General features: G+C 36.5%; 63 protein-coding genes. 24 read left to right on the plus strand and 39 right to left on the minus strand.

What is annotated here, in order from left to right:
* Positions 1-398: 398 nt before the first annotated feature.
* The 5 genes from AC3EA5_RS13190 to AC3EA5_RS13210 all read right to left on the minus strand — a co-directional run bounded on the left by AC3EA5_RS13190 (position 399) and on the right by AC3EA5_RS13210 (position 6,624).
* Positions 399-1,121, minus strand: a complete 723-nt coding sequence (locus tag AC3EA5_RS13190) for a hypothetical protein (protein ID WP_488608760.1) — start codon at positions 1,119-1,121, stop codon at positions 399-401.
* Positions 1,122-1,590: 469 nt separating this feature from the next.
* The gene (locus AC3EA5_RS13195) at positions 1,591-3,471 is read right to left on the minus strand and encodes an LTA synthase family protein (protein ID WP_488608818.1); all 1,881 of its coding nucleotides are present in this window, start codon (positions 3,469-3,471) and stop codon (positions 1,591-1,593) included.
* A 185-nt stretch (positions 3,472-3,656) separates the two neighbouring features.
* A complete protein-coding gene (locus AC3EA5_RS13200; protein ID WP_488608761.1) occupies positions 3,657-4,076 on the minus strand; it encodes a universal stress protein in 420 nt (139 codons plus the stop codon).
* A gap of 21 nt (positions 4,077-4,097) precedes the next feature.
* Positions 4,098-5,561 (minus strand): SulP family inorganic anion transporter, encoded by a 1,464-nt coding sequence (locus tag AC3EA5_RS13205; protein WP_488608762.1) that lies wholly within the window; start codon positions 5,559-5,561, stop codon positions 4,098-4,100.
* Between the two features lie 220 nt (positions 5,562-5,781).
* Positions 5,782-6,624 carry a DegV family protein gene (locus tag AC3EA5_RS13210; protein WP_488608763.1) on the minus strand — a complete coding sequence of 281 codons (843 nt, stop codon included), beginning with the start codon at positions 6,622-6,624 and terminating at the stop codon, positions 5,782-5,784.
* A gap of 216 nt (positions 6,625-6,840) precedes the next feature.
* Here AC3EA5_RS13210 and AC3EA5_RS13215 point away from each other — a divergent pair, with 216 nt between their 5' ends.
* Positions 6,841-7,020, plus strand: a complete 180-nt coding sequence (locus AC3EA5_RS13215; protein WP_394191050.1) for a hypothetical protein — start codon at positions 6,841-6,843, stop codon at positions 7,018-7,020.
* A 27-nt stretch (positions 7,021-7,047) separates the two neighbouring features.
* On the opposite strand, the gene AC3EA5_RS13220 is transcribed toward AC3EA5_RS13215, so the two are convergent.
* Positions 7,048-8,241, minus strand: a complete 1,194-nt coding sequence (locus AC3EA5_RS13220) for an MFS transporter (protein WP_488608764.1) — start codon at positions 8,239-8,241, stop codon at positions 7,048-7,050.
* Positions 8,242-8,464: 223 nt separating this feature from the next.
* On the opposite strand from AC3EA5_RS13220, the gene AC3EA5_RS13225 reads away from it, so the two are divergent.
* A complete protein-coding gene (locus AC3EA5_RS13225; RefSeq protein WP_488608765.1) occupies positions 8,465-8,794 on the plus strand; it encodes a winged helix-turn-helix transcriptional regulator in 330 nt (109 codons plus the stop codon).
* 73 nt (positions 8,795-8,867) lie between these two features.
* Here AC3EA5_RS13225 and AC3EA5_RS13230 read toward each other — a convergent pair whose 3' ends face one another.
* Positions 8,868-9,986, minus strand: coding sequence for an NAD(P)/FAD-dependent oxidoreductase (locus tag AC3EA5_RS13230; RefSeq protein WP_488608766.1), 1,119 nt, complete (start codon positions 9,984-9,986; stop codon positions 8,868-8,870).
* An 88-nt stretch (positions 9,987-10,074) separates the two neighbouring features.
* On the opposite strand from AC3EA5_RS13230, the gene AC3EA5_RS13235 reads away from it, so the two are divergent.
* The 4 genes from AC3EA5_RS13235 (at position 10,075) to AC3EA5_RS13250 (ending at position 13,932) form a co-directional block, all read left to right on the plus strand.
* On the plus strand, positions 10,075-11,136 hold the full coding sequence (locus AC3EA5_RS13235; protein ID WP_488608767.1) for a saccharopine dehydrogenase family protein: 1,062 nt from the start codon (positions 10,075-10,077) through the stop codon (positions 11,134-11,136).
* Between the two features lie 240 nt (positions 11,137-11,376).
* On the plus strand, positions 11,377-12,351 hold the full coding sequence (locus AC3EA5_RS13240; RefSeq protein WP_488608768.1) for a proline dehydrogenase family protein: 975 nt from the start codon (positions 11,377-11,379) through the stop codon (positions 12,349-12,351).
* A gap of 449 nt (positions 12,352-12,800) precedes the next feature.
* Positions 12,801-13,427 carry a YfbR-like 5'-deoxynucleotidase gene (locus AC3EA5_RS13245; RefSeq protein WP_488608769.1) on the plus strand — a complete coding sequence of 209 codons (627 nt, stop codon included), beginning with the start codon at positions 12,801-12,803 and terminating at the stop codon, positions 13,425-13,427.
* 94 nt (positions 13,428-13,521) lie between these two features.
* Complete coding sequence (locus tag AC3EA5_RS13250) at positions 13,522-13,932, plus strand: DUF2177 family protein (protein WP_488608770.1); 411 nt, start codon at positions 13,522-13,524, stop codon at positions 13,930-13,932.
* Between the two features lie 40 nt (positions 13,933-13,972).
* Here AC3EA5_RS13250 and AC3EA5_RS13255 read toward each other — a convergent pair whose 3' ends face one another.
* Both AC3EA5_RS13255 and AC3EA5_RS13260 read right to left on the minus strand, forming a co-directional pair.
* Entirely contained in the window at positions 13,973-14,266 is a 294-nt protein-coding gene (locus AC3EA5_RS13255; RefSeq protein ID WP_488608771.1) for a DUF3817 domain-containing protein, read from the minus strand.
* Between the two features lie 120 nt (positions 14,267-14,386).
* Positions 14,387-15,262 carry an AraC family transcriptional regulator gene (locus AC3EA5_RS13260; RefSeq protein ID WP_488608772.1) on the minus strand — a complete coding sequence of 292 codons (876 nt, stop codon included), beginning with the start codon at positions 15,260-15,262 and terminating at the stop codon, positions 14,387-14,389.
* 169 nt (positions 15,263-15,431) lie between these two features.
* Here AC3EA5_RS13260 and AC3EA5_RS13265 point away from each other — a divergent pair, with 169 nt between their 5' ends.
* Positions 15,432-15,761 carry a CHY zinc finger protein gene (locus tag AC3EA5_RS13265; protein WP_394191032.1) on the plus strand — a complete coding sequence of 110 codons (330 nt, stop codon included), beginning with the start codon at positions 15,432-15,434 and terminating at the stop codon, positions 15,759-15,761.
* A gap of 10 nt (positions 15,762-15,771) precedes the next feature.
* Here the strand turns inward: AC3EA5_RS13265 and AC3EA5_RS13270 are convergent, their stop codons facing one another.
* Genes AC3EA5_RS13270 through lepB form a run of 3 tightly spaced genes read right to left on the minus strand, consistent with a single transcriptional unit; the run spans position 15,772 to position 17,239 of the window.
* Positions 15,772-16,194 (minus strand): DUF1801 domain-containing protein, encoded by a 423-nt coding sequence (locus tag AC3EA5_RS13270; RefSeq protein ID WP_488608773.1) that lies wholly within the window; start codon positions 16,192-16,194, stop codon positions 15,772-15,774.
* A gap of 48 nt (positions 16,195-16,242) precedes the next feature.
* On the minus strand, positions 16,243-16,665 hold the full coding sequence (locus tag AC3EA5_RS13275; protein ID WP_488608774.1) for a GNAT family N-acetyltransferase: 423 nt from the start codon (positions 16,663-16,665) through the stop codon (positions 16,243-16,245).
* 13 nt (positions 16,666-16,678) lie between these two features.
* On the minus strand, positions 16,679-17,239 hold the full coding sequence (gene lepB, locus AC3EA5_RS13280; RefSeq protein WP_488608775.1) for a signal peptidase I: 561 nt from the start codon (positions 17,237-17,239) through the stop codon (positions 16,679-16,681).
* 169 nt (positions 17,240-17,408) lie between these two features.
* On the opposite strand from lepB, the gene AC3EA5_RS13285 reads away from it, so the two are divergent.
* The 3 genes from AC3EA5_RS13285 to AC3EA5_RS13295 all read left to right on the plus strand — a co-directional run bounded on the left by AC3EA5_RS13285 (position 17,409) and on the right by AC3EA5_RS13295 (position 18,141).
* Positions 17,409-17,627 carry a DUF1659 domain-containing protein gene (locus tag AC3EA5_RS13285; protein ID WP_394191024.1) on the plus strand — a complete coding sequence of 73 codons (219 nt, stop codon included), beginning with the start codon at positions 17,409-17,411 and terminating at the stop codon, positions 17,625-17,627.
* Positions 17,628-17,647: 20 nt separating this feature from the next.
* Entirely contained in the window at positions 17,648-17,857 is a 210-nt protein-coding gene (locus tag AC3EA5_RS13290; protein ID WP_394191022.1) for a DUF2922 domain-containing protein, read from the plus strand.
* 155 nt (positions 17,858-18,012) lie between these two features.
* Positions 18,013-18,141: a YvrJ family protein gene (locus tag AC3EA5_RS13295; protein ID WP_394191020.1), complete on the plus strand. Its 129-nt coding sequence runs from the start codon at positions 18,013-18,015 to the stop codon at positions 18,139-18,141.
* Positions 18,142-18,226: 85 nt separating this feature from the next.
* On the opposite strand, the gene AC3EA5_RS13300 is transcribed toward AC3EA5_RS13295, so the two are convergent.
* The 3 genes from AC3EA5_RS13300 to AC3EA5_RS13310 form a co-directional block, all read right to left on the minus strand.
* Positions 18,227-18,895: an ABC transporter ATP-binding protein gene (locus AC3EA5_RS13300; RefSeq protein WP_394190888.1), complete on the minus strand. Its 669-nt coding sequence runs from the start codon at positions 18,893-18,895 to the stop codon at positions 18,227-18,229.
* Between the two features lie 3 nt (positions 18,896-18,898).
* Positions 18,899-19,966, minus strand: a complete 1,068-nt coding sequence (locus AC3EA5_RS13305; RefSeq protein WP_488608776.1) for an ABC transporter permease — start codon at positions 19,964-19,966, stop codon at positions 18,899-18,901.
* Between the two features lie 124 nt (positions 19,967-20,090).
* The gene (locus tag AC3EA5_RS13310; protein WP_488608777.1) at positions 20,091-20,453 is read right to left on the minus strand and encodes a rhodanese-like domain-containing protein; all 363 of its coding nucleotides are present in this window, start codon (positions 20,451-20,453) and stop codon (positions 20,091-20,093) included.
* Positions 20,454-20,759: 306 nt separating this feature from the next.
* Between AC3EA5_RS13310 and AC3EA5_RS13315 the strand changes: the two genes are divergently transcribed.
* The 4 genes from AC3EA5_RS13315 to AC3EA5_RS13330 are packed head-to-tail and all read left to right on the plus strand — an operon-like array spanning position 20,760 to position 23,185.
* A complete protein-coding gene (locus tag AC3EA5_RS13315; RefSeq protein ID WP_488608778.1) occupies positions 20,760-21,545 on the plus strand; it encodes a transporter substrate-binding domain-containing protein in 786 nt (261 codons plus the stop codon).
* A gap of 39 nt (positions 21,546-21,584) precedes the next feature.
* On the plus strand, positions 21,585-22,244 hold the full coding sequence (locus AC3EA5_RS13320) for an amino acid ABC transporter permease (RefSeq protein ID WP_394190880.1): 660 nt from the start codon (positions 21,585-21,587) through the stop codon (positions 22,242-22,244).
* Positions 22,237-22,959 (plus strand): amino acid ABC transporter ATP-binding protein, encoded by a 723-nt coding sequence (locus AC3EA5_RS13325; RefSeq protein WP_488608779.1) that lies wholly within the window; start codon positions 22,237-22,239, stop codon positions 22,957-22,959. The genes AC3EA5_RS13320 and AC3EA5_RS13325 overlap by 8 nt, the downstream gene beginning before the upstream one ends.
* Before the next feature lie 40 nt (positions 22,960-22,999).
* Positions 23,000-23,185 (plus strand): hypothetical protein, encoded by a 186-nt coding sequence (locus AC3EA5_RS13330; RefSeq protein ID WP_488608780.1) that lies wholly within the window; start codon positions 23,000-23,002, stop codon positions 23,183-23,185.
* Positions 23,186-23,229: 44 nt separating this feature from the next.
* Here the strand turns inward: AC3EA5_RS13330 and AC3EA5_RS13335 are convergent, their stop codons facing one another.
* The gene (locus AC3EA5_RS13335; RefSeq protein ID WP_488608781.1) at positions 23,230-23,598 is read right to left on the minus strand and encodes a DUF2188 domain-containing protein; all 369 of its coding nucleotides are present in this window, start codon (positions 23,596-23,598) and stop codon (positions 23,230-23,232) included.
* A 60-nt stretch (positions 23,599-23,658) separates the two neighbouring features.
* The gene (locus AC3EA5_RS13340; RefSeq protein ID WP_488608782.1) at positions 23,659-24,306 is read right to left on the minus strand and encodes a VC0807 family protein; all 648 of its coding nucleotides are present in this window, start codon (positions 24,304-24,306) and stop codon (positions 23,659-23,661) included.
* Positions 24,307-24,464: 158 nt separating this feature from the next.
* Between AC3EA5_RS13340 and AC3EA5_RS13345 the strand changes: the two genes are divergently transcribed.
* Together AC3EA5_RS13345 and AC3EA5_RS13350 are read left to right on the plus strand one after the other, a co-directional pair.
* Positions 24,465-25,181, plus strand: coding sequence for a BsuPI-related putative proteinase inhibitor (locus AC3EA5_RS13345; protein ID WP_488608783.1), 717 nt, complete (start codon positions 24,465-24,467; stop codon positions 25,179-25,181).
* A gap of 161 nt (positions 25,182-25,342) precedes the next feature.
* Entirely contained in the window at positions 25,343-25,858 is a 516-nt protein-coding gene (locus tag AC3EA5_RS13350; protein WP_488608784.1) for a YhcN/YlaJ family sporulation lipoprotein, read from the plus strand.
* Positions 25,859-26,151: 293 nt separating this feature from the next.
* Here AC3EA5_RS13350 and AC3EA5_RS13355 read toward each other — a convergent pair whose 3' ends face one another.
* The 4 genes from AC3EA5_RS13355 to AC3EA5_RS13370 form a co-directional block, all read right to left on the minus strand.
* The gene (locus tag AC3EA5_RS13355; protein ID WP_488608785.1) at positions 26,152-26,631 is read right to left on the minus strand and encodes a metal-dependent hydrolase; all 480 of its coding nucleotides are present in this window, start codon (positions 26,629-26,631) and stop codon (positions 26,152-26,154) included.
* Between the two features lie 168 nt (positions 26,632-26,799).
* The gene (locus AC3EA5_RS13360; protein ID WP_488608786.1) at positions 26,800-28,092 is read right to left on the minus strand and encodes an ATP-binding protein; all 1,293 of its coding nucleotides are present in this window, start codon (positions 28,090-28,092) and stop codon (positions 26,800-26,802) included.
* Positions 28,093-28,262: 170 nt separating this feature from the next.
* The gene (locus tag AC3EA5_RS13365) at positions 28,263-28,931 is read right to left on the minus strand and encodes an alpha/beta hydrolase (RefSeq protein ID WP_488608787.1); all 669 of its coding nucleotides are present in this window, start codon (positions 28,929-28,931) and stop codon (positions 28,263-28,265) included.
* A 42-nt stretch (positions 28,932-28,973) separates the two neighbouring features.
* Complete coding sequence (locus tag AC3EA5_RS13370; RefSeq protein WP_488608788.1) at positions 28,974-29,162, minus strand: helix-turn-helix domain-containing protein; 189 nt, start codon at positions 29,160-29,162, stop codon at positions 28,974-28,976.
* A 353-nt stretch (positions 29,163-29,515) separates the two neighbouring features.
* Between AC3EA5_RS13370 and AC3EA5_RS13375 the strand changes: the two genes are divergently transcribed.
* On the plus strand, positions 29,516-30,103 hold the full coding sequence (locus AC3EA5_RS13375; protein WP_488608789.1) for a biotin transporter BioY: 588 nt from the start codon (positions 29,516-29,518) through the stop codon (positions 30,101-30,103).
* Positions 30,104-30,168: 65 nt separating this feature from the next.
* On the opposite strand, the gene AC3EA5_RS13380 is transcribed toward AC3EA5_RS13375, so the two are convergent.
* The 9 genes from AC3EA5_RS13380 to AC3EA5_RS13420 all read right to left on the minus strand — a co-directional run bounded on the left by AC3EA5_RS13380 (position 30,169) and on the right by AC3EA5_RS13420 (position 41,290).
* Entirely contained in the window at positions 30,169-30,798 is a 630-nt protein-coding gene (locus AC3EA5_RS13380; RefSeq protein ID WP_488608790.1) for a DUF2238 domain-containing protein, read from the minus strand.
* Positions 30,799-31,031: 233 nt separating this feature from the next.
* Positions 31,032-32,486 carry a carbon starvation CstA family protein gene (locus AC3EA5_RS13385; RefSeq protein ID WP_488608791.1) on the minus strand — a complete coding sequence of 485 codons (1,455 nt, stop codon included), beginning with the start codon at positions 32,484-32,486 and terminating at the stop codon, positions 31,032-31,034.
* 133 nt (positions 32,487-32,619) lie between these two features.
* Positions 32,620-33,351 (minus strand): LytR/AlgR family response regulator transcription factor, encoded by a 732-nt coding sequence (locus AC3EA5_RS13390; protein ID WP_488608792.1) that lies wholly within the window; start codon positions 33,349-33,351, stop codon positions 32,620-32,622.
* A gap of 3 nt (positions 33,352-33,354) precedes the next feature.
* Complete coding sequence (locus AC3EA5_RS13395; protein WP_488608793.1) at positions 33,355-35,091, minus strand: LytS/YhcK type 5TM receptor domain-containing protein; 1,737 nt, start codon at positions 35,089-35,091, stop codon at positions 33,355-33,357.
* Between the two features lie 690 nt (positions 35,092-35,781).
* Positions 35,782-36,504, minus strand: coding sequence for an amino acid ABC transporter ATP-binding protein (locus tag AC3EA5_RS13400; protein ID WP_488608794.1), 723 nt, complete (start codon positions 36,502-36,504; stop codon positions 35,782-35,784).
* 18 nt (positions 36,505-36,522) lie between these two features.
* The gene (locus AC3EA5_RS13405; RefSeq protein WP_488608795.1) at positions 36,523-37,233 is read right to left on the minus strand and encodes an amino acid ABC transporter permease; all 711 of its coding nucleotides are present in this window, start codon (positions 37,231-37,233) and stop codon (positions 36,523-36,525) included.
* A gap of 51 nt (positions 37,234-37,284) precedes the next feature.
* Complete coding sequence (locus AC3EA5_RS13410; RefSeq protein WP_488608819.1) at positions 37,285-38,037, minus strand: basic amino acid ABC transporter substrate-binding protein; 753 nt, start codon at positions 38,035-38,037, stop codon at positions 37,285-37,287.
* A gap of 736 nt (positions 38,038-38,773) precedes the next feature.
* A complete protein-coding gene (locus tag AC3EA5_RS13415; protein ID WP_488608796.1) occupies positions 38,774-39,187 on the minus strand; it encodes a DUF1761 domain-containing protein in 414 nt (137 codons plus the stop codon).
* 87 nt (positions 39,188-39,274) lie between these two features.
* Positions 39,275-41,290, minus strand: a complete 2,016-nt coding sequence (locus tag AC3EA5_RS13420; RefSeq protein WP_488608797.1) for a penicillin-binding transpeptidase domain-containing protein — start codon at positions 41,288-41,290, stop codon at positions 39,275-39,277.
* A 213-nt stretch (positions 41,291-41,503) separates the two neighbouring features.
* Here AC3EA5_RS13420 and cysK point away from each other — a divergent pair, with 213 nt between their 5' ends.
* Positions 41,504-42,421 (plus strand): cysteine synthase A, encoded by a 918-nt coding sequence (cysK, locus tag AC3EA5_RS13425; RefSeq protein WP_488608820.1) that lies wholly within the window; start codon positions 41,504-41,506, stop codon positions 42,419-42,421.
* Between the two features lie 84 nt (positions 42,422-42,505).
* Here the strand turns inward: cysK and AC3EA5_RS13430 are convergent, their stop codons facing one another.
* The 5 genes from AC3EA5_RS13430 to AC3EA5_RS13450 all read right to left on the minus strand — a co-directional run bounded on the left by AC3EA5_RS13430 (position 42,506) and on the right by AC3EA5_RS13450 (position 46,539).
* Complete coding sequence (locus tag AC3EA5_RS13430; RefSeq protein ID WP_488608798.1) at positions 42,506-42,961, minus strand: GNAT family N-acetyltransferase; 456 nt, start codon at positions 42,959-42,961, stop codon at positions 42,506-42,508.
* A 25-nt stretch (positions 42,962-42,986) separates the two neighbouring features.
* The gene (locus AC3EA5_RS13435; RefSeq protein WP_488608799.1) at positions 42,987-44,258 is read right to left on the minus strand and encodes an MFS transporter; all 1,272 of its coding nucleotides are present in this window, start codon (positions 44,256-44,258) and stop codon (positions 42,987-42,989) included.
* 536 nt (positions 44,259-44,794) lie between these two features.
* The gene (locus AC3EA5_RS13440; RefSeq protein ID WP_488608800.1) at positions 44,795-45,094 is read right to left on the minus strand and encodes a DUF2087 domain-containing protein; all 300 of its coding nucleotides are present in this window, start codon (positions 45,092-45,094) and stop codon (positions 44,795-44,797) included.
* A gap of 41 nt (positions 45,095-45,135) precedes the next feature.
* The gene (locus tag AC3EA5_RS13445; protein WP_488608801.1) at positions 45,136-45,792 is read right to left on the minus strand and encodes an HAD family hydrolase; all 657 of its coding nucleotides are present in this window, start codon (positions 45,790-45,792) and stop codon (positions 45,136-45,138) included.
* 15 nt (positions 45,793-45,807) lie between these two features.
* A complete protein-coding gene (locus tag AC3EA5_RS13450) occupies positions 45,808-46,539 on the minus strand; it encodes an alpha/beta fold hydrolase (protein ID WP_488608802.1) in 732 nt (243 codons plus the stop codon).
* A gap of 454 nt (positions 46,540-46,993) precedes the next feature.
* Between AC3EA5_RS13450 and AC3EA5_RS13455 the strand changes: the two genes are divergently transcribed.
* From AC3EA5_RS13455 to AC3EA5_RS13470, 4 genes are all read left to right on the plus strand, one after another.
* On the plus strand, positions 46,994-47,329 hold the full coding sequence (locus tag AC3EA5_RS13455; protein ID WP_394190832.1) for a DUF378 domain-containing protein: 336 nt from the start codon (positions 46,994-46,996) through the stop codon (positions 47,327-47,329).
* A gap of 277 nt (positions 47,330-47,606) precedes the next feature.
* Complete coding sequence (locus AC3EA5_RS13460) at positions 47,607-48,422, plus strand: CPBP family intramembrane glutamic endopeptidase (protein WP_488608803.1); 816 nt, start codon at positions 47,607-47,609, stop codon at positions 48,420-48,422.
* Between the two features lie 62 nt (positions 48,423-48,484).
* Entirely contained in the window at positions 48,485-48,721 is a 237-nt protein-coding gene (locus AC3EA5_RS13465) for a hypothetical protein (RefSeq protein WP_488608804.1), read from the plus strand.
* Positions 48,722-48,733: 12 nt separating this feature from the next.
* Positions 48,734-49,048 carry a TIGR04104 family putative zinc finger protein gene (locus tag AC3EA5_RS13470; RefSeq protein ID WP_488608805.1) on the plus strand — a complete coding sequence of 105 codons (315 nt, stop codon included), beginning with the start codon at positions 48,734-48,736 and terminating at the stop codon, positions 49,046-49,048.
* 328 nt (positions 49,049-49,376) lie between these two features.
* Here the strand turns inward: AC3EA5_RS13470 and AC3EA5_RS13475 are convergent, their stop codons facing one another.
* A complete protein-coding gene (locus AC3EA5_RS13475; protein WP_488608806.1) occupies positions 49,377-49,505 on the minus strand; it encodes a hypothetical protein in 129 nt (42 codons plus the stop codon).
* Positions 49,506-49,517: 12 nt separating this feature from the next.
* Positions 49,518-50,735 carry a helix-turn-helix domain-containing protein gene (locus tag AC3EA5_RS13480; protein ID WP_488608807.1) on the minus strand — a complete coding sequence of 406 codons (1,218 nt, stop codon included), beginning with the start codon at positions 50,733-50,735 and terminating at the stop codon, positions 49,518-49,520.
* A 208-nt stretch (positions 50,736-50,943) separates the two neighbouring features.
* On the opposite strand from AC3EA5_RS13480, the gene AC3EA5_RS13485 reads away from it, so the two are divergent.
* Positions 50,944-52,206 (plus strand): S8 family peptidase, encoded by a 1,263-nt coding sequence (locus AC3EA5_RS13485; protein WP_488608808.1) that lies wholly within the window; start codon positions 50,944-50,946, stop codon positions 52,204-52,206.
* 308 nt (positions 52,207-52,514) lie between these two features.
* A complete protein-coding gene (locus AC3EA5_RS13490) occupies positions 52,515-53,732 on the plus strand; it encodes an MFS transporter (RefSeq protein WP_488608809.1) in 1,218 nt (405 codons plus the stop codon).
* 85 nt (positions 53,733-53,817) lie between these two features.
* Here the strand turns inward: AC3EA5_RS13490 and AC3EA5_RS13495 are convergent, their stop codons facing one another.
* Positions 53,818-54,003, minus strand: coding sequence for an aspartyl-phosphate phosphatase Spo0E family protein (locus AC3EA5_RS13495; RefSeq protein WP_488608810.1), 186 nt, complete (start codon positions 54,001-54,003; stop codon positions 53,818-53,820).
* 219 nt (positions 54,004-54,222) lie between these two features.
* On the minus strand, positions 54,223-56,148 hold the full coding sequence (locus AC3EA5_RS13500) for an endonuclease MutS2 (protein ID WP_488608811.1): 1,926 nt from the start codon (positions 56,146-56,148) through the stop codon (positions 54,223-54,225).
* Positions 56,149-56,610 lie beyond the last annotated feature (462 nt).

Raw genomic sequence — 56,610 nt, forward strand, 5'->3', positions numbered from 1 at the left:
GCGAATATTTTGTATCATATAAAACCCACCTGGAAATGCTTTGATTACTTTATAGGGCTCTTTTTTATATAAAATTATTTTGTTTTCGAGTTTTTTCATCATAACTCCCCAGTTCGAACTTACTTAAATTATTCTCTTCTTTTTTATAATTCCATACCCCTTACAATGTCTACATTTACGTTTAAACAAATAAAAACCAGTCCGTAGTCCTTTGCCTTTACACTTTAAACAAATAACAATATTAGCCATATTGTTCTCTCCGTTACTAAGTAATATAATCAGTTTTACCTTCACCGATTCCTATTGGTGAATAAATATCATTTCTATACGGTTTATTTAATCCACTCTTTCTTCAATAATTTCATTTTTAGTTCATCCTAATTCTTAATTCATTCTAATTAATTACAGCGGATATTTTTCGACATACATTTTTCTAGTTCCATTGCCCACAGTCCTATTTCATTTAATGTAAATGTTTTTTTGTAACGACTTAAAATTTCTTTGATTTCATAAGGATTAAAAGCATGTATATCTTCCTTTAATACGTGCGAATTTAGTGAATCCTTTAAGTGAATAATTAAGTCGTAGACTTCATCTTCTTTTATTGTAAGTGGACTAAGTCCATAAACGAAACGAGATAAATCTCTTAACTTGGCTAAAATATCTTTCAAAAAATAAAATTCATTTGAATAATCGAAGTCTTCAGTCGTGTCATCTGGCTTTAACTCAAAAAAAGTTTTCACATTTGAATTTTGTTGTTCAATAAAGTTTGCTGTTGTTTCATAATAAATATATTCATTTAATAAGGATTCTTTCACAAAATTTAGCGTTTGATATGAGTCATGATAATCTTCCTTTGAAACGGTCAATTTGCTTAAAAATTGATCCATTGAATCAATTAATTCTCTTGCGTTTCTGATTTTTAATGTTGATTGTTTTTCATTTTCGTTGTTGTAGTAAGACATATTGATCGCTAAGATTTTATTTGAATGTTCATCCTGTGGTTCGATGATAAAGTAACCTTGTGATAGCGACCAACGCACTTTCAATACCTTTGAACCCTTAATCTCCTTATTTATTGACGAATTTGTTGCTGATATATTGATGTTCGACATTTCCATTTTTGCATCCCCTTTCTCCTTCTGACCTCTCTAATTAATATAAATACTAAAGTTTCAAAATAGACCCTTTTTGAGAATGTTTTAATTAAAATATAACATCCCCACCCAAATATTTCAAACCATAATTCAAAGTTCCGGATTTTTTTAAGAAAAGTTCCATTGGCTCTTTTTTTATTTTCTTTAGAAATAATTCATTTTGTGCATACAATAGCGAAACTCATGCTTTAATTTACTAACCGCATTCGCAATCCATTTTTCTTCAAGAGTCTTGCCTATTCTATAAACAACAAGGATTAAAAGAGATAAAGAAAAACAACCGGAAAGATACCGGTTGCTAAGTCTGTATAATTCATATGATCTTAGTTATTTCACAGTCTAATTAGGGACTTATGTTACGTATTAAACCCAATAAAATTTATGAATCACACTTTAGATTATTATTTAGCTTCAGTTTCTGTTTCTGCTGAGTCTAATCCTTACTACGCCCAGTTTTCGAGTCGTAAAACCGAAGAAGATCACCATAAATAATCATATCGTTATTTGCTAGTTCTTCATTTGCTCGTTCAATAAATGGCGTACACGCTTCCATATCAGTTGGTTCTCCTGTTTCTTTCTCCCAACATGTCTCTCCCGCATACACAAGGTTTTGGGAAATAAAACGACCGTCTCTTAAGATCACAAACTGATCTTGTTCCTCTGAAAATATATCCTGACCAAATTGGATGGAATCTTCCGAATCTATTCCCATTAAGTTTTCAATTGTTGGTTTCAAGTCGATTTGACCCACTAATGAATGATTGACCCCTCCCACTCCACTATTGGGAATATGAATAAACATTGGCACTCGCTGTAATTGAGCCGTTTCAAAAGGAGTAATTTCTTTACCTAAATATTTTTTCATCGCATCATTATGATTTTCCGAAATTCCGTAATGATCACCATACATAATAATGATGGAATCCTCATAAAGATCGGACTCCTTTAAATCTGCAAAGAATTCTTTAATGGCTTCGTCAGTATATCGCACTGTTTGGAAGTACCGATTCAGTGTTCCAGAATTTGAATCAAATTCTTCAATAAACTTATCTTCTTCATCAAGATAAAATGGATGATGATTTGTTAATGTAATTAATTTCGTGAAAAATGGGCGTTCTATTTCTTTCATATGTTCTACCGACTGTTCAAAGAATGGCATATCTTTCATACCCCAGTTAACGGATTGACCTTCTTGGACACTATAATCAGATAAAGAATAGAAGCGGTCATACCCAAAATTGTCATATACTATATCTCGATTCCAAAAACTTTTGCTATTCGCATGCATGGAAGCAGTATAATATCCTTCACTTTTTAGTGACTTTGTAAGTGTATGGTAAGTATTACCACTGTGAGTAAAGAATACTGCTCCTCGGGGTAAAGGATAAAGAGAATTATCTAATAGAAATTCAGCATCTGCCGTTTTACCTTGCTCGGTTTGGTGATAAAAATTATCTAAATAAATTGTATCAGAATCTTGCGTAAGTTCATTTAAAAACGGAGTAATGACTTCTCCGTTCATTTTATTATTAATAACGAATTCCTGAATGGATTCAATTTCCACAAGAATAATATTGCGTCCTTCTGCTATTCCATGCATTTTAGTCGAAGAATCAACCTGATTTGCCTTTAAAAAGTTCACCACACTCACAATTTCGCTACTATCAGCTAAAGCACGTTGAGTTGATTGTTTGGATTGCAAATAAACATCATATAAATGGTAATTATAGATCCCTATGTTTTTAACCAGCATTTCTCGATCAAAAGTTCTCGTCAAAAGTTGAGGACGTTCTGCTTCAGCTAACCCGAAATTTAAGATTATGGTTGCAATTGTCACGATGAAATAAGCTTTACGTTCATTTGTTAAGAATTTTCTATACCCCATAAAAGATGGTCTATATTTAACTAGCGCTATTAACAAGAGGATATCCAGAAAGTACAATGAGTCTGTCCAATATATGTTTTCCATAGCACTTCCACCTAAGTCACCAAAATTACTCGTTTGAAATAAAACTGGCAAAGTGATGAAGTCACTAAAAAATCGGTAGAATACCATGTTTGCAAATAAAACGAAAGTTGAAAAAAAACTTGTGATTATCACATAAACGTTTCTAGTCTTTTCTTTGTTTATAAATAGTGCGACTCCAAAAAGTAGCATTATAAAGCTCAATGGGTTAATAAATAAAATAATCGCCTGCATTGCATTTTCGATATCAATTTTAAAGACATCGTAATATGAGATGTAGGTCTTAATCCATAAAAAAATAATGGCTAAGAGGATTATTGAAATCTTAGGTAACATCTTTTTATTAATAATGTTCACTCCTTACATGACAATTTAATTATCAATCATCTTTCGAATTTGAGAGTATTCGGTTTCTAAATAGCCCCTTTTAGAGAAATATTAGTGTACCATGTTTAATTACAAGATACAAACATAAAAAAACAACCGATACAGTAAAATCGATTGCTCTGTATTTTTTACATAATTAAAAGTAGTTATTTCACAATAAGAACTGGACAATCAGCGTGTTTAATGACTTTGTGACTGACACTACCAAGAACCATTTCCTGAAGTGAATTTAAACCACGACTTCCTATAATCAAAATTTCATAGTGCTCCTGATTCGCAAATTCAATAATTGTAGGTCCAGGGCTGCCATGTAAAACTTCCACCTGGTAATTGATATCTTCTTTACGTAGTAATTCTTCAACAGGTAATAATTTCTTTCTGCGTTTTAAATCAAGCTCGACGGAACTACCACTGTGAAGCACATCGTTTTTTGCCTGTGAGAAATCTGCAACTAATACGACTGTAACAGTAGCTTCTTTATTTAATGAAGCAATTTTAACTACTTCTTGGGCTGCACGGAGTGAGTGATTCGATCCGTCTGCTGCTAATAGAATTTTTTTATACATCTTTAACACTCCTTTATTTGGTTAGTGACTCGGTAATTTTGCATTTTCATCATTAAAGATTGCTAATTTATCAACTAATTGTTGACTTGTTGTATTTAAGCCTTTTAACGTGACTCGGTTGTGATTTTCATAATATTTTAATACTACTTTATCAATTGCACCTACACCCGAGTCATCCCATACATGTGTGTTTGAAAAATCAATAACGATTTGTTCACCGTGCACAGTATAATCAAATGATTCTAGGAAACTCTCAACTGAAGCGAAGAATAATTGACCTTCCACTGTGAAAATCGACATATTATACATAACTTTTTTCGTTACAGATACTTTAGATATTTTTGCGACGAAGAAAATGGCACTTAAAATGACACCTGCAATAACACCAATAGAAAGATCGTGGGTTAGTACGACTATTAATACAGTTGCAACCATAACAATTGAATCGGTAATTGGAGCCTTTTTCAAATACGTAAAGGAAGACCAATCAAACGTTCCGATTGCTACCATAATCATAATGCCTACTAGTACAGGCATTGGGATTTGAATTACCAAATCTCCTAAGACGATTATGAAGAACATTAAAAATACACCAGCTAACAACGTCGACAATCTACCTCGCCCGCCTGATTTTACGTTAATAACTGACTGACCAATCATGGCACATCCAGCCATTCCGCCAAAGAAACCTGTAACTACATTTGCAATACCTTGTCCACGAGACTCTTTGTTTTTTTTACTTTCCGTCCCTGTCATATCATCCACAATTGTAGCGGTTAATAAAGATTCCAATAAACCAACAATTGCTAACGCCAACGAGAAAGGAAACACAATTACAAGCGTTTCAATCGAAAACGGGACATTTGGAATCAGGAAAGAAGGTAATGATTGAGTAATCGTTCCTAAATCGCCTACAGTTCTTAGCTCAAAGTTTGTGAAAATTGCAAGTGCGGTTAATACTACAAGTGCAATTAAGGGAGCTGGAATTGTTTTAATAAAGCGAGGGAAAATATATACGATCAACAAGGTAACTGCCACAAATACATATGTCATATTGGAAATCCCTAAAAAGTGAGGAACTTGAGCCATAAATATTAATATAGCTAGAGCATTTACAAAACCTATCATTACTGCACGTGGAATGAATTTCATTACCTTAGCTACTTTAAATATCCCAAAAAGGATTTGAATAACTCCTGTCAAAATCGTAGCAGCTAGCAAATACTCCACTCCATGATCTTTAACCAATGGCACCATCAGCAGAGCCATTGCACCAGTAGCACCAGAAATCATGCCTGGACGTCCTCCGATAAACGCTAAAACCACTGCAATTAGGAATGATGCATATAAGCCAACCATTGGATTAACTCCAGCAATGATTGAAAATGCTATAGCTTCAGGAATAAGTGCTAGTGCAACTACCAATCCTGCTAATACATCTCCCCTTATATTGGAGAACCAATCTAGTTTTATTTTTTCTATCATTCTTTCACCTCTTCGAATTTTTTTGACTTTTAACTCTCATAAAAGTCGCGTTGTAAAGCCACGATTGGTATTGTATCATGTATATTCCTAAAAAGGAACCTTTTTAAAACTTTTAGTTTTTTATTTTTTCACATTTCTCTAAAAATATAGAATAGACGTTTTCTTAATAATAAAAAAAAAAATCGCAATTCCCATTCCGGAAATTGCGATTTTTGCTCTTTTATTCTCCAAGCCACGCAAGACCAACTGTACCGCGACCCGCATGTGTACCAGGTACTGGACTAAATTCAGTAATAAGAAACGTTATATCCTTAAATTGTTTTTCAAGCTCTGTTTTCCAAGATGTTGCTTCTTTCAAATTATCAGCATGTATTACGGATACTTCTTTCACACGAATCTTTTCTGCTTCTAAGTAGTCTACCATTTTGGCAATCGCCCGTTTATGACTGCGTACTTTATCTGACAAAATAGCTCGACCTTCATCAAACTTTAAAACTACTTTCATGTTTAATAATGTCGCAAATACAGCTTGGGTCCCGGTCACTCGTCCACCTTTGTGAAGTTGTTCTAAACTGCCTGGTGTTAAAAACAATCGAGCTTTAGCTGGATATGATTTAATTTCAGCAACAATTTCTTCGAATGATTTTCCTTGTTGCTCTAGTTCTACTGCGCGTTCAACCATTTTCCCTAAAGGGAATGAACCAATTTGCGAATCAAGTACGAACGCATCCACACCTGTTTCGGCAGCTGCCGATAATGCTCCTGCATACGCACCAGTTAATGCTCCCGTAGCGTGGATTGCAATGACGTGATCGTACTTCCCTTTTAATTCCTGGAATAAATCGATCATTTCACCTGGAGAAGGTTGTGAAGTCGTTGGCAACACTTTTGAAGCTGCTAACATTTGATAAAACTCTTTGGATTCGATATCAATATTTTCTTTATAAGAAGTTTCGCCGAAAATGACGAATAACGGAACTACATGTATATTATGTTTTTCAATAAAATCAGCCGAAAGTGTAGCGGTGGAATCTGTAACCCATCCAATTTTTGAAGAATTCATTTATAAAACCCCTTTATTTATATGAAAAATTTCAGCATAAACGCTTCCATTATAAATTATGGGGAAAGGTCAGACTTTTGAATAGAAGCATGTATCATGCCAGATATATGATAAGTGTCATCCCATCAAAATTTAACAATTTTCAAGAAAAACGTTTATTGGAGCTATTTTGGGGAATAAAACCAGTACATCCAAATGAACAGGAGGCGTTACTCAATGAGAAGAAATACATTAACAATGGCAGCTCTAGGACTTGGTGCAGCGTTCCTCATGCGCAACAAGGAATCTCGAGACAAATTAAAAGGGCAAGTTGACCAGTTCTCTAAAAGTGGGAATGGTAAAGGAATATTAGATTCAGTACTTGGATCATTAGACAAGAAAACCACGACTCGATAAAAGTCGTGGTTTTCTTGTTGTATATGATTATATTCTTTCAAGTTTAAGGGAAATGAATGTCAAAACCCATGCACTTAACACCATGACTCCCCCAATCCAAGGAGTATGAATCAATCCAATTGATTGAATAACAATCCCTCCTATAATTGAACCCATTGCAATACCAACGTTAAAAGCAGCGATATTTAGTGCAGACGCAACGTCTACAGCCGCTGGTACATATTTTTCTGCAAGTTGAACAATGTTAAGTTGTAGACCAGGTACATTCATAAATGCGAATAAACCCATGAATATAATTGAAATCAACCCTATGACTTTAAAAGGAATTAAAAAAGTCATGACAATTAAAATTACCGCATTGATCATAAACATCCAAAGTAATGCACGAGCAGGATGATGATTAGCCAAACGGCCTCCTATTTCATTTCCTATTGCGACGGCTACCCCATAAACAAGAAGAACTATACTTACTAACTTCACATCAATTTTAACAATATCTTCTAAAATCGGCGTTAAGTAAGTAAATGCAACAAACGTACCACCGTATCCTAGAGCAGTAATCGAAAATCCTAGCAAAAGTCGTGTATTTGTTATCAATTTAAACATATCTTTAAACTTCGCTGGAGGTGATTGTTGTAGATTTTTAGGAATCAACAATGCAATTGCCACTATCGCAATAATTCCTAGTACAGCCACTCCCCAAAACGTTGCACGCCAACCAAATGCTTGTCCTATTAACGTGCCTAATGGTACACCTGTAACTGTAGCTACGGTTAATCCCGTAAACATTAGAGCTATAGCACTTGCCTTTTTTTGTGGAGGAACTAACTGCACAGCAATGGTAGCGCCAATTGCGAAAAAGACACCATGGGAAAATGCTGTTATGAAGCGAGCTACCATTAATAATTCAAAGGAATTTGACAAGGCGGCTACCATGTTTCCAACAATAAAAACGAACATCAACATCATTAATAAAGATTTTCTGCTAATTCGATTTGTAAGAGCCGTCAAAATAGGTGCACCGACTGCTACTCCTATTGCATAACCTGAAATCAGAAATCCAGCTACCGTTATCCCAATATCAAAATCATTTGCAATTGTTGCTAACAAACCCACTGGAACAAATTCAGTTGTCCCTATACCAAAAGCACTGATTGCGAGAGCCCACAATGCCATTTTTCCATTTTTTTGTGTTTCTTGAACTGTATGAGAGTGACTCATTTTTATTCCTCCTTTGAAATTACATCTTTTTGAAATAAATGCTTCCTGCTTAAGCAATCCTAATTATGCTCTCTTAAATCCTTAATGAATAGTACGCACTTTAAAGTAATGTAGGCACTTTTTAGTACCTATAGAATCTTTCGGCGAGTATGTGTAAAGTGATATATGCTAAGATTTAGTAAAGATAAAAACCGATCATCAAATGTGCCAAGGAGGTTTATAGATGGCTTACAATATTCCAGTCGAAGCTACCCTAGATGTTATTGGGGGAAAGTGGAAAGTCGTTATAATGTGTCACTTGATTGACGGGGAAAAACGCACGAGTGAATTAAAAAAACTCATGCCTAATATCACTCAAAAAATGTTGACACAACAACTTAGAGAATTAGAAGACGACGGTGTAGTGAACCGAACCATATTTGACCAAGTTCCGCCAAAAGTTATTTATTCTCTAACTAAATATGGATGGTCGCTCCGACCGATTCTAGATGCCATGTGCTCATGGGGAGAAAATCATATTGAAATAGTTGAAGACCCGATTAATCCTCAATAGTAAAAGCCATCATCTACTCCCAATTAGGGACCGGATGATGGCTTTTCAATTTCAGTGAAATTTCACATAGATTTTATTCACTTATCGCTTTGGATACATCATAAAGCAATAAATCTATCTCAACTTCTTTCCCTAACGCCAATTTTGCTAGTTGAGCACCTAAGTATGGACCCACAGTTAGACCCGAAGCACCTAGGCCATTGGCGAATAAAAGACCCGTAAATCCAGGAATTTCTCCAATGACCGGTAAAAAGTCTGGTGTAAAAGGACGGAAGCCTACTCGTGTCTCAACAAACGTACTGTCTAGTAGACCTGGCGCAACTGCTAAAGCCTTATTCAGTACTTCTTGCAATCCACCTGCTGTGACACGTTGGTCAAAATGATGGTCATCTTCATGTGTCGCGCCTACTACAATTTTGCCGTCATCAAAAGATAAAATATATTGATCATTTGGAGGCATGATCACCGGCCAATTGCCTGTATTCTCATCCTCGATTTGGAGATGAACAATCTGTGCTTTTTGCGCTGACACTTGGATGTTTATTCCCATTGGGGATAACAATTCTTCCGCCCATGCCCCAGCCGTAACGATGATTGAATCCGCTTCATAAAATGCATCACCCACAAAGACACCTTTTAAAACTGTTTGGTCATGCGATATGCTCGCTGAACCCTCAACAAATTTTGCTCCATATTTCTTGGCCGCGTTCTTTAATGATTGACGTAAAGCTCGTCCATTTACTCGAGCTCCACCCGAAATCATAACGGAACTAAATTCTTCTGATAATAAAGGAAATGAAGCAATCGTTTCTTCCCTTGGTAACATATGAATATCACCTATTTCAGGCGCATCTTCACGGCGAGTTGTTGCTCTTTCCTGCATTTTCAAAAGTTTGCCTTCATCGGTATGAAGACTTAATGCCCCAACTTGTTTATATCCAGTATCGTGTTCCCCATCACTTTCTAATTGCTCTATTAACTCTTCATAATAAGCTGCGCCATTTTTTGCTAGCGTATACCAGGCTTTATTGCGCCTCTGAGAAATCCAAGGGCAGATAATTCCCGCTGCAGCATCAGTTGCTTGACCAGGATCTTTACGGTCAACGACAATAACGTTCGCCCCCGCTTTCGCCAAGTGGTAGGCTGTAGATGAACCAAGAATTCCAGCTCCAATAATAATTGATGTTTTCATAAAAGCACCTTTTTCAAAATAGATTTCATTCTTTCATTCTACACATGGATGCAATACTCTCAAAATATCTTCATTGGAGGAATAGAACATGAACCGTACTTGGATGATATATGGTGCCAATGGCTATACTGGAAATCTAATAGCAGAAATGGCCGTCAAAAGAGGTCTAACCCCTATTTTAGCTGGAAGAAATAAAGAAAAAATTCAAGCATTAGCTAAAAAACTACAACTGGAAAGTCGCGTGTTTCCTTTAGAACAACTTGATCAATTAACCGCTGGATTATCTGGAGTCGATCTAGTTCTTCATTGTGCTGGTCCATTTTCAAAAACAAGTTCACTTATGATTGAGGGATGCCTAAAAGTAGGTATACATTATCTTGATATTACAGGAGAAATAAATGTTTTTGAGCACGTCCATTCAAACGAAGTAGCCGAACGTGCCATAAGAGCAAATATCGTTTTATGTTCGGGTGTCGGTTTCGATGTCATTCCAACGGACTGTGTTGCGCTTAAATTGAAACAGTTACTCCCATCTGCTACTCATTTATCACTAGGATTTGATTCCGACTCTGGAATTTCTCGTGGAACTTTCAAAACTATGATACAAGGACTCGCCTCGGGAAGTGCAGAACGTCAAGATGGAGTCATCCAAGAATTCCCTCTTGGAACCAAAAATCGTATCATTGATTTTGGAAGAGGATCAAAGACAGCAGTCGCCATTCCTTGGGGTGATGTCTCGACAGCTTTCTATTCTACAGGAATTCCTAATATCAACACTTGGATTCCAATGACCCCTACTAAAATGCATGCTACTCGAGTATTAAACAAATTCAAGCCAGTTTTAGCTTCTTCCCTTATTCAACGATTTTTGAATAAATGGGTCGATACAAAAGTGAGCGGTCCAAATCTAGCGTCTCGACAGAATTCTCCTGCTTACATTTGGGGCGAAGCACATAATACAATAGGCGAAAAAATAACCGTGCGAATAAAAACTGCAAATGTGTACACATTAACTATTTACGGTGCGTTAGAGGTTGTCACGCGCTTCCTAAATCAATCCGTTCCCGGTGGTAGTTACACGCCTGCGTCCTTATTTGGTCCTGAATTAATTGAATCTTTGCCTGAATCAGACGCATTCCACATTAGCTAATCTACCTTCATATTTTCAGTAATTTCTGATATTGTTCCGTTATGAACCCTATTGTGGTGCCCAGTTCAAAATAAATTCACGATACTGAAACAATTAACGTATATTATCAATTTTTGTAATAGGAATGTTCGTTAAAAAGATTTATAATAAGACCTAATCATGATTCACATGATCCTATACCGATTCTTATTAATTGTAAGTAAGATCACATAGAATGATTTATTTTCAGGAGGAAAAAACATGTTAAAAGATGTATTCATGGCGTTATCAAAAAACCAATTGCTAACGACTGCTGCAAAAAAATATGGTCTTAAATTAGGTGCGCAAACGGTAGTTGCAGGGACGAATGTTGAACAGACGATTAAAAGCATTCGCGAATTAAATGCACTAGGAATTAGTGCAACAGTCGATAATTTAGGTGAATTCGTCTTCGAAAGAGAAGAAGCAATTAAAGCAAAAAATAGCATCTTGGAAGTAATCGAAGCAATTCATAAAAATGAAGTTGATGCACATATTTCACTTAAACCTACACAATTAGGATTAGATATCGATTATGATTTCTGTTACGAAAACTTAAAAGAAATCGTTGCCGCTGCAAGTAAATACGACATGCATATTAATTTAGACATGGAAGACTACGGTCACCTTCAGCCTTCTTTTGACTTGATGGATGCTTTATTAAAAGAATACAGCAATGTCGGAACAGTTATTCAAGCTTATTTCTTCCGTGCTCAAGATGACATTGAGAACTACAAACATTTACGTTTACGTATCGTAAAAGGTGCTTATAAAGAGCCTGCTGAATACGCATACCAAACAACTCAAGATATTGATGCCAATTTCATTAAATTAATTGAGTACCATTTGTTGAATGGTAATTTCACGTCAATTGCAACACATGACCACAACGTGATTAATCACGTAAAGAAATTTGTTGAAGAAAATCAAATCTCTAAAGATAAATATGAATTCCAGATGCTATATGGCTTCCGCAAAGATATGCAAGTATCCTTAGCTAAAGAAGGTTATAACTTCTGTACGTATGTACCTTTTGGAGATGACTGGTATGGCTACTTCATGAGAAGATTAGCTGAACGTCCACAAAATCTTAACTTGGTATTCAAACAAGTATTTAACAAACGTACAAATACAACAATCGGCGTATTTGCTGGTGCATTAGCATTAAGTAAATTAGCTTCTAAAAAGAAAAAATAATGATTCAAAAAGGCCGCTAGTCAGTGAAAACTGACTAGTGGTCTTTTTTAGTGGCTCAGTTAGAATTTTGGGGTTCTTGGTTAGAATTATCGAGGTCTCAGTTAGAATTTTGACACTCTCAGTTAAAGAAATCGCCTTCTTAGTTGTAATTGTTCAACAGGATATGCCCACAGTAAAGGCTGCGTAAGCGAAGCGTGCAGCATCAATTAATGGTTTAAGATCTTAATTGCCCCGCCCGCTAAAGCTTGGACGGTGTTTCTGTTTGGGGAATAGTGGCTCAGTTAGAATTTTGACCATCTCAGTTAGAGAAATCGTCATCTCAGTTGTAATTGCATAGCTCCTTGATTTTAAAAAAATTCATAGGATGCATGTTTCGACTCACGGGGTATACTAGAAAGAATCTAACAATAGACGTTCAGATGATGAACAATAGAAGGGGCGATTATTTCATGGGAATCCATAGATTTTTCACAAGTATGAATGACTTGGAACGTATTATTCGTTGTCCGGGTAAGTTTAAATTCGAAGAACATAATGTAGCAGCCCATAGTTGGAAAGTATCACAATATGCTATGTTTTTCGCAACGATCGAAGAGAGAAATGGTGAAGTGATTGATTGGAAAGCACTTTATGAGAAAACCATTAATCATGACTTTGCCGAAGTGTTTATTGGCGATATTAAAACTCCGGTGAAACATGCTTCTCCTGAACTGAAGCAAATGATTGCTCACGTAGAAGAAAAAATGATGGAAAAATTTATTGTTGAAGAGATTCCTGAAGAATTTCAAGCGGTTTTCTTTGATCGAATGAAAGAAGGAAAAGACGCCACAATCGAAGGACGAATTTTAGAATTTGCTGATAAGCTCGATCAATTCTATGAATCCTTTGCAGAGTTAAAGCGAGGGAATACAGACCCTGAATTCGTCTTAATGTATCAAGAAGCTTTAACAAAATTATTAAATTTACCATTACCTGCAAGTGTAGATTACTTCCGTAATGTGATGTTAGAAGATGTTAAAAAAGAAGAAACGGCTCTAGATGTAAAAGCTTTTACACTTAAAGTTTTAAACAGTTAAAAAGACAATGTGTTTTCACCGATTGTTACAAGTCGATTTTCATAGCCTTCGTTTGATACGATTCTCTTACAAATAAAGTGATAAGGACGTGAAAATGAACATGGCAAAACATTTGAAAATCTATGGTTTAACACTTGTCGTTTTTTTCTTGGTCGACATTGTTTGGCTAGCATTTATTTCTACTAAATTATATGAAGATCAAATTGGTTTTTTATTAAAAGATGACGTTAATTGGTTAGCTGCTGCACTTTTTTACTTATTGTATATTGCAGGATTAGTGTTCTTTGTCATTCGACCTTCCACCGAACAAAAGAGTGTTCGATATGCTTTATTGGCGGGCGGATTTTTTGGGCTTGTGACTTATGCAACGTATGATTTAACTAATCTCGCAACATTAAGTGACTGGCCCATATTCATTACGGTAGTCGATTTACTTTGGGGTACTTTTTTAAATGCTGCTACAGCTGCAATAACTGTGTATTTAGTATTGAAAAGACAAAAGTAGACAATGAAAACACCAGTAGATTAGATCTACTGGTGTTTTTTTAAGCCATTTCTAATTTTTGAAGTCGGCGATCTAAGATAATATTCCCAAACGGGATAAACGCGACAATAACAGCAATTACGCTATATATAAATGGCCATTTAACCACAAATGTCATGTAAGCAATGAATAAACAGTACGTGACAAATAAAAACCCATGAATCGCACCAACTACACTAACTGCTTCTGGAAAATCAAAAAAATATTTCAATGGCATCGCTAAAAATACTAATATTAATAGAGAACCTCCCTCTATTAAACCCATCGTACGAAACTTGTCTAGTGGTCTTTTCATCGTTATAACCTCCCGCTTCTACATCGTTCATTATAAATAGTCCACGAGAAGGTGTACAGAATTGCAACGACAATTAAACAAAATTCGTCCTCATGACATTCAAGGTTCTGCCACATTTACTTATTTTGATTCTTTATTTACTACTGGTATCCAAATCTCTGAATAGTAATCAGCCTTGGTGGCATTATCATTTGAATAGACTTCTAATTCAGCTGATCCACTTGGACGGTATGAGCTAGATGGGAACCATTCACTATAAATCTTTTCCCACATCGTTTGGATCGCTTCCGGCATCGGACCAACCACTTCAAATATTGCGTATGTTGCTGAAGGAATTTCAAACGCCTCATATCTTTCTGGAATCTCATTACCTTCCATTGCTGCGGCAATCCAATATTCCATTGTGCTTGTTGACGTTTCCATCATGCGACATACACCTAACATCCCTTTAACTGCCCCATTATTCAAATGGGTCAATTCATCATTGATGCCATTTTGATGAACTTCTTGCCACATTTTCGGAATCTCTCTCGTATTTTCTCCATTTCCACATGAGAAAGTCCTCTTCACACCTACAATTTGAAAAGCTTCTTTTTCTTCAATTCTTACCTTCATTGGATATGCTCCTTTTAACTGAACTGAGATGATTAAACGATTATACGTGATCAATCCTTTTTGCGAAGAACGAGCATCACTTGGTGACATGCCGTGTTGTCTCTTGAATGCTTTGGCGAACGCTTCTGGTGTTTCATAACCATATTTTAATGCTACATCAATTACTCGAACGGAAGTTAATGCTAGCTCCTGCGCAGCCAGAGTCAATCTCCGTCGCCGCACATATTCCATCACACTAATATCTGTAAGAACCATAAAAATTCGTTGGAAATGAAAGACTGAAACATTTGCTGCCATTGCTGCATCTTCCACATTGATTTCCGAATCTAAATGATCTTCCAAATAATCGATTGATTTCTGTAGCGACTCTATCCAATTCATGTAATCACCTCGTATATCCACTTTAACTTTTTTTCGAAACAAACACCTGTCAATAGCTGCTTTCATATGACAGGTGAAAAAGATTATGGATGCAAGCATTTTTGACAAGTAGTATACTTTTGGAAACGATTTTCTTTCAGTATGAACAATTAATTTTGGAGGACTTTAAATGATTATTCACGGACACCTAGTAAAAGGCAATGATGTTGACAGTGAAACACGTTGCCATCATTACCATTCTGAAATAGACCGAATCGCTATCAAGTTTTATTGTTGCAATACGTACTATCCTTGCTTCTCTTGTCACGATGAATTTGGTTGCGAGTCACCACAAGTTTGGCCTATTAGTCAATTCGATCAAAAAGCCATTTTATGTGGTTCTTGTGGACATGAACTGACGATTGAAGACTATCTATCTTGCAACTCTACTTGTCCTTCGTGCAAAAGTTCGTTTAACCCAGGGTGTAGTCTTCATAAACACCTCTATTTTGAAGTGTAATCAAAGACTCTCAAGTTGTTGAATATAAATCTTGTAGAAATGAAATAGACTGGGTAATTAATTCCTTTAAAACATCAACATCGATATCGTCTATTTTATTGAAATAAACACAGGCCTTACCAGATGTGTGCTTTCCGAATTTCTGAAGTAACTCTTCACGTTTTGTATCGCCTGTCGCAAAATACAAACTGATTTTAGCTTTCCTTGGCGAGAACCCAACAAGTGGTGCATCACCTTCATGACCCGTTGGATATCTGTAGTGGTAACTCCCAAACCCAATAATGGAGGGACCCCACATTTTAGCTTCATGACCTGTTGTTTCTGTGAAAATATCTAATAACCTATAGGCATCTTCACGTTTTTTAGGACTTTCAACCGCTTCAATAAACTCAATGACACTGTGATTTGTTTCCTTTGTTTTTTGTTCATACATGGGTAACACAGCTCCTTCTGGTAAGGTTTTCATTCACTTCAATAAAAGTTAAAGTAATTTTTTCGCTAAATAATATTGATTCATCGAATCCGTTGGATGATTTTCAATCACTCCAACTATTTTATATCCACAAGCGACATAAAAGTCCGGCGCCTGAAAGCTAAAAGTATCTAATTGAATAATACGGCATTTATTTTCTTTTGCTATTTCCTCTATATTCTTTATTAACTCTTTTCCATAACCTTTTCCTCGAAGAGATTCATCTACCCATAGAAAATCGATATGTAAGCAATACCAGTTAATATTTCCAGTAATACCTCCAACAATATCCCCTTGATCATTTCTTAGGATTGAACTAACCTTTTTCACAGCATGTTTTACTTCCTCAGGTATTTTTGTGAGATTATACTCAATGAGTTTTTTTCGAATATAGTCACTATCTACTTCATTCCACTGATTCGTTGTTTTCATGTGTTCCTCCTATTTACTTTACATGACCCATTTCATTAATCGGCCAAAAGACAACATTAGTGTCTCCAATAATCTCTTTAATGGAAACCAATCCAATTTCACGGCTATCTAAACTATTTCTTCGATTATCTCCCATTACAAAAACATACCCTTCCGGAATGATTGATTTTTGAGTATATTCTTCCAATGTAAAGTCTTCCGTTAAAGTTCCTGAAGGCAATTGTGCTTTAAATGAATCTAGATAAGGTTCTTCTTGTATTTCACCGTTTATATATAGCTGGTCATTCTTATACGCAACGTGATCACCAGGCAATCCAATCACACGTTTTACATAATCTTTTTCTTGTGAGGCATGGAATACGACGATATCAAATCGTTGAAGTTCTCCAATTTGGTAGCCAATTTTATTTACAACCATTCGCTCGCCATGTTCTAAAGTGGGCATCATGGATTCTCCATCTACTACGATCGGTGTAAATAAAAAATAACGGATAATAAATGCGAGTCCAAAAGCTATTATTAATGCCTTCGACCATTCCCAAATCTCATTTTTCGGTTTTTTTGTTTGTTCCATTAATAAAAGACCCCTTCTCTATGCCCTAGTTTTAATCCCTATATTAATAAGAATACCAAATCCTCTCTATTCCGTATCTAAAGATTCAGATATTTTCAGCTTTATTTTCCAAACTTGTCCACTTTTCATAACTTCCTTTCTATGTATGTTATGAAAGGAGGTGGTAAACATGGCAAACATCGAATTTAAACAAGGGATTGTTCGATTGACGTTTGAAGCAGGTATGACTCAAGATGGGAAGGTTATCAGAAAATCGAAATCATATCGCAACGTAAATGAAGCGTCTACAGCAGATCAGTTATTAGATGTCACAACGATTTTAGCTGGATTCTCATCTCGTCCATTATTAGCTGCAGAAAAGATTGAAACAGGAAACATCCAAAACTAATTTGAAAGGGGAAATGACCAATGGCGAAAGTTTTAGAAATGCTGTTTAATACAGCTCAAGGTAAAAAGTTTACGATTTCGGTGGACGAGCCACGTGCAGACCTTACTGGAGCAGAAGTAGTAAGTGGTATGCAAGGCGTGTTAGCTAGCAATGTCTTTTACGCAGACGGTGCTAACTTAGTCTCTGCTGATCAGGCACGTATTGTTGAACGTAACGTAACTGAATTGTAATCAAAACATAGCTTGCACCCAGAATTGGTGCAAGCTATGTCTATTCAAATACTGATATCCAAAAATCCACACTTTCATATCAGTATAAATGGCTGCCACAATTTCCTTGTGTGCAGCCTTTTTCACACATTATCTTAAAAAAAGGAGGAAAACAAATGAACGAATGGCTTACTGTTATCCAAGAAGTTGGGTTTCCGATTTTCGTGTCCTTCTATTTGATGCACCGTGTCGAAACGAAACTTCAATTAATCCATGAAGCCTTAATTTCATTAAAAACCATGTGAAAGCAATGAATTTACGCTTACCAATATTCTTCTTCTAAATCAGTAAAGACAAAAGGACCTTCCCATCGGAAAGGTCCTTTTATTATTATTGTAAGGCAAGTACACCATCTGTCATTTTGAATACTTTATCACAATAATCGATGAGGCGAGTATCGTGAGTTACGACAATCGTTGTTGTATTTTTATTCTTCGTTTCTGTTTGCAAAAGCTCCATTACTTCATATGCTCGATCTGAGTCAAGAGATGCTGTCGGCTCATCTGCTAAGAGGATGGATGGGTTACTATATAAGGATTTGGCGATTGCCACACGTTGTCGCTCACCACCCGATAAATCTGATGGATATTTTTGCTTCAAGTCATAAATCCCTAAATCATTATACAATTGCTCTAACTCTTCCTTCGTCATATTGCCTTTTTTCACCTTATCGAGCAACCGCATTTGGTTGTCAACCGTTAGGAACGGAACAAGATTTGAAGACTGCAGAATAAAACCAATTTCTTGTAATCGAATATTTGACCTCTTCTTTTCAGCCAGCTTTGTAATGTTTTGATTGTTAATAATCACTTCTCCACTAGTAGGAGTTTGCAGACCTCCAGCAACGGTTAAAAATGTACTTTTCCCCGAACCGGAAGGACCGATGACCGCAATCAATTCACCCTTTTCAGCTTTAAACTCTGTTTCTTTCATAGCCTCTACTTTTTTATGACCTTCACCAAATGATTTCGTAACTTGATTTAATTCCAATACAGCCATGGTTTAGCCCCCTATCGCTTTCAGTGGATCAATTTTCACAATGGTCCAGACAGAAAATACTGCGCCCACTATGGCAACTGCTATTAATACTAGTCCGTAAATCATCATGGTTACAAGGTCAAAGGCTACAGGAACTGCCGCGGGTAGAAATGCTCCCGTTAACAAAGTTAACCCAAAACCTACCACTACCCCAATTGCTGCTAATATAAATGTTTGGGCAACAACAGAATTCGCAAGATATCGGTTTGAAATCCCTTGTGCTTTCATTACACCAAACATACTTATTTTTTGTACTGTTAAAACATAAAGGAATATAGCCACAATCACAGATGAAATAACAAATAAGAAATAAATCATAAACGTGAGTGTTAAACTTTGTTCCGTATAACCAGGTAGATTTTCGATAAATGTTTCGGTTTCAATTAATTCAAAGTTATCGTCAATTGTTACTTTCGACAGATCGTCCGTTCGAATAACCGCTGCATTAATTTGGTTCTCATTTTCGCCAGCTGCCTCACCGAATTTCACTCGTTGGAAAGTCGATAAATCGCCATACAACACTGGTGCTGCATTAAATCTTGCTGACTCAGTAAATCCGACAATTTTCAACACTTCATCCGTAGATGATAATTCTAATTCATCGCCGAGTTTAAATCCTTCTTCTAGTAATGTATCACTGGCAATGACTTCATTTTCATTTGAGAAGCTTTCACCTTCAGTTACTTCAGGCATAATAAAGCTCTCTTCTTCAATCCCAAAAATGGCGACGTTTGCTTTATTTTCTGCACTTGTGGCAACCGCGTTTAATTGGCCAATAATAGCAATTTCATTCGCATCAATCGCGTCTGCATCTTCAATTGTCATTGAAGATTGAGGCATGCTCTTGTCCGATTCCTCTGTTAAAACGATCCCCGTAGCATCCCACTTATCTACCGCTTCTCGATTCAAGCTCTCTAGTCCGTTTGCCAGACCAGATAAGAAAAACACTAAATAAGAAACAAGCATTAAAACACCCGTGATTAATACAAATCGGAGTTTGTTTTTCTTAATTTCATTCCACGCCAAAAACATCGCTTCACATCCTACTAAATGAATTTATGTATCTTTCATTTAGTATGCTCAAGTGGGCAAATGAATACAACTTATAGAATTAGTTAATATGCTAAAACTTGAAATACCTAACAATTCGTCGAGACTATTCGATTTCCCCAGTCCAAGACGACATGCCTTTAGAAACATTTAAGATTGAGAATTCTTCACCAGTAAGGATTTCGCTAGCTTCTTTAGATCGATTGCCACTTTGGCAAATTACCACGTACTTTTCACTTGAATCCAAACCTTCAAAGTTACCAGCTTTCAATTCAGAAAGTGGCTTATTTTCTGCACCAACGATATGTCCCATGTCATATTCAGACGGCTCTCTAACATCTAACACTTGGTACCCTTCCTCGATTTTTTGTGGAATTGTATTTATTTCAATCGTTTCATAGCTATTTTCTGATCCACATGCAGCAAGAAATAATGTAACGATGGCAATCAAAACTAATAATTTTTTCATATTTTCCTCCAACATTCGTATTTGTTTCTAATCCTTATTTTAATGATACAAAGCCTCCTGTCAAAACATATACCCTGCGGGGTTTTATTCAACAATGAATCAAGTTGTTTTTTATGCATATTTATTCAACCAATCATTTCGAGTAAACTCTTTCAGCACCTTCAACCTCTCAAATATAGCTAATCAATCAATAGTTTTCAGAATTATGGAACTTTTAATTTTTGAATAAAAATACTATACACGTTATAAATAGCGTGTTAAAATCCATTTAATCACATAAATATACATTAACAAGGAGGGATATACATGTTGAAAAAATGGGGTCTAGTAGGAACGATAACAATTAGTGCAATGCTTCTTGGTGCTTGTGGAGAAGAGTCTTCTACAAATGAGGATGCAAACTCTTCAAATGATGGGGAGAAAAAGGTAATAGAAATGGCAACTTCAGCTGATTTCCCACCGTTCGAGTCACGAGATGTTGAAGGGAACTTTGAAGGTTTTGATATCGATTTAGCTAATTACATCGCCGATGAATTGGGATATGAACTAAAAATTCAAGATATGAAATTTGATGGCTTAATTGGTGCATTGCAAACAGAACGAATTGATATGGTGTTATCCGGTATGTCAGCAACAGATAAACGTAAGGAAAACGTCGATTTTTCTACAGAATACAATCATTCAGGTGAAATGTTTATTACACTAAAAGATTCGGAAATTAAAACGATCGAAGACTTAAAAGGCAAATCACTTGGCGTTCAATTAGGCACAATTCAAGAAGATGGTGCTAAGAAAATTCAAAAAGAAACGGTAGATTTTGAAATGAAAGCGGTGGATAACTCAAACGTTTTGATTCAAGAATTATTGTCTAAAAAAATTGATGTTGCTTATATGGATAAGGCTGTAGCTCAAGGGTACATCGAAGAACAAGGCTTAGCTGGATTCAACGATCCAACAAGTAGCTCCCCTGGTATGGCAGTAGCATTCCCTAAGGGTAGTGAACTGGTTGACCAAGTAAATGAAATCTTAAAAGAAGCTGAAGAAAACGGCAAACTACAAGAATTAAAAGACAAATGGTTGAAAGAAGAATAAGTTTGCGTGAAAGTAAAATATAGAAATGAGGTGTAAGGCATGAATTTAGACTTTGGTCAAATCACGCCTTATATTCCTTTTATGTTAGAAGGAATTTGGGTAACGTTAAAATTTGTATTTGTTGCATTGATTTTTGGGTTTATATTAGGAACACTCTTAGCATTATGTAAGATTGGTTCGATTAAACTATTAAATTGGTTTGCCATCGTTTATACATCCATTTTTCGAGGCACGCCATTAATCCTTCAGTTGATGATTTTCTATTTTGCTATTCCGCAACTGACTGGCTATGATATTTCTCCATTTTTATCAGCTATTTTAGCTTTTGGACTAAATTCAGCTGCATATATATCTGAAATTATTCGAGCGGGAATTCAAGCTGTCGATAAAGGCCAAACAGAAGCTGCTATGGCATTAGGTATCCCTTATAAACAAATGATGAAAGACATCATTTTACCGCAAGCTTTTAAAAATATTTTACCTGCGCTTATGAACGAAGTCATCACCTTGACGAAAGAGTCTGCTCTTGTATCAACGATTTCAGTATTAGACTTAATGCGTCGTGCTCAAGTAGTGGGATCAGACATCTACCGTAGTTTTGAACCTTTGCTTTTTGTCGGATTCATTTACTGGTTGATGGTCTTTGTTCTATCCTCCATTGGAAAAGTGATTGAAAGGAGGTTGAAGGTCAGTGATTAAAGTTGAGAATCTATCCAAAAGCTTTGGGAAAAATGAAGTGCTAACCAATATTTCGACACAAATTTCAAAAGGCGAAGTTGTCGCTATAATCGGTCCTTCCGGCTCCGGAAAATCAACTTTTCTTCGATGCTTAAATGTTTTAGAGACTCCTTCATCAGGAAAAATTCTCGTTGAAAATCAAGATTTAACCGATTCAAAAACACCGATCCATAAAATGCGCCAAAAAATTGGTATGGTCTTTCAACATTTTCATTTGTTTCCACATATGACGGTTTTAGAAAACTTAACCTATGCACCAATGAAAGCAAAAGGCGTGAAAAAACAAGCAGCTGAACAAAGCGCTCGAAACTTGTTGCACAAAGTAGGCTTGTCTGAAAAAGAATCCGCTTATCCGAGCAGCCTTTCTGGCGGTCAGAAACAACGTGTGGCAATTGCTCGTGCACTAGCTATGGAACCTGAACTTATGTTGTTCGATGAACCAACATCAGCCCTTGATCCTGAGATGGTGAAAGAAGTATTGGATGTTATGAAAGACCTCGCGAAATCAGGAATGACCATGATTGTCGTGACACATGAAATGGGTTTTGCTCGTGAAGTCGCCGATCGCATTCTGTTCCTAGATCACGGTGTCTTACTTGAAGAAGGCAAACCAAACGACTTCTTCATTAATCCAAAAACTGAAAGAGCAAAAGACTTTTTGGATAAAATTTTATAATTACATTTGGAAGCTTCTGCTGCGGCAGAGGCTTTTATTTTTGTCTCGAAATATGTGCATTCTCGATTTGGCGGTTGGTATTCAAGGATTGGATGCGGTTGTTCTCCATTTGGATGGTGCTATTCTCGAATTCGAGCACCCGATTCAAGGATTCGAGTACCACATTCTAAAATTCATGATTTTCAAACAATTCAACACCCTTGAATTAGTGGCTGTGGATTTCTAGGCGACCATCAAAAAAGGCCACCTCTTAACGAGGCAACCTCAACATCAATCTACTTCATACAAGGTATCTTGCAAGGATCCGTCTTCATGATAAACCTTCAACACACCATTTTTTTCATTTACATATGGTTTGGCTTTTTCGAGTATTGCATCCTTAGTTTTGTCTACAAAAATGGCTTTCTTGCTCGATTCTTTCGTTAATTGCCACCCATCGGTATGTGCGTTCACTTGATAGACCTCTTGCTTCTTGTCGCCAGTGACATATTCTCTAGCCTTTTCAGTGGCGATGGCAATGGCTCTTCCTTCCTCCATACCATCCTCAAGTAATGCATTGGCAATTTCGATTGCTTTATTCCTAACATCTGCATTCAAGTTATTAAATGAATCTGGGTAATCATTTTTATTCCAAGGCATAGAAATCCTCTCCTTTTTTAGTAATAAGAGTTCCCTATTCCTTTTCAATAAAACATTAAATTACGTTTCTGCAAGATCAGCTTGCACTTTCTTAATCAATTCAGGCGAGTCTTGTATCACTTTACTTACATAGAAAAACCCGATAACAGTTACGCCGGTTATTACCCAACCTAATACTTGTTTTAATAATATTCCTTTATCAAAAACCTCGACTCCATACTCTAAGATTAACCATGAATTAAGACCTGCGAACAAACCGCTTCTTAAAGCTAAAATAAGCGTAATTCCTTGGAAAATAAGAAATAGAGGTTTGTGATAAAATAAATGCTTACTAAATTTCCGATCATGACCTTGTAATTCAGCCACATCTAATGCGAAATAGAGTGCTAGCGGATGTTTAAATAGCATCGTTCCTAAAAAAAACACGCCCATAGCAAGTGAATAAAATACGTTATTCCATAGAAGTCTTAGTGCAGATCCTGATAATAAGTCAATAACAGTTCCAATGACTAAAGTCGCCAAAATAAAAGTCCCGGTAACATTCAGTTTCTTCGTTTGTTTAAATCGATATAAGGTATAAATAATGCCTGGCACACTCGTTAACAACATGGCATAGTAGTCACCAACATGGTCGCGTAACACATGCCATACAAATAAGGGCAAAGCTAAATAAAAAATTAAATCGAGCAAGATAACGTTGTTTTTCATCTACAAAATCCTTCCAAAAATCATTTGATACATGATACGAGATGACGCCTATGAAAGTTTCAACGTTATCCTTACAACACATAATTATTTTAATTTTGTTGTAACTCTTCTACTCTTACTACGGACTAATATATATAAATGAAGGGTGGTTTATTCCAATGAAGAAATTGTGGAAAATGATGATGACTGCTGGTTTAGTTTTATTGTTAGCCGCTTGTGGAACAACTGGCGAAAGTGATGATTCGAAAACAGGAAGCAACAATGAAAACAAAGGGATTGTAGCAGGTGCTGTAGTCCCAAGCTTAATTAAGAATGAAGCAGGTGATCATCAGTACGTCTTCCAGCTTAAAAATGACACAGAGAAAGATGTAACCTTAACGATGAACAGTGCTCAATTTTTCGATTATCAGCTAATTGATGAAAACGGTGATGTACTTTACAAGGACTCAGAGAACAAAATGTACACGCAAATGCTTCAAGAAAGCGTATTGAAACCTGGCGAAAAGCTTGAAATGGATGTTAATGCCTCAGAAGGCCTCGCTTCCCTAGCAAATGGGACTTATACACTTGAGGTATGGTCAACTGCAGAGGAAGCAGAAGACTGGAAGGTATCTGAGGAAATCATTTGGGAAGGTGCTACTGCTACAACTTTAAGTGATGCGAAATTAAAAGTTGAAGAAGAGGTCGTCACTTATAATGGACGCCAAGATTTAAACTCCATTGAAGTGGTCAATGAACAAAATGAGATTGAAGCAATGCGACTTGCCGAAGTAGCAAGACCATTTTTCGATGATTTGGAATCGAAAGTGAAAATTAGAGTTTTCTACGTCATCATTGATGGACAAAAAGTAATTCAATCGGCTGAATTAGAGTAGATATACTAAAGTTAATTTTGAATAGTGTTTTAACAAAAGCGACTGAGTGCTTCCTTTCAGTCGCTTTTCTCATTGATTTTCATCTGTATCCCCAAATAAAACCATGAGTAAAGGACAAATATATGACCAACCTAAAGCATCAAACTATTTGGAGGTACAAAATGAAGAAATTATGGATACTCCTTTCAACCCTTATTCTTTGTTTAGCGCTATCAGGGTGTGGGACACAAGAAGCGGACGAAACAACAAATAATAATGCCAACAATGCGGAGCCCGATGAAACCTTGAATAACGAAATGGAAAATGAAGATGAAATGGACGAAGCAAATTTAGAACGAGCCGAAGAAGCTGAGAAAAAGGTGACGGAATTAGAAGAAGTAAAAAGTGCAACAGTCATTATTACAGACAACAATGCCTATGTAGCAGCGGTATTAAAAGATGATTTATCAGAAGTAGTAGAAGGTTCCGAAGAAATTGAGCAAATTAATGCTAAAATTGGTGATCAAGTAAAAGCGACAAATACGGATCTGGAAAACGTATATGTTTCAGTGAATCCCGACTTTGTTGATCGAATGACTGACTACGCTGATAAAATCGAAGCGGGTGAACCAATTGAAGGTTTAGGTGAAGAATTCAGCATGCTTGTTAAGCGTATATTCCCTGACGCTGCTAATTGAAGTGGTTTAAATTGGTTTTCTATTTAAGCATGGATTAGGATTCGAAATTTTATCGTATTTATACAAAAAAACCTGCATTTTTTGCAGCTTTTATCTGTAAAAATCGAGTTCATATTTTATGCACAAAAGAAGAAGAATATGGTCGGCATTTCTAAAGACTTCAGCGGAATAAAGAAACAAGCTAAACCTTCTCTACTTAGCTGTCTTAGACAGATGAGCAGAGGAGGCTAGCGTTTCTTCCGGGGAAAGTGAAAGAAATAGCCGACCACTTTCTTTTTTGATCGAGCATAACCTTAAAAATAATAACCAAATGCTTCGTATCCAAAATATACGGATATCAAAGACAATGCTGCCAATACTACTTCTTCTACTTTCCCACCAGTTCGTGTGGTCACAGGAAAACGCACTCTAATTGTAAATGGGAAAAATAATTTAATTCCATTTTTTGTAGACATGTCTAAAATGAAGTGGCTTATCATACCAACTAAAACCCCTACAGTAACCGCTTCATTTAATGCATACGTATGTAAAAGTGCTGCGACAATGACCAAAAAAAGCAAACTGTGCGTGAATGAACGATGTCCAAACAAAATGTTAATCAATTTCGATAACAATGGAAACGTTCGACCGATTTTACTACCTCCATGACAAATGTCAGGGATCAGTCCACCGACAACTCCCGCTCCTACTAAAAGAACGGGATCGTAATTGGTAAACTGTGAAACTGCAAGACTTGCTGCCAATCCGCCAATGATGTGAGTCTTTCCTGTCATGCACTTTCTCCTTTATATTCGAATAATTGATAAATGTAGATAACTCCATACCGCTGCCGCAAGCTATCCACACACAACTCTACACGAATGTGATTCAACTAAAAAGCGGCTGAAGATGTAAATTCAGCCACTTTTTTATATGAAATATAGGAAAAATTACGTCTTGAATTACTGCACCACTGGGAATTCAATTGAAAATAAAGTCCACTTTCCGACTTCACTATCTACATTGACTTGCCCACCCATTCCTTTTATTAAACTAAATGAGACCATCATGCCAAGACCAGTCCCGTTTTCCTTTGTGGTGAAATACGGTTCGCCTAATCGATTAATTTGGTGCTGACTCATACCTTTGCCCTCATCCCGGATCTCTATACGTACTGATGAATAATCAGATGATAAATTAATCTCTAATTCCCCTCCAGCATGCATGGATTCAATGCCATTCTTTACAATATTTATTAAAGATTGTTGTAATCTCCTTTGGTTACCTAAAATATAGCACTCAATATATTCAACTTTTGAAGTTTTGAGTTGAACGTTGCTCATATTGGCTAACGGAGTTAATATATTCACTACATTTTGGACTTCAACACAAACAGAAATTTTCTCCATAGTTTCAGGAGCGGGTTTTGCAAATGTTAAGTAGTCATTAATAATATTAGAAGCTCGATCCAATTCTTGAATGGCAGTTCCAATGTAATTTTTCAAATGTGGGGAGGTTTCTTCTTGATGTGAAAGTTGTAAAAATCCTTTACAAGTTGTTAAGGGGTTTCTCACTTCATGAGAAATACTCGCCGCTAAATGACTGACTACTTTTAGTTTTTCTGCTTTCATCAACTTCTCTAATAAATCAGCATTCATGCGTATGATTTCTATTAGAAACGTCCCCATTAACGTTGCGATAATATTAACTGCAAAATATTGGATCCAAATGGAAGTTGGTAATTCCAACAAAGCAAACTTTGTAATTAAAAGATAGGTTAACTGAATTGATACGGCAACTAATAGTCCACTTATGACAAGCTTTTTATTCAAAGTCATTTTGACATAATACTTTGATACGATACTTAAAAAAACCGTCGACGCGGTGAAGGATAACATGGAAATATAAAGCCCAATATCTATTCCTATAAAACCACGAGTAACAATAAGAAAAGCCAATAATAGCATACCAATTCTAGGTCCTCCATATAGTACGCCTAAAATAAACGGAACTCTTCTCAAATCAAAAATTAATCCATCCCCTATAGAGAACGGAAAGACCATACATAATCCAATTGAAAGCATCGAAAGGATTGTAAATAAAATATCTTTTAATTTATCAATTTTATAGACAAACCTTAGAGAATAAAACAATTGTAATAAAAACAACGGCAAGAGGATGAACAAAAAATTAATAAGTAAATCCTTAGTGAGAAGCTCCATATTGGCACCGTACCTTTTATCGAAATTTGACACCCTATCAAATCATTTGTTGAATAATAGTTTTTGAATATTCTAAATTCAGATTATCACTTTTGATAACACTTGAATACTATTTCCTATGAATTCTATAATGATTTTTTAAAGATAATAGACAACTGAAAAAACACCGTCACGGAAATTTTCCATGACGGCATTTTTCATATTCACTTATTCTCAATCATCGTTTTTTTCACAAAACTCTCGATATCTCCAATGACTTTCTTTAGTATATCGATTGATCCAAGCGTGTCACCTTCGAACTGCATTCCATGATTAATTTGAGGAATCAGCGAAGATACGATATTTGGGTTTTCTATCATGCGCTCATAACGAGGTACCACATAATTTCGATCATTGGTTCCCATAAAGCATAAAGCACTGTGCTCACTATGAACCATAGCTTCTAAAACTTCATCTCTTATCAGTAATGGAGTTAACCAAATGATTTTAGCATGTTCAAATTCGGGTTTATTAATAATCGCGCTTAACCCTATGGTTCCTAATGATTTGGCAACTAGATAGTATTGATCATAAGATGTATCTGCGAGAACGCTTTCTAGTACCTTTGTTACATCATATTGGACTGCCTCGCAAATCTCTTCCATACTGAAATCATCATAAGCTTTTTCTTTGTACTGATAATCTATTTCCAATAGATCAGTCGCATGATTCATGAAAACATCTTCTGTAAAATGAAATAATGGGCGACTATTCGTATACCCTTCTCCCGGTAGGAAAATGGCTAATTGGTTCGAAGTTTTTTCATGTTTAATAAACCTATATGGTACCTCTAATCCTTTAAAACCTGTGATTGAATTATTAATTCCCTTCATAAGTCCCCCTCCAAATCTTTCTTTCTCTAATGTACGAATTGTTTACTCTACGCTAACTGACTCGGCATTTTGCAACCACATATCAATCGCAAATTTAGAATAATAGACTTTGTTGCCAATCTTCACATAAGGTAAGATGCTCGATGAATATCCCTCTCCTCCGATCGGACCTAACTTATACATTTCTTCCTGATCGATTCCTAAATAGTTGGCTACTTCTTTTGTTGTCATGAGTTGTGCTTTAGAAAAGTCTGCTTGTTCAATTGTTGGAGTTTGTATTGGTTCATTTACTGCCCTTAAACCATCCGCTATTAACCAGCTACCAATAAGAATGCAGATACCTAAACTAACAATTGAAATGGCAATGAAATTTTTTTCATTTTTTTATCCTTCTCTCTATCGACTCTTTAGTACATATTGGAAACAATAGATCTTTTATACATTATACTCATTTTCTAATTATTAGAAATATAGTTATCTGAATTATATTCATTAATTTTGTGTTAACTAAATTAAAAATTAAGTTGACTTATAATTTAAACTTCAATTATACTGATGCTAAATTGACTTAATGGAGGTTTAACATGACGAGTTCTACAGCAACTAGATCAACCAATCATTCACGCACATTACAACTGGTACAAACGGCGATGTTCGCTGCATTAATGATGATCGGCGCTAATATTGCTTCCTTTTTAATTATCGGTGGCGTTCCTATTACACTTCAAACATTTTTCGCTATTTTAGCAGGGATGTTACTTGGCAAACGCCAAGGTGCTATTGCCATGTTGGTATATGCTCTTATCGGTTTAGCAGGTTTACCTGTCTTTGCACAATTTTCTGGCGGATTAGATACGATTCTCAGCCCATCATTTGGATTTATTATTTCTTTCATTTTTGTGGCTTATATTGCAGGATATATTGTAGAAAAGTACCCATCAAAAGTTGGATTCGTTGTTGCTGGCTTAGCTGGCCTTGTCTTCAACTATGTATTCGGCACAAACTGGATGTATGCAGCCTATAAACTTTGGTTTTCAGCACCTGAAGGATTTTCATACAAAATGGCTTGGGCATGGATGGTCGTTCCATTGCCAAAAGATTTGATATTAGCTGTTTTAGCTGGACTATTTGGCTACCGACTAAAACCAATTTTACAAAAGCAAAATAGTTAAATTCACTTTTGCGGGATTGCTATTGTCTAATTAAAAAACACCCCAACTATGCGCAATCCTTGCGTCTAGTTGGGGTGTTTTACCTTTTCCAATTGCTTGTTGAGTAATCTTGAAAAAATGGCTAAAGCTAAAATTGAGCCAACCAAGGCAAGGAACATGTCCCATTGAGCATCCCATTTGTCTCCTTGCATTCCTAAAAAATCTTCTTTTTCTTTTTGGGCATATGGCAACTTTGTACTCAACCACTCCACGATTTCATAAAGCGCTGCAATAGCAAGGATGATACTAATGGTAATTCCACTTAGCCAAGCATCCCTTTTTAATAACGTTTTCCTTACCAAAATCTCCATTACAACAATTGCCGACAAACCTTTTAGGAAATGCCCGAATCGATCATAATGATTCCGCTTTAAATCGTATGTATCTTGTAGCCAATTAAATAGAGGCACTTCCGAATAGGTGTAATGACCACCTATGAACGTCAAAATAGATAAGACAGCAATAATCGTATAGGAAAGTGTCGTTAATCGGAACTTTCGATAAATAGCGATTAAGATGATCAAGACAACGATTGATGGACTGGATTCAGCGACCCATGTCAAAAGTTCTTTTGGTTTAATCACAGACCAAATTAATACGGCGATCACTAGTAAAAGTAATGAAAAATGAACTTTGAATTTAGGATCAGTCCTCACGAAATACACGCTCCTTTACGCTTTCAAGTATGCGTAAATAGAGAGTTGCATATACATCATCTACATTTCTTACCCAAACCCCCGAATCGCAAATCTTCGCTGAAGAAGTTTTGCTTTAATTCAATAGCCTATTGAAATAATACATATCTTTTTAGATAGAAAAAGAGGCCACCCTTTAAAGTCATTTTTCATGACCTTATGGGACAGCCTCTTCTTCATGTATTCATTGTTATTTATACTGTCTTAACTCCCCATCCTGATACATCTTCCTCTAATGGAATTTGATCAGCTCGGGCTTTATTTGCCGCTACGAAGAACAATGCTACTAATGCAATTGTTATTACCGATGCTCCAATATAAGCTACATTCATTGGTAATCTAAATCCAATTTGTGCATTAAGAATATAGGTCATTGTTGTGTAAAGCATAAACGTTCCTGGAATAAGAGCAACCCAGTAGTTTTTCTTCGCAATGTATAAATACATCGCACCTACAAACAACGCAATAACAGCGGTCGTTTGGTTTGCCCAAGAGAAATATCTCCAAAGTAGTGTAAAGTCGATTTTTGTTAAAGCAAATGATAAAACGAATAATGGAAGCGCAATCCATAAGCGACTTAGCACTTTACCTTGAGCTAATTTAAAGTAGTCTGCAATAATCATTCGAGCACTTCTAAATGCAGTATCTCCAGAAGTGATTGGAAGAATGATTACTCCCAAAATCGCTAGAGTTCCTCCAACAGCTCCAAGTAACATAGTCGATGCTTCACTAACGATCATTGCTGGACCGCCAGCTGCTAATAATTCATTCAAACCAACAGGACCATTGAATAAAGCCATACCTGCTGCAGCCCAAATCATCGCAATAACACCTTCTGCAATCATCATGCCGTAGAAAATTTTACGCCCTTGTTTTTCAGACTGAGTCGTACGGGAAATAATTGGTGTTTGTGTCGCATGGAAACCTGATAATGCTCCACATGAAATCGTTAAGAACAACAATGGGAAGATCGGGATATTATCAGGATGCAAGTTAGACAATGTCAATTCAGGAATGTCAGCTCCTGTAAATATCATGCCACCACCAACACCTAAAGCACTAATGATTAAAAGTAATCCAAATAACGGATAAACTCGACCGATGATTTTATCAATCGGTAATAAAGTCGCTAAAATGTAGTAGATAAAAATAGCTGCCAAGATATAACCCATTGCCATCCAACCATCCATTAAGTTGTATAGCAAGCCAGCTGGAGCTGTAACGAAAACTGTCCCAACTAATAGTAGTAAAAGAACAGCAAATGCATTTACTACATGTTTCATGATTTTACCTAAGTATTGACCTGCTAATTCAGGTAGATGAGCACCTCGGTTACGGATAGATATCATTCCTGTTAAGTAGTCATGAACCGCACCAGCAAAAATAGCACCGAACACAATCCAAAGGAAAGCAACAGGACCGTATAAAGCACCCATAATCGGACCGAAAATAGGTCCAACTCCTGCAATATTTAATAATTGAATTAATGAGTTCTTTGTCGTAGACATTGGAACATAATCGACTTCATCACTCTGCACATAAGCAGGTGTTGCACGATCTTCCTTTACACCAAACATCTTTTCAATAAACTTACCGTATGTGAAATAACCGACCACTAATAGCACTATTCCTAATAAAAACGTATACAATGAAAACGCCCCTCTCTAATATGAAATCGCTTTCATTTATAGTAATTGAAATTTTCAATCAATAGGGCGTTTTTAGTTATCATGCTAGATTACGAGTTTGACATGCGGAATTAGCGTAATAAGATGCAAAGTTTCACATTTCCAATCTTTGTCTTAATCCTTTGACATAATTACGACTGACGGATAATTTCTCATCCCGACTTGTTAATTCCAAGTGATACGCGCCATTAAACCATGGAGTTAGACGACTCACATATTTCAAGTTCACTAAATACCCTTTATGAATCCGGAAGAAGGAAAATGGGGTTAACCGACTTTCTAATTCTTTAAGTGCTGTCTTGACTTCGTATTCACACTTTTGAGTAATAATTATTGTGACCTTTTCTTCTCGATACATGTACAAAATATCTTCAATATGAACGTAGTCAATCTCTCCGTCTTTTTCAACCGCTAACTTTCCTAAGTTACTAGCAACATCCACCTTCGCTTGAGGAATTAAATTCTTTTCTACTCTCGAAATCGCTTGTTTTAACTGGTCTTCATCGTAAGGCTTCAATAAATAATCAACCGCATTAATACGAAATGCTTCAGCTGCAAACTGAGGATAGGCTGTGGCGAAAATAATAAAAGGCATATTTTTTAGTTCAGATAACGCCTTTGCAACTTCCATTCCATTCATTTTAGGCATTTCTACATCAAGAAACACTAAATCTGGTTGTAGTTGAATTGTTTTCATTACAGCTTGATCGCCAGAATCCGCTTCTCCAATTACTTGAATAGAAGGAAATTGATTAAGAAGAAAAACGAGTTCCTCCCGCGCATAACGTTCGTCATCTACCACGAGTGTTCGTATCATCGTCCCCATTAACTATTCTCCCTCCATTTTCGGTATGCGGAATGAAACACATGTCCCTTTATTGTCCTCACTTTGAATTTTCAAAGCCGCTTGTTCGCCAAAAGTCATAATTAAACGGCGATTAACATTGTATAAGCCCATTCCGGTTCCGATTGTTGAATCGATTTGAGTTGACCCTAGAACCGACAGTCTTTCTGGCGGAATGCCGAATCCGTTATCATTTACTCTAATTTCAATTTCAGTGCCTATATCCTGAATAGAAATGTTAACTATACTGTCCTTTTCCATGTCTTTTATTCCATGCTTAATCGCATTTTCAACAATGGGTTGCAACGTAAGAGGTGGAATCATTTCATTTAGAATACGTTCATCCACTTCTGAAGAAATCGTTAATTTATCCACAAAACGTGCTTCCTCTATTTGAAGATACGCTCTAACATGCTGTAATTCTTGTTCCAATGAAACCTTAATTGCTGTAGTACCTTCTAAATTTTGACGCAAAAAATAGGAAAGCGATGTTAATAATTTACGTGCTTTATCGGGATTCGTCCGAATAAGAGAAACAATAATATTCATTGTATTAAACAGAAAATGAGGACTAATTTGCGCTTGAAGTGCTTTAATTTCAGCTTCTTTCGCTAACTGATATGCTTTTTCAGCATTCGCTATTTCCAGCTGATCACTTAACAATGAGCTTAAGCCTACAATCAGTTCAACACTGACGTCTGTTATGGCTTTTTCTGAAGGATAGTAAACCTTGAGTGTTCCAATGGTTTCTCCACGTTGTTTGAGCGGTGCAATGACAGCTGCACCAAGAGAGCACTCTTCTTCTGCGCAATGAATCGTACGATCATTCGCTACGACAAGCTCGCCATGTTTAAGTACCTCGTTCGTAATTTGAGTTTGTATAGGGCTATTCGCTTTATGATGATCATTCGCTTGTCCCACATGTGCTAATATTTCAGTTTGACTCGTCATGGCAACAGCACTTGGCGATAATTCTCTTTGCAAAATGGTACATACAGCAAGTGCGGTGTCATTATTCATACCTTTTCGTAAATACCCCAATGTTTGATTGGCAATACGCAACGTTTTTTGCGCCTGCAACGCGGTATCTTTTTCTTGATTGCTAATGACGTTATAGACAATCAATAGAAAAATTGCTGTACCGATTCCATTTGCTAAAATCATAGGAATTCCAATAGCTTGTACTAAAGATAGAGCTTGTTCAAAGGGGTTCGCTAACAAAAGAATCAAACTCATTTGAATTGCTTCTGCAAAAGCACCAATTGCAAATGCGGTGATTGGTTTAATATCTTTTCCTCTTTTATAAAATGCGCCTGCTACAATCCCTGAAACAATAGTTGAGATACCACATGCAATGCCTGTGAACCCGCCTAAAGTCATCCTGTGAATACCAGCGATTAAACCCGCTCCGATTCCAACTCGGTATCCTCCAAGTAAGCCAGCAACTACGACGCCAATAACACGAGAGTTAGCAATCGCTTCGTCTGATGCAATCTCAATTGCGACACTGTTAAATTGGTGTGTTACTGTGTTAAACGCGACACCAAAGTATGTTCCAATTATCCCGAAAAAACCGAAGAACACAATCGCGGTGACTTCCTGTTTCCGATTAAGTTTATTGTAATGAATCATGTTTTTAAAAAAGCCCAATCGCGTTAAAATGAAGGCTACTGCAACAATCATCCCAACTCTCTCCAACATAATGACCATTAAATCGAGCATGAAATGACTCCCCCTTCACAAGTGAATTTCTTTTGAATAAAGTATACTCCTTTTCGAGGATGATTTTCATGTTATTTTCAGTCAACTAATTTAGTTATAAACTAGGAATAAAGTGGCTGATTTCCATTGCTGCGGACGCTTTCCGGGAGGCACGGCTTTAGCCGCTTCCTTCGCGATGCTCAGTCCAGGGTCTAAAGTTCGTGCTGATCCCCTCGGAGTCGCCGCCTCCATTTCAATCTGCAATAGTAATAAAAATAAAAAACAAATAGACATCAAAATAAATGGTACAAGCTATTACTTTTCTTACATTCGCACCCTAAAACATTTGCTTTCTAGTCAGTTAACAAAAAATTCCACTTACACAAGCAAGTGAACGTAAATCGTTATTTTACTTGTTAATTAGATTCTTTGAAGACCGCTACAAATTATTACGCTATATTTATAAAAATAACCAATATAATTAATAGTCCCTCTTATTTTAATCACTTCAACTAACGATTCTGTACAAACTATCTTAATAGAAAAGTGGTCGGCTATTTCTGAAGACTCCTGCGGAATAACGAAACACGCTAGACCCCACAGGTTCATCTGAACCGAGGAGGCTGGCGTTTCGTCCGCGGAAAGCGAAAGAAATAGCCGACCACATTCTTTTTACGACCAAGACTTAACCCGGTCGCTTGCTTAACAATTTTAAAGAACTTTACTCAGAAACGATTTTGTACGTTCGTGCTGAGGGTTATCAAAGATTTGCTCAGGTGTTCCTTCTTCAACAAGGAGTCCTTGGTCCATAAATAACACGCGGTCACACATTTCCTTGGCGAATCCCATTTCATGCGTAACAACAACCATTGTCATACCTTCATATGCCAGTTGCTTCATAACATCTAAAACCTCGTTGACCATTTCAGGGTCAAGTGCAGAGGTGGGTTCGTCAAACAACATGATTTTCGGTTGCATAGCAAGTGCTCTCGCAATGGCCACCCGCTGCATTTGTCCTCCTGAGAGTTGTTCGGGATAAACATTTGCTTTGTCTCCGAGTCCGACCTTCTTAAGCAGTTCATGAGCAAGTGCTTCAGCGTCTTTTGGTGCCATTTTCTTGATTTTTATCGGAGCAATTGTGATGTTTTCCAATACACGCATATGAGGAAATAGGTTAAATTGCTGGAATACCATTCCCACGTTTTTACGAATGGCATTAATATCGGTAGCGGGATCGTTCACTTTTACCTTATCAATATAGACGTCTCCAGCCGTGACATCTTCCAGCAAATTAATACATCTCAAAAAGGTACTTTTACCAGATCCACTTGGTCCTATTACACAAATAATTTCTTTTTCTTTTACTTCGTAATCGATACCTTTTAGAACTTCTAACTTGCCAAATGATTTATGCAGACCTTGGATCTTAATCATACATTCACCCTCCTTACCTTACCGCCGTATTGAAAACATTCCTTTTTTCTGCTTTGGCACAAAACTATTACTAAATCGATTTTCGACATAATTAATTAACTTGCCGAAAATGAAAGTCAGTATTAAGTAAAGAATAGCCACCGTAATGTATGGTTCCCAAAAGCGATTATAAGCACCTGCCACTACTTTTCCTGCATAGAGGATATCACTTGCAGCGATTACGGTTACAAGGGATGAATCCTTTAATAAAGCAATTAATTCATTCCCAAGAGGAGGAATCATACGTCGCAATGCTTGCGGGAGAATAATGTGTTTCATCGCCATATTATTAGGCATTCCAAGTGACCTTGCTGCTTCCATTTGACCTTTTTCAATCGACTGAATTCCTGCTCGAATAATCTCAGCATTGTATGCAGCACTATTTAAAATTAGGGCTACGGAACCCGATACAAAGTATCCTAATGAGTGTCCAAAGATACCAGGGATAATTGCTAAATGTATTAAAAGAATTTGAACAAGTAATGGAGTACCCCTAAAGAAATCTACATAATATTTACTCGGATAATATATCCACTTCTTTTTCGATAGTTTTCCCATTCCTAGAAATAATCCTAAGACAATTCCACCTAGATACCCAACAATGGTAAGACCTAATGTAATCCAGATCCCTCGAATAAATAACTCTCTATAGTTCCAAATAATGTCCCATCTGATATCTGGAAAATCCAACTCCATCACCCCCATTCCCTTGTCAGATGTAAACTGTTTTCTATGAAATTGTTACTCTACATCAAAACCAGTGATTTCTTTTAATTTTCCATTGTCTTTTAATTTTTGAATTCCTTCATTTAGTAATTCAATTAGTTCCGTATTTCCTTTTTTGACCATTAATCCATAATATTCTTTTTCAAAAGCAGAATCTTCGACTGTTTTCAACTTCACTTTTGGATTATTCTTTTTATATTCATTAATAACGGCGTTATCACCAATTGCCGCATCTGCGTTTCCATTGATCATTTCACTAATAGCAAGAGGCATAGTTTCAGTTGCCACAATTTTAGAGCTTGTCATTCCCAGTAAACCTTTAACAACTTCATGTCCCGTTGTATTAATTTGGACTGATACCTTGCTATCTTTTAGATCTTCAAACTTCTCAACCTCTGAATCTTCTGGAACAAGAATTAATTGATTCGCTGCATAGTAAGGCTCGGAGAAATCGAATGTTTGTTTTCGTTCATCAGTAATTGTGATTGATGAAACCGCAAAGTCCACTTCTCCATTTTGTACGGCTGTAAATAAAGGTTCCCAACCATAATTTTTGAATTCTACCTCAATATCTAATTCCTCGGCAATTGCATTCACAATATCAATATCTGTACCAACGATGTTACCTTCGTCATCCATATATTCCATTGGAGCATACGTTGCATCAGTTGCAATTACATACTTTTTACTGTCGCCATCTCCACCCGCACCGTTCGATGAATCAGTCCCGCAGCCAAACAACGTTAAACTTGCCAATAATAAAATCATTCCAAATGAAGATAAAGATTTTAATGGTTTCAATGAAATACCCCCTAGATTATTTTCATTTCTAAATGAATGTTCATAATTATCTGAATATACAGGATAATTATCCTTAGTATATAGGAACTACATGTACCCTACAATATAAATTTCTGTGGTGAAGGATTGGAGAATCAGCTGTAATTTAAGTAAATTAATAATTACTCCTTATACATGCATATAGTTGTTTAAAGGAGGTTATTACGTGAAAAACAGAAAATATGATTGGTTTCCTGTCCTTTTCCTTTCCTTAGTCTTTCAATATTTGACGCAACACTTATTACTTTTTATTGAAAACTCCGTAAATCACTCGATATCCTGGGCACTACTTATTAAAATCAACTTTTTTATTATTGCAATTGTGGGTGGGATCATAGCTATGCATTTCTATATGAAACACTCGCCTCATATCGGAGGTATATGCGCTACGCTCTACATCATTCTTAGTCAGATATACATCGGTAACATGACTCTTACCGTTAATGGATTTTTCATCTTGTTACTTGCATACTTGGCGGGCTATGGAGGGTGCCTCATATATTCGAACTATCTTTATAAACGCTTCCGTTGAATGAACAATTCTCACAAAAACGTAAAAAACCATCCATGCGATAGCAATAGCATGGATGGTTCCTTTTTTTAATTAGTAAGGAATGAATGTACTTCGATATTCTTCTACTACTAAATTTCACTATGTTAGAAATTAGTTCCAAGCTCCCAATATCAATCCAATGATCGTAAATGTAACGATATGGTATCCTGCATTAATAAAAAATAGCTTGAGTGACTTTCTTTCAAATAAATAAGTAATACCCATTGCCGTTGCCACCCAGAATAATCCTATGATTAGTCCAGTCGTTGCACCATCTATAGCTTCCCTCTTTGGACCTAAAACCAAAGCGAGAACAAGAGAAATGATAAAGGAGAATATAAATGAACCACCAAATATTATAGCCATATTGCCACTCTTTAATTTGTCATCATCAAAGCCATTTTCATTCATCCAAACCTTTGAAAATAAAACTGAATACCAGAGACCTCCGATTACGAACGCAGATAATGCTGCAACAAAAACTGCAAAATAATTAATTGACTCCCATGACATTACAGAAACCATTTCCCCACTCCTTCCATACTCATTAATAAAATAAATTCCACTCTATTAAAATAGCCTTAAACAATATTTACATATATAAACTTTTTCTCAATTCCCCCATTTATAAATATCCGAAACTCGTTCGGCGACATATGCACTGCCGTCATTATCTTCTACACTCTCGATCATCATCGCCATTATAAACTGCGGGTCTTCTGAGTTATAGGTAACAAAAAAGCCATTTTGCTTTCCATCTTCTTCTCCAGCAGCTTTAAGTTCGGCTGTACCCGTTTTACCTGCAAGAGGAACGTTCGGAAGATTTGCCGCTTGTGCGAAACCATCTACAACCACATTACGCATACTCGTACGGAGTGTGGCTGCTTGTTCGGCATTAACCAAACCTTCCTTCCATACTTGTGCTTTTTCTTCATCCAAAAATAATGTAGGTTTGTACATGGTCCCATCGTTCAAGAAAACTTCATACATCGAAGCGAGATGAAGAATATTCGTCAACATTTGTCCTTGACCAAATGATGTATCAGCTAGCTGGCCTTCGGAACTAATCGTTCCTTCATTAGATATTTGCGAAGTCTTCATGCCATAAGCAAATGGAATTTCTTCACCAAAACCAAATCCTGTTAAACCTTCAACAAGTTGTTCTCTCCCCACGTCTAAAGCTTCTTGTGCGAAATAAATGTTATCTGAATAGACCATGGCTTTATTCAAATCAATCGGGTTTAGCGCTTCAGGATGAACACGAGTTACACGATAGTCACCCCAAGATGCATCCTTTTGCCACGTTTCTCCGTTAATCGTTCGACCTTCAGCCGGATTAAGAGTTCCTGCTGCTAAACCGATCGCAGCGGTTACAGGTTTTATTGCCGAACCTGGCGCATACGAAGCCTTAAAACGATTAAATAAAGGATTTAACGGATTTTCACTTAATTCCTTTAGCTTATCCCCACTCATTCCTAACATAAATTCAGTTGGATTAAATCCTGGAGAGCTAACTAAAGCAAGTGTTTCTCCCGTTTTAGGGTTCACAGCAGCACTAGTTCCTGCTTCCCCTTTCATCGAATCATACGTTAACTTCTGCAACTCGGCGTCAATCGTCAATCTAACGGTTTCTCCGTGTACAGCTGGTTTCTCTGCAACGGTTATTGGTTCAATCCCCTCAACCGCCTTATCAATATAAATGCGGGTTCCATCCGTTCCTCTTAAACGCTTTTCAAGTAGCAACTCTAGCCCTTGTCTTCCAACAATATCACTTTCTGTATAGCCCTCTTTTGCCCATTTTTCTAATTGTTCACCCGTAATATCGCCAATATATCCTGACAAATGCGACAGAGCTTCGCCATAAGGATATTCACGCATGGCGGTTTCCATTCGTGTTACCCCAGCTAATTGAGCAATTTGGTCTAATAACTCTGTGTTACTTTTTGCTACATAACCAACTGGTACAAATAAGTTCGGTTTGACCCAACCCTGATTCAGCTGTTTATCTATTGTCTCAGTTGAGATTCCTAGTAAATCAGCTAACTTCACTTTATTGTTCTCGTCTGTAAGTTTCTCAGGAACAATGCCAATCTCATAGCCAGTCCCATTAATCGCAATTGGCAATCCGTTTCGATCTAAAATTTCGCCTCGTAACGATTTTGACGTTTGTATACGAATGGCATCTCCTTTCGCCAGTTCAGGAAAGATGAAGGAAGGATTCCACTCGACATACCAGTTCTCTGAATCTTCTCGTGTTTCGTGCACTAACGTGATTTTATGTTCAAATTCAACTGGTCCAGCCATCGTCTCCATTTTCACTCGAATCGGAAACGTTGCAGGTTTTTCAACATCCCATTCTTTATCTTTAGAAGCATTTTTATAGGAAACTTTCACATCTTTTATCCCTAGGTCGCCATATAACTTTTCTTGACGCTCCACAAAATCTTCTGTTTTGAATGTGTTCTTCGTTTCTTTATTTAAGTAGTTACTATACATCTCTGCGAACTCAGCTTTATTCCAATGCTTCACATATTCCGCTAACCGCTCCTCTGGTGTCACCTTATCTTGGCAACCCGAAAGGAGAACTAGGAACAGCAGTACCAACAAAGCCCATATTCCTTTTCTCATTCAAAAAACATCCTTTCTATATCCCAATGATTTGTATATTAATGGTAACATAGTTTCACTAAACCAATTCAAATATACATCTTCTTTCAAACCTGCCTTTGGGTAATAAAGAATAAAAGCTGTACCGGTTTCGAAGTTCCGCTGAAGATACAATTCCAACGGTTTTTGCTACAATAGAAAGTACCAGTAAGGAACAAGAAAGGTTGTTACATGATGAAACCAGTTAACAATATAACTGATTTGATAGGCAATACGCCTGTCGTCAGATTGAATAAGATTGTGCCAGAGAATGCGGCGGACGTTTATGTGAAGTTAGAAATGTTTAATCCAACGAAGAGTGTAAAAGATCGTGCAGCCAATAATATGATTAAAATGGCGGAAGAACAGGGGTTAATTCATCCTGGCGATACGATTATCGAGCCTACAAGTGGAAATACAGGCATCGGACTTGCAATGGTAGCGGCAGCAAGAGGTTATCGTGCCATTCTTGTACTTCCAGACAATGCAACTCAGGAACGCATTAATCTCTTGAAAGCTTTTGGCGCTGAAGTCGTCCTAACTCCAAATGAGGAAAAAATGCCTGGAGCTATTAAAAAAGCGCTGGAACTGAAAGAAGAAATCCCAAATAGTTTTATACCACAACAATTTGAAAACACTGCGAATCCGGATATCCACCGTACGACTACGGCACTTGAGATTTTGGAGCAAATGAATGGTGAATTGGATGCATTCATTGCTACAGCTGGAACAGGTGGAACGATTACAGGAACGGGAGAAACATTGAAAGAAAAGCTTCCAAACTTGTATATTGCTGTGGTTGAACCAAAAGGGTCTCCCGTATTATCCGGAGGAAAACCTGGTAAGCATAAACTCGTTGGTACTAGCCCTGGTTTTATTCCAGATATCTTAAACACAAAAGTATACGATGAAATTATGCAAATCGAGGATGATGAGGCAGTGGAGATTTTTAAAAAACTGGCTCGTGAAGAAGGCGTTTTTGTCGGTCCTTCTGCAGGCGCAGCTGTATTTGCTGCTATCGAGATTGCCAAGAGATTAGGCAAAGGGAAAAAGGTATTATGTATTGCCCCTGACACTGGCGAACGCTACTTGAGCATGAATTTGTTTGATTGAGCAACTAATCTGGTATGTAAATAAAGGCTGTTAAATCCCGTGGGATCTAACAGCCTTTTTGTTGTTTTTTTAAATTAAAGGTTTTTATTCATTCACATTTTTTACTACAGCCATTTCCTTACCGAAACGATCTCCATAGTCGATAAAACCTAGACTTGCGTAAAGGTTATGTGCTCCCTTGTTATCAGGATGATATCCGACTACTAATTTTTTAATATTAGGCTGTTTAGCCATCTCAGATATCATTAACTTCGTTGCAATTTTTCCTATACCTTTGCCTTGATAGTCTTTATCAATCATGATTCGATAAATCCAATTCCCTCCAAGCTCCTCTTGAACTGAGTTGTACATTAAAAAACCGACTACTTTTTCTTCAAAGTATATGGCATATGGTTTCAATGTTGGCTCAAACTTTGACTGAGCAATCGATACAGCATTAGACTCTATGTATTTTGATTGACTAGGTTCAACTTCTAGTCCACAACAGTCGTACCAGTTTTCCGCATTTAGTTCTTCGATTTTTACATGATCTAAATTCATGAAGAGCCCCCTTTATTGTAAACATTTACTTTGCGTGTTTAATGGATTGAATCACTACTGGTATTAATAATATGGAAAGAAACCCTCCAGCAAGTGAAAGTGTTGCGTAACTCGTTTGAGCAACAACCATTCCTGAAAGTCCTGCACCTGACGCTCCTGCTAATGCAATTAAAACATCTAGCGTTCCTTGAGTTTTAGCGCGGTTGGATAAATTAGTTGAGTCAACGATTAGCGCTGTCCCACTTATTAAGCCAAAGTTCCATCCTAGACCGAGAAGTGCAAGTGAAGTAATCATAACGAATAAAGAGCCCCCAGAAGCAAAAGCAGCTACAATTCCTGCTGACATTAATGTAACTGCAGCAGCTATTGTCATCGCGAGTCGACCAAATCGATCCACGAGTACACCAGTAATCAGTGATGGTAGATACATCGCAGCTACATGGATACTGATAACCATCCCTACAGCATTCAAACTATGTCCATGGTCTCTCATATGTACAGGTGTCATTGTCATAATGGCAACCATCACAACTTGGGTAATGACCATGACGGTTGCTCCTAAAGCTATACCTGATCTATTGCTAGATGGCGTCCCTTCATAGATCTCCGTACTAGTTCCCTTGTTCTCGTCTTGTGCTTCAGCAATAAATTTAGCAACGATTAAAGGATCTGGGCGAAGTAACAATAAAAGTACAAAACCAGCAACAATGAATGCGAATGCTGCTAAAATGAACGGACCGGCTAAGGTAGGAACGCCGATTGATAAAGCAAAATCGCCCATGACTCCAACTAGATTTGGTCCTGCAACTGCACCAAGAGTAGTTGAAACCATTGCGATACTAATTGCTTTTCCTCGCTGTTTAACATTTGCTAAATCAGTACCTGCATATCGTGCTTGCAAGTTAGTTGAAGTCCCTGCACCATAAATTAATAAAGCAGCAAAAAAGAGAAATACGTTATTGTTTAATACTGCGAATATGACACCAATTGCTCCTAATCCCCCTGCAAAAAAACCTGACGCAAGTCCAATTCTCCGACCAAAGCGTTGGGATAAACGGCCAACAGTTAGAGCCGCCCCTGCCGAACCGAGGGTCAGTATTGCAATTGGTAATCCAGCAAACCCATCCGTTCCCAGCATATCTTTAGCAATAAGGGCTCCGACAGTAATTCCCGCTGCAAGACCTGCTCCTCCAAATATTTGGGACATGACCACAATCCACAAAGTTCTTTGATAAAGCTTTTTTTGTTTCTCTGGTGAATCTACGTAACTTTGAAAATCATCTGATTGTCGAGACATGATTGAACTCCTTTTTAATTAAAAAACTATGTATATATCTATTAATCATTATATCTCTCAATACATTAAAAGAGTACGACTTATATTACCCTATGATTTATGGTTTTCTTATTAATTCAAAAAGAAATGGCTGATTTACGCCGTTTCAGACGGACGCGTTCCGCGGGCATGGCTTCAGTCTCCTCATCACTTCGTTCTTCCGGGGCCTTCAGCTCATGCTATTCCCGCTGGAGTCGCCGTCTTCCACTTCAATCCCTTACCGCAAAAATATAAATTCATAAAAATGCAGACAAACAACAAAGAGAACCGAATTGACCACCTTTAAAAGAGCTTGTCAGAAAAACAAGTATTACTTTCCAAAACAAGTAGAGAGAATTCGATTATTCCTCACTATATATTTTTTTATTAAATACTTGTTGTAAAGGAATCTTTACCTCAGATTAACAAAACAATGAGTGTATATCTCTCATTCATTGAAAAGTTCCAGAGCACACAAAACGTTGTTTTGGCATTATGGAGTTCATAGCCAATTACATTTATAAAGATTTATTAACCCAATACTCTTTTCCATCTGTGCTTCGTTCGAGTAGTTTAAAATCGATTAAGTATCTTCGTATAGTTGCAAAATCACCATGGATGGCTTTAATTACTTCATTTACCTCTTTCTCACTGTAAATTCTGTCTTCCTCAAAAGTCTTAATTAACTCTAAAAAGATGATTACTTTTCGTTTTTCTTTCTTAGGTAGCTTCACTAATTGACCATCTTGAAAAAACGTTTCTAGCGTATGTTTTTTCTCTTCTTCAGTAAATTCGATTGAGTTTATGTACATGTTCATCAATTCCTTCATTTAAATTGATTTTGTTTAGAAATTCATACTTAACTCTTTTCTATCAACTCAATTACCTCACTCAGACTTTTTTCCGACATTGATTTTAATCGTAGAGAGTAGTTTTTAAATGCCGATAATTCGGTCACTGGATTTGGGACAATTACACATTTTAGCCCTGCAGTCATTGCCGCTATTGACCCATTTAAAGAATCTTCGAATGCTATTGCTTCAGAAGAATTAATATTCAAGTCCTTTATAGCTTTTAAATAAAGATCTGGAGCAGGTTTCACTTTTTGGACATCATCACGCGTGACAATTACTTCAAAGAAATCCAACAAACCAAGTTCTTCTAAATATTTTGTAACCCATTCCTTAGAGGAACTCGAAGCAAGACCGATTTTGTATCCAGTTTTACTAGCTTCTTGCAAGTAATCTAAGACTCCAATACGTGCTTCTGGAGAATTCATCTTAGTTTTATAGATCTCAAAGGTACGCGTTTCAATTTCTTCAACGTCACAACTTTCACCTAAATGCTTTTTAAAGTATGTACTTAGGACAGTTTCATCTGATCCGATACATTCTCCAAATTCCGCGATAGGTAAATCAAACTGATAACTTTTTAGAGTTTCTTTATAAGATTCATACCAAACGCTCTCTGTATCTATAATTAATCCATCAAAATCAAATATGATTGCTTTTATCAAAGTGTTTACCTCTTCTCATTTTAAGTTAGCTAATGAACCATCGTTTTGTTGAATAAATTCCTCTAAAATAAGCGAATATATTTTTGGTTGATCTGAAGGTACCAAATGTCCAGCAAGCGGAACAATAGCAATATGAACATTTGAATTATTCATAGGATACTCTAATGCAACATTTGTTTCATTTCGTTGGGCTTCACCTACAATTATTAATGTAGGAAACGAACAAGAACTTAACATATACATATCTTCGAAAGGATACCAGCTTGCATTCTTACCCATATGTATAAACTGTTTCCAATTTTGTCCATGCAGTTGATCGAAGTATGAAATTGCTTCCTCATTTAATAATAAGTTAGCTTGGTAGGATACATCTTCTTTATGAATTTCCATCCAATTTTCTGGTTTAACTGTAGTAATACCTGAAAGAGTTAAAGTAATTATTCGGTCCGGATACATTTGTGCGAACTTTATGGCTACAAGTGAACCTAAGGAGCTGCCAACTAAATGAATTTTATCTAATTCAAGATGATTAAGAGTTTCTAATAAATCCGACGCAGAGTCTTCAAAATAATTTTGTATATCGACTGAAGGAGAAAGACCATGCCCCCTCAAATCTGGTGAGATAATTGTAAACTTTTTGTTGAAATATTCCCTTTGATAATTAAAATCTGTGTCTCCCGTTTGTAACCCCGAATGCAAAAAAACTAATGACTCTCCAGATCCACTGATATTAGTATGTAAAATCATTTCAATTCCCCCATTTATATAAGATAAAATTTGTCCACTGACACTTCTCCATTAATGGTAACATATTACACCTATCTGCTTTATGTAATGATTATAAGTTTTCATAATTTCTCATTTTTAACCCAAGATTCAAGAGAAGACTTTTTAAGGCTGTACACCCTTTCAATTATCACCTTTAAATTGTGGAGACAGGCACTAAAAAATGCAAAAAATAATACAAAAACGTTTGTAAAACTAGCCTTTTTTTGAGACCTGTTTTCATATCGATAAAAATGTATTAAATAGACTTTTTGGTAAAAGATAAGTACGAATCAATAAGCAATTACCGATAAGGTTTTTGGGTGTTGCATCGTACCTATTCAGAGGTTGATATACCTGATTTAAAGTATTGGTACTAATCTTTTTTAGGTAATTACGGATTCAATTAAATTCTAATTCAAGGAGGAATTAATGTATGAGTGGGCTTTCACGAATCGCGCTAGCTCTAGTTATTATCGGTGCACTTAACTGGGGGTTGATCGGACTTTTTCAATTTGATTTAGTTGCAACGTTATTTGGTGGTCAAGATGCATTCTTGTCTAGGGTGGTCTATGGTCTTGTGGGGATTGGAGGCCTTCTATGTCTTGGTTTATTATTTAAACCAAGTGAAGAGATCGACACGGTTAGAGACCGACATTCATCTTTATCCAATCCTACTTTAAGGACAGAATTCGGCGAGGAACCGGATTTTACAAAAGAGCAGGACGTTAAATTGAAAAAGAAGAATAGTGGTATGAATAATGTAAATTAATTGCAACAGGAATACAGCTCTCTGTTTCAGGTGGCTGAGTGCCAAATAGAAAATAAGTTAGAAGAGTCTAATTCGATTATGAATTAAACTCTTCTTTTTCAATTCCAAATAGTTGACTATGTAGGACGGGATTAGGAACATGCATGATTAACGAAAAATAGAATTTTTAAGATAATTGCATTCGTGGACATCGTTGGACTAATTATTCTATTTTCTCACTGTAAACGAAACCATTTCTTACCAATAAACGTATTACTGAGTAGATAGGAGTGGTGAAATGTTTGAAGAAATGAAAAATCGGCATTTATTCGGTATCACTATATTGTTTATCATCTTGTTCATAGTAGTAGCGACTTTATTTTCTGAAAGTGAGGATGTTTCTGGTCTTGCATTCCAATTTGCTTTGTATATCGCTGCACCCGTTGTTTACTTTCGATACCAATTTAATAAACATAGAGTTTCTTTAAGTGATGTAGTTTTTATAAAGGGTTCAAAACAATGGGTTCCTTCCGTTTTAGTTTTTGTCGCGATTTCCATTCTCTTTTCACTTAGCATTTCTTGGCTAGAATTTATCACTCTTAATTCTTTTGCTCCAAGGTTAGTAGACCTGGTCTTTGAACCCTTTCTTCTCCCTGAAAATCCAGTCTTCTTAGCCCTTACAATTCTTTTCATATGTATTATTGGTCCTATTGCGGAAGAGTTTATTTTTCGAGGATTGTTACTAAAACGAATGATTTCGAAAACCTCGGTATGGGGCGGCATTATGATCTCAAGTTTTTTATTTGGAATCTTACATATGGATATCATTGGCTCAACTATTTTCGGAATCATAGCTGCATTATTGTATTTAATAACGAACAATTTAGCTATCCCTATATTATTTCATATAGCTAATAATTCCTTTGCGATGATTATGGCTTACTTAAATCCTACATGGCCTGAATGGCTCTTATTAAACACCAAAGCGGATTTATACACTCAAATCCCTTTGAAAATTGGAGCGCTTATCATCGGTACGACGTTAATTTGGTTTGTAATTCGTCATTTGAGAATTGTACTAAGAAATTCTACCGTTAAAGAATTAGGCTTGTAGGAATTCACTTAAATAATTATCCTTTTTCACAACAGTTAACGATAATTTAGGGGGACCATTGAATGAGAAAATTTTCATTTTCTATACTAGGTGGAATCATAATCGGCTTGATCTTATCTTTTGTTCTTATGGATTATGAAGATATCAGTTATCAACTTATGGACAGGGGTAGTTCCGAATATCGCTCAGTTTCCGAGATGGATTTCAATTTCGTGTTCAACGCATCTATGTTGGTATTCGGAGTGGCTATTTTAATCTTCATTGTATGGAGTTTTATTGAAAGAAAAATTGCAGATTAGGGGTGGTGTGTTATGGGATTACCAAAATGTGATCAATGTCAAACGACGTTTTCTTGGGGCCAAGTAAGTAAATCATTGAGTTTATTCTATCGACCAATTATTTGTCCTGTGTGTAAAACAGAAAATCGAATTACTTTCCGTTCAAGATTAATAGGATCAGTGATAATTATGCCGATAATTCTCATCGGTTCTATATCGACCATTATTTCATTATCACTTCCAGTAACCATCACGTTAATTGTCGTAACAGGTCTTATTGCAATACTGATTCAACCATACTTTATGAAATATAGTTCTGATGACACTAAAACTAATATAGCGATTTAAAGCTATAGGAATAATGTTGGTTTTCATTTGTTGATTTTAATGCAAAAACCCATATTTTTATTTATATACGATTTAAGTTGCTTGGAGTGAAGGCGCGAAACTCCTGCGGGAACAGCGCGAGCTGAAGACCCTGCAGTGAGCGAAGCGAATGAAGCGGCTGAGGCCGTGCCCGCGGAAAGCGAGCACCGAAACGGAAAGCACTAGGCTCACAGCATTGCACCACGTGAATTATAAAAAATCACACACAATATAAATCTATTTATTTATCTGCAAACAAAAACTCCCAAGATTAATATTCTCGGGAGTTTTTCCATTAAAAATTATGTGGTCAAACTGGTGGACGAATTGCTACTGTATCCTGAGTTTCAGCAGGTTCTGCGGCTAAAACTGCACTCACATCGTTACTAACCAAACTTGCAAATCCGATAATTAATAATAAAATCAATGTTTTTTTCATCAATAACACTCCTTATAAAATGTATTTAACTGCTTTTTCATATTTACCTTCGTTTTTATAATACTCCGCAAGAATCTTACTGAAGTATCGATAAAACTCTTTTTGTTCGTCAGCCTTTTCTATAGAAGGAAGTATCTTTTCTTCTAAAAAAGTCATGGCTTTTTGTTTTTTATCATTTAAAAGAAACAAATAGTACGATGAATAAAGTTGGTAAGGCGAGACTTTCATTTCTTTTGCTTCTTTATTTAATAAAGTGAAGCTGATTTTACTATCATCCCATTTTTCTAGTTTGAACTCGGTCAAAGCTAAATTGTATAAACAGAGAAGATAGTTTTCGGTTCTTTCTTGGAAGATGACCGCGCTTTTCTTGAAGTAATGCAAAGCTTGTTCATAATCACCCATACGATGTCTTAGATCACCAATGTTGTGATAAATATGAGGCAATAGGGCAGTCTCTTTCAGCATTTCTGTGTTCCTTACGAGATGTTGATAATTGTCCAAAGCCTCATCATAGATTTTGGATTGCGAGTAATTGATGGCTAAAGACATTTGAACATGGAGAATTCTTTTGAAATTGAAATGATCTTTGAAAAAATTCAATGCTTTCTTTCCATAATTAATCGCATGACCGGATTGATACATATACCCTTTAACCAGTGCAAGATGATAATAGATTTCTCCTTCAAATGTATTTGTTTCATAATACTCTTGAAGTATTGCTGAGATTTTCTCATCCGCTTCCTCATATTTCCCCCTTAAGATTAAAAATATCCCAGTAAAATAGGAAAGTAAATAGCTTTCATGTTGGGAAAAATTTTGTCGTTGAGCATTGAGCCATTTTATCTGTTCATCGGCAAAATCTAGGTCTTTAGTGAACAAGTAATATCTTAATTTGTAAATTTCGTATAGGTAGATGTGTTTGGTGAAAGGTACCATTTCTTTATACACCTGTAGCTCTAGAAATGTACTAGCTGCTTTTTCTGTTTCAAGATAGAGCATATTTTGAAGAAGCTGATTAAGTAAAACCTCAACTTTCACTTCACTTTCTTCCACATCGTGCAGGTCAATTTCTAGACGATCGAGCACCAATCTAATGGTCTCAACATTGGCTTCCTTGCTATTGTTCTCTATCTTACTCAGATGTGGCACCGAGCATATTCCTTCAGCAAGTTCACTTTGTGTCATCTTTTGCTTTGTCCGATGATATTTAATTAATGAGCCTATTTGCATGTCTTCACCTACTCACAAAGTTTGTAGACTCATTATACGTAGAAATGTCTATTTTCTCAATTTTTAATAAATTTGCAGAAATTCACAATTCAGCTATTTTCATAAGTTTTTCATATGATTTCGAATTAATTTTCCCAATAATCAAAATATAGTTTGTGTGCTAGATTTGGTTTAGCAAGAAAAATACACAAGAAAAAGGAGCACACAAATGAACAAGTCGAAAAAAATCTTGATGAGCGTTTTACTTACAGCAAGTCTAGCAATGCCAACTGTTGGTGCAAATGCAGCAACGACAACTAGCAATGGTGACGAGAAATTCCGAGTTTATGTGGAAGCTTCCGATTCATCAACTAAATCTTCACTTAAAAGTAAATACAATGCACGCTGGGAATTAACCGCAAATGGTTTCTCGACAGAAATGAACGAAAAACAATTTACCGCACTACAAAAGAACAAAAATATTACGGTGACAAAAGTTCAACAAGTTTCACTTGATACGGATATTCGAGCGAACCAGTTCGAAGCTACTGCTGGTGAATACCCTTCTCACCAAACACCTTGGGGAATTAAAGCAATCTATAACAATAGCAGTCAAACAACAACATCTGGTGGCCAAGGTATTAACATTGCAGTCCTTGATACAGGCGTTAACGTAAATCATTATGATTTAGAAAATACAGTTGAACAATGTAAAGACTTCACGCAAGCCACTTCACTAGTCAATGGGGTATGTAATGATGCACACGGACATGGTACGCATGTGGCTGGATCTGCTTTAGCTGACGGCGGTAGTGATGGTGCTGGAATTTATGGTGTTGCGCCAGATTCGGATTTATGGGCTTATAAAGTTCTTGGTGATAATGGATCAGGATACTCAGATGATATTGCAGCAGCTATTCGCCATGCAGCAGATCAAGCTACTTCAACAGGAACTAAAACGGTAATCAATATGTCTTTAGGTTCTGCTAGTAACGATAGTTTAATTGCAAGTGCAGTAACGTACGCATACAACAAAGGTGTTTTAGTTGTAGCGGCAGCAGGCAATGAAGGTCCTTATCAAGGCTCGATTGGTTACCCTGGAGCTCTAGTAAATGCAGTAGCAGTTGCGGCACTTGAAAATGTTCAACAAAACGGTACCTACCGAGTTGCTGACTTCTCTTCTCGTGGGTATGCTTCTACAGATGGAGACTATTACATTAACCAAGGAGATGTAGAAATTTCTGCACCTGGTGCGTCGATTTATTCAACTTGGAATAATGGTGGGTATAACACAATCAGCGGAACTTCTATGGCAACACCTCACGTTGCCGGTTTAGCTTCAAAGCTTTGGTCTCAAAATCCTAGCTGGTCAAATGCAACATTACGTGCCAACTTACAAAATCGTGCGAAGAATTACGATATTAAAGGCGGTTACGGAGCAACAACTGGCGACGACTATGCGTCAGGATTCGGATTTGCACGTGTTCAATAATTACTAAACACATACTAAAAAGAGTTATCGATTGCCTTTCTAAAAGGAAATTGATAACTCTTTTTCTGATTGCTACTTGGATTTTTATTAGTAAAAAAGTGAACGATACGGTTCTGAATACCCCCTCTATTTCAGGATTTAAACGGATTAATTGATGGAACATGACTTTTGCCCAAAATGGTTCTAGGTCCATTCAACCCAATTTTCCGATTACGAATATTTCGTGTCACAAAGGACTTGTATTCTTTTTGAACAGGTATATAATTCAAAGCGTAACATCAAATTTATGAAATTATGCGGAGATTAATATGCGTCCATATAACGAAAAAATAAGTATATATAATGGCATGGCATCGACTGTGGCGATGAATTTTTCAAATAACTTTTTCCCAATATTTGCGATTACCATTTTAAGCGCAACGAATTATCAAGTCGGGTTAATCAGTTCTCTTCCCCCTCTGATGGCATTGCTTATGACGATACCGGCAGCTATTTTACTTAATCGGGCTCACGAACATAAGAAGCTTGTCGCCCTCTCCATTCTGTTAGCGAGAATCATGTTTTTGTTTATCGTTGTTGTCGTTTATATCCCTTCCGAATCGATGCAAGCATGGGCATTTCTGATTATTGTCGCTTTAATGAGTGTGCCGAATACTGTCGCCAATATTGGGTGGCAAACATTAATTAGTGGCATGATTAGTGAATCGAGACGCGGGGAATTCTTTAGTGATCGAAATCGTTTATTAACAATGGTTGGATTAGTTTCAACCTTAGTTATTGGGATTGTGATGAAAGATCAATCTAATAATGTAACGGCATACCAGATTTTATTTGCCATCGCATTTGGTTTTGGATTACTAGAAGCTTTCATTTTGATGAAGCATGATGAGCCCCATACTCCTGGAAGCGGTCCATTGGTTAAAAAGAAATTAATGGAGTGGTCCATTTTTAAACACTCAAGTTTTGTGTGGTTTTTAGCGGCTGCGTTATTCTTTAATTTTGCTTGGCAAATGGCGTGGGGAATTTTCAACATTTACCATGTTCGGGTTGTTGGTGCGACTATCTTTTGGATAAGTATGTTTTCGGTGGGAAATATGCTTATGCAAATTTTGACGTTCCCTTTGTGGAAAAAATGGGCTGAGCGGAAATCAAACGTTCGTGTTTTTGTATATGCAGCAATCGGCATGGCGAGCACGCCATTTTTGACCGTGCTATCGACCAATTTGTATTACTTAACAATCGTACAAACAATGTCCGGTTTCTTCCTATCTGGCGTGGTCTTGCTGTTGTTTAACCTTTTACTTGAACAGTCTCCTGAGGCGTCACGTACCTACTGTATTACAACGTACAATGTACTGTTAGCGCTCGTTGCTTTCCTTGCTCCTCAAGTTGGCATCTGGCTATTGGACTCTTGGGGTGTTGAAACTGCGATGTACATAAATTCAGGGTTGCGTTTGCTCAGTGCTGGCTTGTTCTTTCTAGTGTATATGCTCTATGCTCGAGAACCGAAAGAATCTTTATTATAAAGTTTAAATTACAGTGAATATAGAAAAAGGCAGAAGATTAGGCATGGAGCCCATTCTTCTGCCTTTTTTAAATGATTGTATTGGCTTAAACAACATCTTTGTATAAATGAATCACTTGATACTGATTTAGTAACACATCTAATTGTTGGCTACACTTCACAACTGTTGGATGTGTTCGACCATACCTTTTTGCTTTCAAGATCATTTCTTTCTTTTTAATGTTTATGAGCATCAATGTCACGCTTCTCTTACTCAATGACTTCATTTTCATATTCCCATCCCCCAAACCAAAATGATTTTTTGATGCATATAATTAAGGAAATAAATTGGGTTACAAATTGCAGAGAAGTGTTTCACAAAGAAGTATTTAGCACTGAAAAGAAGAACTTTATATCTTGTATTTATTATATGATTTCAGTCCATTAAAATCAATATATAGTGTGTTATTTTTATTTCGACACAATATGTTGTATTATACCTTATTTTGCACTTAATCCTCTTCTAGAGTTAGACCTTCTACATACTTTCGATCCAACTGATTTTTCACTTTGCGATATTCTTTGGATTTAAATACAATATCAAAATCATAATCCTCTGGATATAGTTCACTTTTTTTAATATGAAGTTTAAGACGTTTATGGTTAAACTCTTTCTTTTCACCTTTCACTTGAACAATATAATTCCCGTTGCTACTTGGACCTTTATACACAATGCCAGTTTCATTCGTAGCAGTTATTTTCACATTGTCTCCTTGTTCAAATAACGGAACTTTATCCTCTACGTCCTCCTTGCGAAGTTTTCGATCATGTTTAAAGGTGGTTATTTGTTTTACATAATGAAGATCCTTCAAGTTTTCACTTGGAATTGAATTTGAAAATGGATGCGCATTTTTGTACGAAATGACATGCGCTTTTCTGATTAAATCTGGATGCAACCCAAGTTTCAAGGCAATATCAAATGCTTGGCTCTTCCCGCTTTGTCCTAATAATAGACGATAAGTAGGACGCAAAGTTTCCAGATCGAATTCCATGGAACCATTTAAAAAGCCTTCTTTTGCATCGGCAAAGTCCTTCATTTCACTGTAATGAGTGGTTGCAAAAAGCGTTGCCCCTTTCTCAAAGAGTTGTTCAAGAATGACGATTGCTAAAGCCATCCCTTCACTAGGGTCTGTTCCAGACCCTAATTCATCGAGCAGCACGAGTGAGCGTTGATCCGTCGATTTTAAAATCTCAATAATATTGACGAGGCGTGAGCTGAATGTGCTCAGATTTGCTTCTATGCTTTGACCATCGCCAATATCTACGAAAATCTTTTGGAAAATGTGAAGTGTACTCCCTTTTTCAGCTGGGATAAATAAGCCCGTTTGCGCCATCATGGTCAGTAAGCCGATTGTTTTAAGTGTTACCGTCTTCCCACCTGTATTCGGTCCTGTAATAACGAGTGCGCGATCGTGCTCTCCAAATTGTAAAGAAAGTGGAACCGCATTCCCTTTTAACATGGGATGTCTAGCTCCTTTTAAATGAATGAGGTATTCTTCATTTAAAATTGGACATTGCCCTTCAATTAGTCTGCTGTGTTTCGCTTTTGCAAATATAACATCGTAATGATGCATCGTGTCCATCGCAATATTTATCGACATTTCATGTTCAAGAAATTGTTCGGTCAGTTCATATAAGATTTTCTCGACCTCATGCTCTTCTGCAATTTTTAACAAGTCGATTTCACCCTGCATGACTTCCAATTCTTTTGGTTCCATGAACAATGTCGCTCCTGAAGCTGATGTATCGAGCACATTCCCGTTCACTTTGTTTCTGTATTCTCTTTTAACAGCAAAGACAAATCGTCCATTTCTTTCTGAAACCATACTTTCCTGTAAATATGGTGCAAAGGTTTTAGACTTCACCATCGTTTGAGCTCTATCTTTTACCTTAGCAAGAAGCATACCTAATTGTCTTCGAATCGTTGAGAGTTCCTTCGTCGCATAATCGTCAACTTGACCGTGCTTTAAACAGCGGATGATTTCAGTTTCTAATTCGCTTAAATCACCAATAGATTCTGCATATAAATGAATAGTAGGTGCAGCATATTGTTTATCTTTCATGAAGCGTTTTAACTTATGGCAATGATCCAAGAAAGATACGATACGCGTAAATTGGTCGGCTCGTATATACAAACCTTTTTTTGCTTGTTCAATATATTGTTCCATGTCACTGAGTGTGTGAATCGGTACACTAGAACTTATTCGCATAATCTCTAGTGCCTCTTGTACTTCGTTTAATGCATGTTCAATCGTTTTTTTATTAGTTGAAGGTCGCATTCCCTCAATTGTCTTCTTCGCACGATCGGTGATGGCGTAACTCCCTACCTCTTGTAAAATTTCTTGATATCCCAATACGTCAATAGTTTGTTGATTCATTTATTTTCCTCCTTTTTCAAATAAAAAAAGCCACCATGAAAACACTCATGATGGCTTTGAAGATTGACCTACTTATGCTGGATAGTCTTTTCCTTCATTCTTAGAGAATTCAACTTGAGTTTTAAGGCTACCTCAAAATAAATTCCCATTAGAACTCACGTTACACCAAGATGGTGCAAGCGATGTATTTTCTTATACTGATTTCCGGAAACTTCACTCACTAATCAGCATAAAAAAAAGCGATGACAAATACATGCCATAGCTGGAAATTATATATCCATTCTTCATTGCTATGATGCTTGTTCTTAACATTCTTGAAAAGCACATACTAAATAACCCATTCAATTTATGGGTTTTGGCTTTATTCAAGACCGTATTCAATTAACGGGTTAGTTAAGAACATTCACACTCATAAAATAATCTCCTCTTTCGAGCACATTTACTTTCATAGTTAGAATATGC

This window comes from Paenisporosarcina sp., assembly GCF_057785155.1.

What these genes read in the sequence shown, in the direction of transcription:
- AC3EA5_RS13190 (WP_488608760.1), bottom strand. Translation starts at nt 1,121, where the DNA reads ATGGAAATGTCGAACATCAATATATCAGCAACAAATTCGTCAATAAAT.
- AC3EA5_RS13200 (WP_488608761.1), bottom strand. Translation starts at nt 4,076, where the DNA reads ATGTATAAAAAAATTCTATTAGCAGCAGACGGATCGAATCACTCACTC.
- AC3EA5_RS13205 (WP_488608762.1), bottom strand. Translation starts at nt 5,561, where the DNA reads ATGATAGAAAAAATAAAACTAGATTGGTTCTCCAATATAAGGGGAGAT.
- AC3EA5_RS13210 (WP_488608763.1), bottom strand. Translation starts at nt 6,624, where the DNA reads ATGAATTCTTCAAAAATTGGATGGGTTACAGATTCCACCGCTACACTT.
- AC3EA5_RS13215 (WP_394191050.1), top strand. Translation starts at nt 6,841, where the DNA reads ATGAGAAGAAATACATTAACAATGGCAGCTCTAGGACTTGGTGCAGCG.
- AC3EA5_RS13220 (WP_488608764.1), bottom strand. Translation starts at nt 8,241, where the DNA reads ATGAGTCACTCTCATACAGTTCAAGAAACACAAAAAAATGGAAAAATG.
- AC3EA5_RS13225 (WP_488608765.1), top strand. Translation starts at nt 8,465, where the DNA reads ATGGCTTACAATATTCCAGTCGAAGCTACCCTAGATGTTATTGGGGGA.
- AC3EA5_RS13230 (WP_488608766.1), bottom strand. Translation starts at nt 9,986, where the DNA reads ATGAAAACATCAATTATTATTGGAGCTGGAATTCTTGGTTCATCTACA.
- AC3EA5_RS13235 (WP_488608767.1), top strand. Translation starts at nt 10,075, where the DNA reads ATGAACCGTACTTGGATGATATATGGTGCCAATGGCTATACTGGAAAT.
- AC3EA5_RS13240 (WP_488608768.1), top strand. Translation starts at nt 11,377, where the DNA reads ATGTTAAAAGATGTATTCATGGCGTTATCAAAAAACCAATTGCTAACG.
- AC3EA5_RS13245 (WP_488608769.1), top strand. Translation starts at nt 12,801, where the DNA reads ATGGGAATCCATAGATTTTTCACAAGTATGAATGACTTGGAACGTATT.
- AC3EA5_RS13250 (WP_488608770.1), top strand. Translation starts at nt 13,522, where the DNA reads ATGAACATGGCAAAACATTTGAAAATCTATGGTTTAACACTTGTCGTT.
- AC3EA5_RS13255 (WP_488608771.1), bottom strand. Translation starts at nt 14,266, where the DNA reads ATGAAAAGACCACTAGACAAGTTTCGTACGATGGGTTTAATAGAGGGA.
- AC3EA5_RS13260 (WP_488608772.1), bottom strand. Translation starts at nt 15,262, where the DNA reads ATGAATTGGATAGAGTCGCTACAGAAATCAATCGATTATTTGGAAGAT.
- AC3EA5_RS13265 (WP_394191032.1), top strand. Translation starts at nt 15,432, where the DNA reads ATGATTATTCACGGACACCTAGTAAAAGGCAATGATGTTGACAGTGAA.
- AC3EA5_RS13270 (WP_488608773.1), bottom strand. Translation starts at nt 16,194, where the DNA reads ATGTATGAACAAAAAACAAAGGAAACAAATCACAGTGTCATTGAGTTT.
- AC3EA5_RS13275 (WP_488608774.1), bottom strand. Translation starts at nt 16,665, where the DNA reads ATGAAAACAACGAATCAGTGGAATGAAGTAGATAGTGACTATATTCGA.
- lepB (WP_488608775.1), bottom strand. Translation starts at nt 17,239, where the DNA reads ATGGAACAAACAAAAAAACCGAAAAATGAGATTTGGGAATGGTCGAAG.
- AC3EA5_RS13285 (WP_394191024.1), top strand. Translation starts at nt 17,409, where the DNA reads ATGGCAAACATCGAATTTAAACAAGGGATTGTTCGATTGACGTTTGAA.
- AC3EA5_RS13290 (WP_394191022.1), top strand. Translation starts at nt 17,648, where the DNA reads ATGGCGAAAGTTTTAGAAATGCTGTTTAATACAGCTCAAGGTAAAAAG.
- AC3EA5_RS13295 (WP_394191020.1), top strand. Translation starts at nt 18,013, where the DNA reads ATGAACGAATGGCTTACTGTTATCCAAGAAGTTGGGTTTCCGATTTTC.
- AC3EA5_RS13300 (WP_394190888.1), bottom strand. Translation starts at nt 18,895, where the DNA reads ATGGCTGTATTGGAATTAAATCAAGTTACGAAATCATTTGGTGAAGGT.
- AC3EA5_RS13305 (WP_488608776.1), bottom strand. Translation starts at nt 19,966, where the DNA reads ATGTTTTTGGCGTGGAATGAAATTAAGAAAAACAAACTCCGATTTGTA.
- AC3EA5_RS13310 (WP_488608777.1), bottom strand. Translation starts at nt 20,453, where the DNA reads ATGAAAAAATTATTAGTTTTGATTGCCATCGTTACATTATTTCTTGCT.
- AC3EA5_RS13315 (WP_488608778.1), top strand. Translation starts at nt 20,760, where the DNA reads ATGTTGAAAAAATGGGGTCTAGTAGGAACGATAACAATTAGTGCAATG.
- AC3EA5_RS13320 (WP_394190880.1), top strand. Translation starts at nt 21,585, where the DNA reads ATGAATTTAGACTTTGGTCAAATCACGCCTTATATTCCTTTTATGTTA.
- AC3EA5_RS13335 (WP_488608781.1), bottom strand. Translation starts at nt 23,598, where the DNA reads ATGCCTTGGAATAAAAATGATTACCCAGATTCATTTAATAACTTGAAT.
- AC3EA5_RS13340 (WP_488608782.1), bottom strand. Translation starts at nt 24,306, where the DNA reads ATGAAAAACAACGTTATCTTGCTCGATTTAATTTTTTATTTAGCTTTG.
- AC3EA5_RS13345 (WP_488608783.1), top strand. Translation starts at nt 24,465, where the DNA reads ATGAAGAAATTGTGGAAAATGATGATGACTGCTGGTTTAGTTTTATTG.
- AC3EA5_RS13350 (WP_488608784.1), top strand. Translation starts at nt 25,343, where the DNA reads ATGAAGAAATTATGGATACTCCTTTCAACCCTTATTCTTTGTTTAGCG.
- AC3EA5_RS13355 (WP_488608785.1), bottom strand. Translation starts at nt 26,631, where the DNA reads ATGACAGGAAAGACTCACATCATTGGCGGATTGGCAGCAAGTCTTGCA.
- AC3EA5_RS13365 (WP_488608787.1), bottom strand. Translation starts at nt 28,931, where the DNA reads ATGAAGGGAATTAATAATTCAATCACAGGTTTTAAAGGATTAGAGGTA.
- AC3EA5_RS13370 (WP_488608788.1), bottom strand. Translation starts at nt 29,162, where the DNA reads ATGACAACAAAAGAAGTAGCCAACTATTTAGGAATCGATCAGGAAGAA.
- AC3EA5_RS13375 (WP_488608789.1), top strand. Translation starts at nt 29,516, where the DNA reads ATGACGAGTTCTACAGCAACTAGATCAACCAATCATTCACGCACATTA.
- AC3EA5_RS13390 (WP_488608792.1), bottom strand. Translation starts at nt 33,351, where the DNA reads ATGGGGACGATGATACGAACACTCGTGGTAGATGACGAACGTTATGCG.
- AC3EA5_RS13395 (WP_488608793.1), bottom strand. Translation starts at nt 35,091, where the DNA reads ATGCTCGATTTAATGGTCATTATGTTGGAGAGAGTTGGGATGATTGTT.
- AC3EA5_RS13400 (WP_488608794.1), bottom strand. Translation starts at nt 36,504, where the DNA reads ATGATTAAGATCCAAGGTCTGCATAAATCATTTGGCAAGTTAGAAGTT.
- AC3EA5_RS13410 (WP_488608819.1), bottom strand. Translation starts at nt 38,037, where the DNA reads ATGATTTTATTATTGGCAAGTTTAACGTTGTTTGGCTGCGGGACTGAT.
- AC3EA5_RS13415 (WP_488608796.1), bottom strand. Translation starts at nt 39,187, where the DNA reads ATGGTTTCTGTAATGTCATGGGAGTCAATTAATTATTTTGCAGTTTTT.
- AC3EA5_RS13420 (WP_488608797.1), bottom strand. Translation starts at nt 41,290, where the DNA reads ATGAGAAAAGGAATATGGGCTTTGTTGGTACTGCTGTTCCTAGTTCTC.
- cysK (WP_488608820.1), top strand. Translation starts at nt 41,504, where the DNA reads ATGAAACCAGTTAACAATATAACTGATTTGATAGGCAATACGCCTGTC.
- AC3EA5_RS13430 (WP_488608798.1), bottom strand. Translation starts at nt 42,961, where the DNA reads ATGAATTTAGATCATGTAAAAATCGAAGAACTAAATGCGGAAAACTGG.
- AC3EA5_RS13435 (WP_488608799.1), bottom strand. Translation starts at nt 44,258, where the DNA reads ATGTCTCGACAATCAGATGATTTTCAAAGTTACGTAGATTCACCAGAG.
- AC3EA5_RS13440 (WP_488608800.1), bottom strand. Translation starts at nt 45,094, where the DNA reads ATGAACATGTACATAAACTCAATCGAATTTACTGAAGAAGAGAAAAAA.
- AC3EA5_RS13450 (WP_488608802.1), bottom strand. Translation starts at nt 46,539, where the DNA reads ATGATTTTACATACTAATATCAGTGGATCTGGAGAGTCATTAGTTTTT.
- AC3EA5_RS13455 (WP_394190832.1), top strand. Translation starts at nt 46,994, where the DNA reads ATGAGTGGGCTTTCACGAATCGCGCTAGCTCTAGTTATTATCGGTGCA.
- AC3EA5_RS13460 (WP_488608803.1), top strand. Translation starts at nt 47,607, where the DNA reads ATGTTTGAAGAAATGAAAAATCGGCATTTATTCGGTATCACTATATTG.
- AC3EA5_RS13465 (WP_488608804.1), top strand. Translation starts at nt 48,485, where the DNA reads ATGAGAAAATTTTCATTTTCTATACTAGGTGGAATCATAATCGGCTTG.
- AC3EA5_RS13470 (WP_488608805.1), top strand. Translation starts at nt 48,734, where the DNA reads ATGGGATTACCAAAATGTGATCAATGTCAAACGACGTTTTCTTGGGGC.
- AC3EA5_RS13475 (WP_488608806.1), bottom strand. Translation starts at nt 49,505, where the DNA reads ATGAAAAAAACATTGATTTTATTATTAATTATCGGATTTGCAAGTTTG.
- AC3EA5_RS13480 (WP_488608807.1), bottom strand. Translation starts at nt 50,735, where the DNA reads ATGCAAATAGGCTCATTAATTAAATATCATCGGACAAAGCAAAAGATG.
- AC3EA5_RS13485 (WP_488608808.1), top strand. Translation starts at nt 50,944, where the DNA reads ATGAACAAGTCGAAAAAAATCTTGATGAGCGTTTTACTTACAGCAAGT.
- AC3EA5_RS13490 (WP_488608809.1), top strand. Translation starts at nt 52,515, where the DNA reads ATGCGTCCATATAACGAAAAAATAAGTATATATAATGGCATGGCATCG.
- AC3EA5_RS13495 (WP_488608810.1), bottom strand. Translation starts at nt 54,003, where the DNA reads ATGAAAATGAAGTCATTGAGTAAGAGAAGCGTGACATTGATGCTCATA.
- AC3EA5_RS13500 (WP_488608811.1), bottom strand. Translation starts at nt 56,148, where the DNA reads ATGAATCAACAAACTATTGACGTATTGGGATATCAAGAAATTTTACAA.